Below are 56475 nucleotides of genomic sequence, written 5' to 3' on the forward strand. Positions count from 1 at the left end.
CCCGATCGTCGGGCCGACGCTCGGCGGCTGGCTCACGCAGGCGATCTCGTGGCACTGGGTGTTCATCGTCAACGTGCCGGTCGGCGTGGTCGGCTTCGTCGCCGTGCAGCGCTACCTGCCGCACGACCAGGCGCACCAGCCGCCGCCGTTCGACTTCGTCGGCTGTGCGCTGCTGTCCGTCGCGATGATCGCGCTGTCGCTCGCGATCGACCCGCCGATGCCCGCGCATCGCGCCGCATGGGCGGCCGGGCTCGCGGTGGTCGGGCTGGCGAGCGCGCTTGCGTATCTGCCGCACGCGCGGCGCCGCGCGCAGCCGCTGTTCCGGCTCGGGCTGTTCCGTGAGCCGAACTTCGGCTCGGGGCTGCTCGGCAACCTGCTGTGCCGGATCGGCACGAGTTCCGTGCCGTTCATGCTGCCGCTGCTGATGCAGGTGCAGCTCGGCTATACGCCGCTGCAGTCGGGGCTGATGATGCTGCCGGCTGCGATCGCGGGCGTCATCGCGAAACGCTGGATCGCGCCGCTCGTGAAGCGGTTCGGCTATGCGGCGTTTCTGGTCGTGAACACGGGAATTGTCGGGTGCGCGATCGCGGGATTCGCGCTGGTGTCGGTGCGGCCCGCGCCGCTACTGGAAGGCGCGCTGCTGATCGTGTTCGGCACGGCGAACTCGATGCAGTTCGCGGCGATGAACGGCGTGACGTTGAAGGGGCTGTCGCATGCCGACGCCGGCAGCGGCAACAGCCTGTTCACGATGATGCAGATGCTGGCGATGGGGCTCGGCGTGTCGATCGGCGGCGGCCTCGTCAACCTGTTTGCCGCCTATCGGGGCTCGATGGCGCACGGGTTCATGCTGTCGTTCACGTGCATGGGCGTGGTGACGCTGCTGTCGTCCGTCGTGTTCCGGCGGATCGATACGGCCGCGCCGCCGGCCCGTGCGGCCGCGCGCCCGTCCGCCTAATATTCGCCCGTGTGGTGGAGATGGTAAGTACCCGCTGGATAAGACATGCTTGATGGCACGACGCCGACTAAACGGTCCATTCCGCGCTCACGTTCAGCTTCCGTCCGCCATGATCAATACCCCACCTCCTTCTGGTGTCGAACAGGCAAGATCGTGACGGCATTGCCGTCGAAGCGGTATCGCGCCAAGTAACCGCTATCCCCGAAATCGATGGGCCACTCCCGATACTGCTCAGGGAGATCTTCTATGAGACGTCCCATTCGAGGGTGAGTACCGAGAGCCTGAACGCCTTGTCTAATCGCTTCGCCAGCCCGCCTTGCGGCGTCAGGATTCTTCGACAACAAGAATTCTCGCAGTCGCTGCAGGTCTCGGATAGCCGCCGGTGCAAAGATTACTTGTGGCATTCGGGCGAGGGCAATTCGTTTTCAGCCCCCCAACTCGCGAGCCACTTATCCACTTCCTCAGCGGTCGCGTGCAGGCTAGTCGCCTGAAATTCATCCCACGCCTTGAGCGTGTCCTGATTCAACTCCTCGCGCTTTTCCTCGCGCTCGACATACTGCTCAATGGCTTCACGCATGATCCAATGCGCGGTGCGCCGACGTGCTTCAGCCAAGTGCTGAACCCGCCCTTTCAATTCATCATCAAGCTTGATGGATGTTGCCGCAACCATGACACGGCCTCCGTAGCAAAAGGTAATACCAGAGACTGCTATAGACCCAAGCCCAGCCCAGTCCATGCAACCCCAATATCTAAGCCGACCAGTTGGTCCACTCATGCCGGCTCGGATGTCATGATTGACACGCCGCCGCTGGCGAGTACATCGATGCGTCGACCCAGGCGGGACCGAGCCCCCTGTCAAGTCAATTCGCCTGGCGGCGCTCGACGACGCGCTTGAGCACCCAGCGGATCGACGAACCGTCGGCCGGCGGCTGCGCGACGCGGTATTCGTCGATTTCGAGCGTGTACAGGTAGCCGGGCTGGTACGCGAAGCCTTCGATACCGGCGTACCACAGGCTCCACGGCTCGTTGGGGCTGTTGCGCACCTGCAGGCACTCCATCGGCGCGACGCCCGTGCAGCGCGCGGATTGCGGCGCGACATACACGGTCTTCGTCACCGGCTTGCTGTCGGCCCGGCGCACCGCGTTGGGCTGCGTGGCGACGGCGTCGGTCTGGCATCCGGCGAGGAGCGTGCTGCCGGCAATGACGGCCGCGCCGAGCAGTGTTCTGGATGGGCGAATCATCGGGTATTCCTCTGGAAGCGTTGAAGGGCCGATTAGAGGCCCCCACGACAAGAAAGTTCACAAATAGCTTACAGGAATCACACCCCCCTTCATGCTCGGCGAGCCGCGCGACATCGCGGAACCGGTGACGTGGCTGTGCTCGCCCGCCGCGCGTTTCGTCACCGGTCAGGCGCTCGCTGGCGACGGCGAATTCACCGTGTGGTGATCGTGTACCATCGACGCTTCCCGATATGCCTGATCGCGCTGCGTTCGTCCGCCCTTCTGCGTGCGCACGATTCGCACACCGCACCCCGCTTCGCATGACCTCACCCGTTCCGTCCGACACCACGCTGCGCCCGCTGCCGATCGATGCACTCGCCGTGCCGGCCGCGCTCGACGGACGCACGGGCACCAACCGCTCGAACAGCGCGCATCCGCAGATTGCCGCGACCAACGACCTCGACGCGGTGCGCGCGTGGCTCGCCCGCTTCGTCGACACGCCGACCACGTTCCAGAACTACCGCAAGGAAGCCGAACGCCTGCTGCTGTGGGCCGTGATCGCGTGCGGCAAGCCGCTGTCGTCGCTCACGCACGAGGATCTCGTCGTCTACCGGCAGTTCCTGCTCGCACCCGAGCCGGCCGAGCTGTGGTGTGCGAACGGCGGGCGCAAGCATCCGCGCGACGATCCGCGCTGGCGGCCGTTCTACGGGCCGCTGTCCGCGGCCAGTCAGCGGCAGGCATTGGTGATCCTGAACGTGATGTTTTCGTGGCTCGTGCAGGCCGGCTATCTCGCCGGCAATCCGCTCGCGTTGTCGCGCCAACGGCAGCGCCGGCCCGCGCCGCGCGTCACGCGCCATCTCGGGCAGCCGCTGTGGCAGACGGTCAAGGACGCGATCGCCGCGATGCCGCGCGACGACGCGCGGGCACGCTTCCATGCCGATCGCGCGCGCTGGCTGTTCACGCTGCTGTATCTCGGCGGGCTGCGCATCACCGAAGCGGCCGATACGACGATGGGCCAGTTCTTCTGCCGGCGCGACGCGGACGGGCGCGACCGCTGGTGGCTCGACGTGACGGGCAAAGGCGGCCGGCAGCGGCTCGTGCCGGCCACCGACGAGATGATGGCCGAGCTGTCGCGCTACCGGCGCGCGCACGGCCTGCCCGCGTTGCCGTCCGATGGCGAGGCCACGCCGCTCGTGCTGCCGGTCGGCCAGGCGCACAAGCCGCTGACGCGTGCTGCGCTGCACCGGATCGTGAAGCAGGTGTTCCGGCACGCGGCCGACCGGCTGCGTGCGAACGGCGAAGCCGGCGAGCAGCAGGCGCGCGTGCTCGAACAGGCGTCCGCGCACTGGCTGCGCCACAGCGCGGGTTCGCACATGGCCGACGGCCGCGTCGACCTGCGGCTCGTGCGCGACAACCTCGGCCACGTGTCGCTCACGACCACGAGCCAGTACCTGCACGCGGACGACGACTGGCGGCATCGCGAGACGGAAGAGAAGCACCGGATCGGGTGGTAGGTGTGCACCGGCCCCGCCCGGCGCGTCACACTCGATCAGTACACGCCCACCCAGTGCCCGGGCACCCACGCCCAGTGATTGCCGGCCCACCGGTAATGCCCCCTCGCCCAGCGATAGCCCGGCGCAGGCATCGGCGGCGGCACCTCTACGACGGGCGCCGGCTGCGGCGGCCGCACGGGTTCGACCACGCAGGCGGACATCAGCGCCGCACTGGCCGTCACCAGCATGGCGAGCGAAACGGATCGGATCTTCAACATCCTGGATTCTCCCTTTTGTGTAGTGGATCGATTCAGTGCCGACGCGGCCACGCCGCGCATCACGCGGTTCCGCGAATCAGCCCGCTCATCGGCCGCGTTGCACCGCTTTCCGCAAACAGCGCGGACGCGGTACGGTGCGGATCGAGCCGCAGGCTGTCGGCGGCGGCGCCCGAAATCAGCGCGTCGAGCGACGCGGTCGGTTTCAGGTCGCGCCCTTCGTAAAGGTCGCCCGGCCGCAACCCCGGCCAGTCGGCAATCACGCGGCCGCCCGCGACCGCGCCGCCCGCCAGCATCGCAACCGACGCCTGCCCGTGATCGGTGCCGCCCGTGCCGTTCGCGGCGGCCGTGCGGCCGAACTCGGTTGCGACCAGCACCGTGGTTTGCTGCCACGCGGGCCCGAGGCCGTCGCGCAACGCGGCGAGCATCGTGTCGAGCGCTTTGAGCTGATTCGCGAGTCGAGCGTTCTGTGCGCTGTGCGTGTCCCAGCCGCCCGTCTCGATCATCGCGATGCGCGGGCCGTCGTCGCGCGCGAGGAAGGTCGCGGCGAGCTTGCCGACGCCCGCCGGATCCTGCCGCGCATGCGCATCGCCGGCGAGGCCGCGCGCATCCATCGCCGACTGCCACAACGGGCCGAGCTGCGCATCGGCCTCGTAGAGCGCCGACACGCGCGCGAGCAGGTCGTCCGGCGCGGCCGGCAAGCCGGACGGTGCGTACGACGCGGCCTGCACGCTGCCGCGCAGCGCGAGCGGCACGGTCGGCGCGAACGCGATCGCACTTTCGCGCGTGGCCGGCAGCAGCGCGGCGAGCCGGTTCAGCCAGCCGTCCTTCACCTGGTACGGCGCGCGGCCGCCCGTCTCGAGCACGTTCTGCCCGTCGAAATGCGAGCGGTCGCGATACGGCGAGGCAATCGCATGAACGAACAGCGCCTGCCCGTCGCGGTACAACTGCGCGGTCTGCACGAGCGACGGATGCAATGCGAACGTGCCTTCGAGCCGCGTCGCGGCCGACGTGTCGATCGCGAGCGGGCCGCGCAGCGACGCATACGCGGGCTCGGCATACGGCACGACGATGTTCAGGCCGTCGGCCGCGCCGCGCTGGATCACGAATACGAAGCGGCGATCGGTCTCGACGTTCGCGAACACGATCCGCGGCGCGACGAGGATCGCCCCTGCGCCGGCGGCGGCCACGCTCAGGAATTGTCGGCGGGACAGTGCCATGGTCATCTCCGTTGGAAATCGGGTGAGACGAGCAACAGCGCGAGCGACGTGGTCGCGCTTTCGGCGCGCGACAGCGCAACCGCCGTCGGCGCGCTCAACGAGCCGGCAAGCAGCGTGTTGCCGAGCGTGCGCGGGTCGAGCCGGTCGCCCGTGCGGGCGGCCAGCCGCTGCGCAAGCTCGACGCGGCGCACGAGCGCGTCGGGCGCGGCCCAGCTCGCGGCCACGTCGTCGTAACCGGCCGGCGAGCCGGGCCGCCACACCGGCTGGCCGAGCTGCGCGAGCAGCGGCGCGGCCTTCAGGTCGCCCGTGTCGCGCCAGCCGAGCCCGCGCAGCGACGACACGGCCCACTCCCACGGCGTCTTGAACTTGCGGTTGACCGGCGACCACGCTTCGGGTGCATCGACGAGCGCGCGATAGACGGTCGGCAGATCGCCGCCGCTTGCGTCGAACGCGCGCGCCAGCCGATCGGTCAGCGCCGGCGGCGGATTGTCGGCAACGAAATGACGGGCCAGCTGGAACGCGATATGCCGGCCGGTCGCCTCCGAATGCGCGAGGTCGTGCAGGATCGCGCGCGCCTGCGCTTCGCCGGGCTGGCCGTAGCTGCGCCCCATCACGGTCCGCACGCCGGGCTCGTGCAGATTCGGGCGAAACACGAACGCACCGGGCGCCGCATCGCCGGGCTGCGGGCCGCGCCCGCCGGCGATGCTCCAGCCGGTCAGCGCACGCGCGAATTCCGTTACGTCGGCCTGCGTGTATCCCGTGCGTACGCCGAGCGTGTGCAGCTCCATGATTTCGCGCGCGAGGTTCTCGTTGAGCCCGCGCCTGGCCGACGGATTGCGTGCTTCGGCACGCAGCGCGGCCGGGCTGTCGGGGCCGACCGAGCGCGCCTGGTCGAGGAATAGCTGCATCGCCGGATGCTGTTCGACGGCCACCAGCATGTCCTCGAAACGGCCGAGCACGTGCGGGCGGATCGCGTCGCGTTCGAACGCGCCCGCGTAGGCCGCCACCGGCCCCTTGTCCACCGATACCGCGAAATGGTTCGCCCAGAAATGCACGAGGCGCTCGACGAACGGCGCGGGGGTATTCAGCGCACTGTTCATCCGCGCGCCGACGGCGCTGCGATACGTGTCGTTGCCGTCGCGCCGGATCGACTGCTCGGTCGCGCGCTTCGTCGCCGGATCGTTGGCCGTCATCGCATTGCGTGCATCGGCAAAGCGCGTGGCGAGTGTGATTGCATCCGGTTCGCCGGCCCATGCGGCGGGTCGTGCGTCGTAACGGTCGAATTGCGCGACGAGCGCCGCCTTCGGGTCCGCCGGCGGCGCTTCGTCGGCCCGCGCGCCGAGACCGAAACGGTTCAGCGCGATGGCGGCCGGTGTGATGTCGTTCGGGTGGTCCATGACGGGGCTCTCGCGATGCGTACCCGTGTTTAACGTCGGCCGGCGGGAAATCCGTCGCTGGGGAGACGAATATTTACGGCGCGTCGCGCGGCTTTGAATGCGTGCGTGTTGCCGCTCGAATGCCGGTCGCGGATTCGGCTGATCAAAGTCGCGAATCGGTAGGTCGTTCAGCCGCCGTCTCGGGATCCTGCGCCCCTGCGAAGGACGGGCCTGTTTCGACATTCGGTTAGCGGGCTTTCACTTGCGTGACCGGCCTCGATCTCAACGGAACGCTCGCCGGCCGCCCCGGCCCGGACGCTTGCCGTTCCCGCAAAGCCGCCTAGACTCAATGGAAGGTAACGCTCCCGCGTCACGGCGCTTTGCTGTCCCGACCCAGCGACCACTACGATGCCCACTCTTCCCGTCAGCTTGCGTGCGCGGTTTCGTGGCGTCGGTGCGATGCGTGCGCGCTCGCGCTGGACCCGTGCGTGGCTGCTTGCCGTCGCGCTGACGCTGCACGGCTATCCGGCCCATGCGCAAAACCCGCCCAAGGTCGTCGACATTCCGACCCGCCCCGGCGTGACGCAACGGTTTCTCTTCATCGCGCCGGACGCGCCGAAGGCCGCGGCCATTCTCTATGCTGGCGGCCATGGCGGGCTGCAACTGGAACCGTCCGGACAGTTCGGATGGGGCGCAGGCAACTTTCTCGTCCGCACACGGCAGTTGTTCGTGAAGGACGGCATCGCCGTCGCGGTCATCGATGCACCGAGCGACCGGCAATCCGCGCCGTACCTCAACGGCTTTCGACTGTCGAAGGAACATGCCGACGACGCACGCGCCGTGATTGCGTGGTTGAAGGCGCAACTCCATGTACCGGTCTGGCTGGTCGGGACGAGCCGTGGCACCCAGTCCGCCGCCGCCATTGCGGTTGCGCTGGCCGGCGGTGGCGGGCCCGACGGTCTGGTGCTGACGTCCACGATCCTCCGCGAAGAGCGAGGCGGCACCGCGGTCACGGACATGAACCTGGCCAGCCTCACGATTCCGGTGCTCATCGTTCACCACCAGAATGACGGCTGCAAACATTGTCCGGTATCCGAAACGAATACGCTGCTGAAGAAGCTGGAGCGGTCTTCGAAGGCCGAGCTGATGATCGTGTCGGGCGGCACGTCCCGGGGCGATCCGTGCGAAGCCTTTGCCTATCACGGCTTCAATGGTCTGGAGAGCGGCGTGGTCGACGCGATCTCCGCGTGGATGCTGGCACGCTGAACGTGCGTGCCGCGCAGCGAAGTCGCGGTGGCCTCTTGCGATCCGTTGCCGAAGCTCGGCGTGAGAGCATGGCCGACCAACCTTTCGCGTACGCGTTCGCCGCACGTTGCCCGCGCGGCGTTGGCTTACTTGCTCGCCGCGTCGCCCTGCTTCTTCTGCCACTTCGGCGGCAGCCGCCAGTTCCCGCTACGCCGCAACCCGTCGACGAACTTCGCGCGCTCGTCCGGCGTCAGCGTCGCCGCGAAATCGACGACGCTGCGCTCGACCTGCGCACGCAGCGCCGTATCGGCCGCACGCGTGCGCTCGAGCGCCGCGTCGATCGCCGTGCGATCGAGTTGCGGCGCGGCGAGCAAATCCAGCACGGTGATCCGGTCGTCGCGCCCTTCCCGCGCGAAATCGCGGCCGTCCTTGCGCGCCGCCTTCAGCGCCGCAACGAATTCCTGCTGGCGCGCGTCCGGCAATTCGTCCGCGGCGAAACGCAATGCGGTGTGCGACGCCGGTGCGCCCGCCGCCCGCAGGTCGCGATGCGTCGAAAACCACTGATACGCACCGCCGCCGATCGCGCCGACCATGAATACGTTCAGCACGACCGAGCCGACGAGGACGAATTTCCAGCCACGTTCAGTCATTCATCACTCCAGTCCACGCTCGGCCCACCGAACGTCGTCGTCAGATAGCCCGGTTCATGCTGCGACGTCGGCACGCCGCCGAGCATCAGCATCGACACGGCCACCGCACCCGCGAGCGCGCCGGCCAGGCCCACGCCCGCGAATGCCGCGCCCGACCACCACACGGCGCCCCGCCGCCGCGCGCGCCGCGGGGCGGGCGCCGTCGCGACGATGCGCTCGACGAGCGCCGGCGCGGGCGGTGCGACCGTATCGTTGGCGAGCCACGCATCGAGTTCGGCGGCATCGTCCAGCGCGGCCAATGCGTCGCCCGGATGCGCGCGCGCCCATGCCTCGGCGGCCGCGCGCTCGCCGTCCGGCCAGCGCCGCGCATCCGAGCCGTACGCGGCGACGATGGTACGAAATCGTTCGGGTGTCATCGGATGTCCTCGCTAGGTGAGTCGCCCGCCAGTTGCGCGCGCAAGTTTCGCCGCGCACGTGCAAGCAGGCTTTCCAGCGCGTCGACGGTAATGCCCATCAGGTTGGCCGCCTCCACGTTCGACATTTCCTGATAGTACTGGAGCACGAGCGCTTCGCGCTGCCGCGCCGGCAACGCCGCGAGCGCCTGCCGCACGCGCGCGTCGCGCGAGCGGGTCTCCGCGCGCTTGGCCGGCTCCGGTTGCGGATCGGGCACGTCGGGCAACACGTCGACCGGTTCCTCGCGGCGGCCGCGCAAGCGGTCGTAGCACAGATTCAGCACGACGCGATGCAGCCACGTGTCGAACCGTGCCTCGCCCTCGCGCCAGCCCGGCGCCTGTTTCCAGATCCGCAAGAACGTCTCCTGTGCGACGTCCTCGGCTTCCGTGCGGTCGCCGAGCATGCGCGTCGCGAGTGCGAGCAGCCGCGGCAACTTGCGCGCGACGAGCATGCGCACGGCCGACGCGTCGCGCGCGCCGACCCGTGCAACCAGCGCCGCGTCCGGATCGCCGTCGCTCAACGCGGGGCGCTCCAGCGCATCGCGCGTCTGGGCCGCGGCGCGATCGTTGACGCGCCCGCCGGCAGACTGAAGCTCATCGTCGTGCTCTCCTTGCATGCGCCGCGCCATTACCCGGCCCCGCCCCAGTGGCGGTTCAAGATCGCCGCGCGCATCGCGCACGGCCTCGGCAAGGTCCGTTTCATCGGCATCCGTTTCAGGCTGCATGGCGATCGGGTCGATCGGGCGCCGGCCGCCCGTATGCGCAAGCGGCGGCCGGCGTGCTCAATATACGACGACCGGCGCGGGCCGGTAATAGACCGGACGCGCCGGCACCACGACACAGCCGGCCAGCACGACAACTGCGGCCGCGAGTATCACCACGGTTCGAACAGGCATGGCTGCGCCTCATGACGTTGCGGGAAAGCGCCACCGCGCCGGCACCGCGTGCCGTGCGGCGGCATGCGCATCAGGCCCAGTGCCCCGGCACCCAGCGCCAGGCCGGCCCGCGCGCGACCCAGTGGCCCGGCACCCAGTGATAGCCGACGCGAACCACTTGCCAGTGGCCCGGAATCCACACGTAGCGGCCCTGCTGCCAGTGCCAGTGGCCCTGGTCCCACACGTAGCCCGCGCGCGGCGCCGGCATCACTTCGACGCGAGGCGCAGGCGGCGCGTAAGGCGCGACGATGACGGCCTGCGCGAAGGCGGCGGATGCAGCCAGCGCGGCCACGCATGCCGCTGCGAACCGCAATGGGACGGAAAGCTTCATGTAAGACTCCGAAGTAGCGGGTATCGACCGGAAGCGGCCGTTCATGCGTTAAACGGCGCGGGCGAACGGAATCCGTCGCGGTGTCTGCAAATAAATTTCGGCCGAACCTGACGCGCGTCGGCGCTGGCCGGATGCCGCGATCCGCGAGTTCGTGGCCTGAGCCCACGCGTATGCGCGGTTGCCCTGCTGTCACAACCCGGCAAAACTGCCCTTCGACAATGTCTCGCACCGGGATCCCGCTCGTTTCCGGCTCACGCACTGGCCGCGCCCGCGCACGGCCAGGCGGTTCCACATCTCGCGTCTCCACCCACGAAAACACCGACCATGTCGAACCAGGACAACTCCCCGATCCAGCCGAACGAGCCGGCCGCGTCCGTCTCGCGTCGCGGCTTCCTGAAACTCGCCGGCGTATCCGGCCTCGCCACCGCCGCCGGTGGCCTCGCGGCAGCCAGGGCCGCCGCGTCGAACCCGGACGGCACGCCCGAACAGGTGCACCTCACGTGGGGCAACGACCCGACGTCGGAAGTCGTGATCTCGTGGGCCTCGCTCGCGTCGGCCGTCAATCCGCGCGCGCGCATCGTCGCCGACGGCGAGCCGGCGCGCACCGTGCACGGCGTCCAGCGCGTGTACACCGACGGCCTGAACGGCGAGACGGTATTCGCGTACCACGCACGCGTGCACGGGCTGAAGCCGAATACGCGCTACCGCTACGAGATCACGGCCGACAACGACAGCAACGCCGCGCAGCCGTTCTCCGCGCATTTCTCGACCGCGCCGCGCGGCCGCGCACCGTTCCGCTTCACGAGCTACGGCGATCTCGCGACGCCGAACGGCGCGTGGGTGCTGTCGTCGCCGCAGAGCCGCTTCGCGGTGCAGGCCGTCGAGCAGTTCCAGCCGCTGTTCCACCTGCTGAACGGCGACCTCTGCTACGCGAACCTGAACCCCGCGCACCAGCCCGAGGTGTGGCGCGATTTCGGCAACAACAACCAGACGTCGGCCGCGAATCGTCCGTGGATGCCGTGCCCGGGCAATCACGAGATCGAGTTCAACAACGGCCCGCAGGGGCTCGACTCGTATCTCGCGCGCTATACGCTGCCGGAGAACGGCACGCGCTTCCCGGGCCGCTGGTACAGCTTCCGCGTGAGCTCGGTGCTGTTCGTCTCGCTCGATGCGGACGATGTCGTGTACCAGGACGCCGCCGCGTTCGTCGGCGGCCCCGCGCCGCTCGTGCCGGCCGCGAGCACCGGCCACCCACCGATCGAACCCGGCACGTCGTTCTACGTGCGCGGCTACAGCAACGGCGAACAGACGCGCTGGCTCGAACACACGCTGCGTCATGCCGCGCATGACGACGACATCGACTGGATCGTCGTGCAGATGCACCAGGATGCGCTCAGCTCGTCGAAGACGGGCAACGGTTCCGACAAGGGCATTCGCGAAGCATGGCTGCCGCTGTTCGACCGCTACGGCGTGGACCTCGTGCTGTGCGGCCACGATCACGACTACGAGCGCAGCTACCCGGTGCGCGGCTGCAATCACCGCGCGGGTGTCGATGCGACGACCGGCGAAGTCGTCGAGACGCTGCAGCCGCGTCCGGTCGGCTCGAACGATCCGGACCGCACGACGTTCGACACGAGCCACGGCACGATCCACCTGATCCTCGGTGGCGGCGGCACCAGCGCGCCGCTCGACGTGTACGGCGAAAACCCGGCTACCGGCTTTGCGCGGGCGAAGGTGTTCACGAAACCGAACCGGCCGGTGCCGGGCACGGCGCCGAATACGTTCGTGCGCGCGCCGGCCGATGCGCTCGAGGATGCGATCTGGTCCGCGCGCCGCGATACGGGCACCGGTTACGGGATCGCGGTGTTCGACCACGACCCGGGCAAGCCGGGCGGGCACACGACGATCACGATGCGCTACTACCACGCGCCGGGCGCCGACCAGCACCCGACCGCCGATTACGAACTGTTCGAGACGATCGAGCTGAGCAAGAAGCGGCGCGAGCGGTGATCGGGCGGGCGCCCGTTGCGGCGGGCGCCTGATGCGGTGCCGTCAGGGCGGGTGGCGGCTTGGCACGCGCCAGACTGCCCGCCTCGCCCACCGGCCCATGAAGATGCGTTTCGAATACCGCATCCACACGACGCCGTCGGCCGACGTATTCGATGCCATCGCGAATGCGTTGCGGCAAGCGCATCACGCCGTCGAATCGATTCCAACCGACGACACCTTGAAGTCCGCGGCGACGCCGGCGGCCGGCCGCTGATCGCCCTGTCAACCGACGAAGACGGTTTCTCCCCGGTCACGACGCTTGGGCCGACGCGGGACGCGATGCTCGACTCGATTGGCCGCGCGTTGTCGGCAAGCGGCGCGGCCTGGCGCATCGACGACGCGTGACCGGTGGCCGCGTGACGCCCGTGCTCCCGGATGATCAGCCTCAAGCGCCGGGCGAATCACCGCCGACGCCGCTGCTCGTTCTCCGTCTCCCCGTTAAACTACGCGTTTTCGCCGGCAATGGCCGTCCCGCATGCCGAATGCGCGCGTGGCGCATGCAGGCGGAACCGAATCATCCGAATTTGTATTGGCATGTTAAAACAGGCAGGAAGCATGAAGCGCAAGAACAAGGCCACGCTCGCCGGGCTCGGCGCGGTGTTGTTGTGGGCCTCCGTGGTCGCCCTCGTTCGTGGCGTGAGCGAAAGCCTCGGCGCGACCGGCGGCGCCGCGATGATCTATACGGTGGCATCCGCGCTGCTGCTGTTCACGATCGGCTTCCCCGATCTCAGCAAGTTCCCGAAAAAGTATCTGCTCTGGGGCGGGCTGCTGTTCGTCGCGTACGAGCTGTGCCTCGCGCTGTCGATCGGCTATGCCAGCAACGGCCAGCAGGCGATCGAAGTCGCGATGGTCAACTATCTGTGGCCGAGCTTCACGCTGGTCGCGGCGATCGTGTTCAACAAGCAGCGCGCCCACCTGCTGGTCGTGCCCGGCGTCCTGCTGTCGATGCTCGGGATCTGCCGGGTGCTCGGCGGCGACCGGGGCCTCGACCCGGCCGGCATGCTGCACAACGTCGCGGACAATCCGCTGAGCTACGGCCTCGCGTTCGTCGGCGCGCTGATCTGGGCCGGCTATTGCACGGTGACGGCGCGCCTCGCCGACGGCAAGAACGGCGTCACGCCGTTCTTCGTGCTGGTGGCGCTGGCGCTCTGGATCAAGTTCGCGATCGAAGGCGGCGGCGGCATGACGTTCAGCCTGCATGCGGTCATCTACGTCGTGCTGGCGGCCTCCGCGCTGGGCTTCGGCTATGCGGCCTGGAACACCGGCATCATGCACGGCAACGTGACCGTCATCGTCGGCGCGTCGTACTTCACGCCGGTGCTCGCCGCCCTGCTCGCCGCGACGCTGCTGCACGCGCCGCTGTCGATCGAATTCTGGCAAGGCGCATCGATGGTGTGCGGCGGGTCGATCCTGTGCTGGCTCGCGACGCGCAGCCGGCGTCGCGAACAAGCCGTGCCCGTCCGGGTCGGCAACGAAGCGCAGGGCAACTGCCAGGGCTGACGATGCCGGGCGCTTGCGTTGCGATGCCGCTTGAAAGCCCTCCGGTGGCCCGGCATACCGCCAACCATTCGCGCTAGCGCGACTCCAGTGCGATACGCACGGCCAGCCCGGCCAGCACCGTACCCATCAACCAGCGCTGGGCCGACGCCCAGACCGGCCGCCCCGCCAGAAAGCCCGCGATGCCGCCTGCCATGCAGGCAATCAGCGCATTCACGCTGACACTCACGGCGATCTGCACGCAGCCGAGCGCCAGCGATTGCGCGAGCACGCTGCCGTGTCCCGGCGAGATGAACTGCGGCAGGAGCGACAGATACATCACCGCGATCTTCGGATTCGCTAGGTTCGTGACGAAGCCCATCGTGAACAGCCTGGCCCGGCTGTCGTGCGGCAACTGCCTGACCTGGAATGCCGAGCGACCGCCCGGCTTCAGCGCCTGCCACGCCAGGTACGCCAGATAAAGCGCACCGGCGAAACGCAGCGCGTCGTACGCATACGGCACGGCCATCACCAGCGCGGTGATGCCGAGCGCCGCGCACACCATGTAGAACACGAACCCCAGCGCGACGCCGCCGAGCGACACCAGCCCGGCACGGCGGCCCTGGCAGATCGAGCGCGACACCAGGTAGATCATGTTCGGCCCGGGCGTCAGCACCATGCCGAGCGACACGAGTCCGAAAGCAAGCAAGGTGGGCAAGGCCGGCACGGCAATCTCCTTCGGGACGAAGCGGTCAGGGGCGAGTTCGAACACTGTATTGCATCTCGACTGCCATCGGCTTGAATAAACTTCAAGTCGCCCATGAGCGCGGTTCATCGCTGAAGCCGCTCGTTACCTGGCCTTTCTCGCGCGCGTGTCGACCGCCTTCGCCGCCTTCGCGCGTTGCGCGTCGACGAGCCGCACGAACTCGTCTGCGACCGCGTTGCCGGCCGTATTCCACGACAACCGCACCGAGCGATGCAGCCTGGGCGACAACTCCAGCACGCGACCGCCGAAAGGCGTGTACGTGAGCGTGATGCGCGGCACGATCGACACGCCCATGCCGGCCTCGGCCATCGACAGAATGGTGCGCATCTCGACCACGTTGAACGCGGCCCGCAGCGGCACGCCGCCGCGCGCGAAGTAATCCGCGATCACCGGCCCGCACCCTGCCTTCGAGAAGATGAACGGCGCCGTGGACAACTGCTTCGCCGACACGCGCTTGCGGCCGGCGAACATGCCGTCGGCCGCCACCGCGACAAAATCCTCGTCGAGCAGCGGCAGATTGTGTGCAAACGTCTTCGTGCCGGCCACCACGCCGATATCGGCCGTACCGTCGTCGATCCACCCTTCGACTTCGCTGTCCGTGCCTTCGAGCAGTACCGCCGACACGCCCTGGTGCATGTCCTTCAACGCCTCGAGCGCGGGCACGACGAACGCCAGCGACACGCTCGGCAACGATGCGACCACCAGCTTCCCTTCGAGCTTGCCGCGCGACAGGCTGAACTGCTGGAGCAGCAGCTGCGCTTCCCGCACCACGTTCTGCACGTACGGCCACAGGCGTTCGCCCGCCGCCGTCAGGACGACTGGCTGCCGGTCGCGCCACAGCAGCTTGACCTCCGTGAGGTCTTCCAGCTCGGTCAATGCATGACTGATCGCGGACTGACTGCGGCTCAACCGATCAGCCGCAGCCGTGAGCGAGCCGAGTTCGACCACGGCCGCCAGGGCCTGCAACTGGGCCAGCGTCATCGACGCCTCCTCGTTAAAAGGTATGAAAAGTTCACATGAAATGCTAAACCATCATGAATTATATTGAACCGCGAAAATGATCACGTCGACGCGCCCCATGACGCGCCACGGCCAGTGCCGACTGTCCTTCGCAACGCTCGGGTAAGATGCACCGCGAACCGCCCATCGATTGCCTGCGGCCCCGGCCGCACAACGGCGCGGCGCCAGGCGATCGACTTCCGGTTCGAGCCAATCCAGAACACATGCGTGCCAGACACACGCGACCGCCACGTGCGCCATCGACAGCGCTCGCTGCCGGATATGCCGCGACATGCCAATCCATGATGCATTTCAATCTGACTGAAGGGGTGCTGGTCTCCAGCCTGCAGACGCTCAGCGCGTTCGAGCTGGCCGGCATCGCAATCGCGCTATTGCTCGGCGGCATGGCCAAGGGGATCACGGGCATCGGCGTGCCGCTGATCGCGATGCCGATACTCAGCCAGTTCCTGCCGATCCGGCATGCGGTGCTGCTGTTGTCGATGCCGATCATCCTCGGCAACATCCCGCAGGCGCTGGAAGGCGGCCAGTTGCTGGCGACGGCACGCAAGATCGCCGCGCCGATCGCGGGCACCGTGATCGGCAATATCGTCGGCGTGGCGATCCTGCTGTCGCTCAATCCGGGGCATGCGCAGGCGGCGTCCGGCGCGCTGTTGATCGTCGCCGCGGCGCTGATGCTCGCCGCGCCGACACTCAACCTGCCGGCAGCATGGCAGAAGCCCGTCGGCTTCGTGCTCGGCTTCGGTGCGGCGCTGATGGAGAGCATCGCGTCGGTTCCCGGCCCGCTGCTCGCCACCTACCTGATTTCGTCCGGCGCGACCGGGCGCGTCTTCACGAAGCAGATCGCGATCATCCTCGTGGTGTCGATCGTCACGCTGATCACGACGTTCAGCGGCGCCGCGCACGCAAGCGGCGCCGACCTCGCGATCTCGGCGGCGGCGAGCCTGCCGGCGATTGCCGGCATGTGGCTCGTTCGCCCGCTGCGGGACAAGATGTCGCCGAAGCGCTTCCGGATGGTCGTGCTGCTGTTCGTGCTCGTCGCGGCATCGCAGATGATCTGGAAATCGGGCGTGTTCCGGCATGGTGCCTCGCACGTTATCCCGACGAACCACGCGCACACGGGCACGAACCAGGAGACGGCGCAAAGCCGTCGATCGCGCATGCGTTCTGAAAGCTGCGAAGCGTAGTATTCGCGGACCCGGCGTATCGCCCCGCCCGACGGGCCGAACGATACGTCACCGACCTGGCCGCTCGCACGCGGATGCCCGCATCGGCGCGGCCACGCTTTCAGAGGCATGACATGGAAACCTACGTATTGCTCGGCTGCGGACTCGGCCTTGGCCTGTTGATCGCCGTCTGGGGCATCTGGCAACTCAAGTAACGCTTGCCGGCCCCGTCCACGCGCAAGCCACCCGTATGGAGACGGACGGGAAAATGTAGTTTGCGTCCGCGTTCGTCACGCAACTACTTCGCACTCCGATTCAGCTGACCGACAGCGTCGGCTACCCGCCGTTTCTTCCGTTCGAAAGCAGATGTGAACGCGCTGCATCGAAGCGCTTGCACTCGGCCTTGAGCCAGTCCGAAAACGCCTCGGTACGCGGATCGTCGGGATGGCGTGACAACAGCACGTAGCGCGCCGGCGCACGCACGTGCCTGCCAAAGACATCCACGAGCCGCCCGTTCGCGATCTCGTCATGCACGAGCGCGCCGCGCCCCATCGCGACACCCTGATGGTTCAGCGCGGCCGTGATCGCCAGGCTGGAGAAGTTGAACTGCGGGCCGTCAAGATGCGCCGTCCACGCCGGACGGACTTCGTCGAGCCACGTGCGCCACTCCACGAACTCGGGCGCGCCGCCCCACGGCGCGGCGTCGTGCAGCAGGACGACGCCATCCAGCGATTCGCCGCGAGCAAAAGCCGGATGCTGCGCCAGATACGCCGGCGTGGCGACCGGAAACAGGATTTCGTCGAGGATGGCCTCGGCATGCAGCCGATCGTATCGCACCGGGTCGTAGCGCACCGCGACATCGATGTCGTCGGTCTCCATGGCCTGGCGATCCAGCACCTGAAACTCGGCCTTCACGCGCACCGGCACGTTCGGCTGTTGCCGGTGAAATTCGGACAGGCGCGGCATCAGCCATTGCAGCGCGAGCGACGGCAGGCAACTGACCTGCAGCGGGGCATCCGACATGCCGAGCGCCTGAAGCGTGCGATTGATGTCGACGAACGCGCTCGACATCGTCCCGAGCAGGATTGCGCCCTTCCCGGTCAGCTTCAGTCCGCGCGCCTGGCGCACGAACAGCGGATAGCCGAGCCGGTCCTCGAGGTTCCGGATCTGCTGGCTCACGGCGCTTTGCGTCAGGTTGAACGCCTGGGCCGTCTTCGTGAAGCTCAGTAACCGGCCGGCCGTTTCAAAGCAGAGCAACGCACCCAGGATCGAACCGTCGAGTCGCATAGATATCAGTCAGGCTAATGGATTCATTAGAAATCTGCGCTTTCGCGCAGGCGTCCCGGATCGTAGCATTCCGGCGAACCATCTCAATTATCCCGCGCAAGACCGATCCATGACCATCACGCTCCAGCCCGCCGATCTATTAGCTAAACTGCAATCCCGCCATCCTCTGCTGTGGCTGAACCCCCACGCGGGCAGCCCGTTACCGCACGACGCGCCGGGGCTCGGCGCCATTGCGATGGCCGAAGCGCGGCTGGCGCGCTGCGAACCGCTGATGGCAGAACTGTTTCCCGAACTCGCGGCAAGCGCGGGCAAAATCGAATCGCCGCTGATGCCGGCAGACGACCTGCCGCGCAGGCTGGCGCTCCCGGCAGACACACACGGCGCCTGGTTCATCAAGCGCGACGACGCATTGCCGATCGCCGGTTCGATCAAGGCGCGCGGCGGCTTTCATGAAGTGCTCGCGCTCGCGGAGTCGATCGCGATCGAACACGGATTGCTCGACCCCGCGGGCGACCGGCGGATCCTCGCATCGGCTGCCGCACGCGACCGGTTTGCCGCGCACACGGTCATCGTCGGCAGCACCGGCAATCTCGGCCTGAGCATCGGCGTGATGGCCGCCGCGCTGGGGTTCGAATCGGTCGTGCACATGTCGACCGACGCGAAACCGTGGAAAAAGGCGCGCCTGAGAAAGCGCGGCGTTCGCGTGATCGAACATGACGGCGACTATGCGCAGGCCGTCGCGGCCGGACGCGCGCAGGCACGCGATCAGCCGCGCAGCCACTTCGTCGACGACGAAGGTTCGCTGATGCTGTTCCTCGGCTACGCGGCCAGCGCCCGGCATCTCGCCGCGCAGCTCGCCGACGCGGGCCGCCGCGTGGACGCGACGCATCCGCTCTTCGTCCATATCCCGTGCGGAGTCGGCGGCGCACCGGGCGGCATCGCGTATGGCCTCAAGGCGCTGTTCGGCGAGCACGTGCATTGCTTCTTTGCCGAACCCGTCGCGTCGCCGTGCATGCTGGTCCAGCTGGCCGCCGGCCCCGGCAAGCCCGTGTCCGTGTACGACGTGGGGCTCGACAACCGGACCGAGGCCGACGGCCTGGCCGTCGCACAGGCATCGCACCTCGTCAGCCCGCTGATGGCGTCGCTGCTGTCGGGCGTATTCACCGTCAGCGACGCGCAGCTCTACGCGCAGTTGCTCGCGGTTCAGCGCGCGACGGGCGTGGAACTCGAACCGTCGGCCGCTGCTGCCGTCAGTGGCCCCGGCTGGCTGACGGCGTCCCCGGCCGGCCGCGACTACGTGCATCGCCACGCGATCGACCTGCCCCGGTCGACGCACGTCATCTGGGCGACGGGCGGCTCGCTCGTGCCGCCGGAAGAGCACCGACGCTTCCAGTCGCATGCGCAAGCGCTCGCCGGTGCCGCAGCCAACCCGTGACGCAACGGGGCAAGCGTTCAGCCCCGCTCGCGAAGACGCGTTAGACTGTCCCGATGGAACAATGCCGTTATTGCCAGAGAATCCGCGATGAATGGGATTGCCACGGTGACGAATGCCGCCGGGCAATCGCCAAGGCGCTGCGGCGGCAGCGCGCGGGCCTGCCCATGGTGCCCGATCGCATCCGCAACGAACTGCCGTCCGGCGCGCCGACCCAGCAGGTGATCGCCGTGCTGTCGCGCCAGCGCCTGCGCGCGCGCCGCGGCAACGAGGAACGCCGCGAACGCAAGGAAATCGACGACGACGTCTGATCCGGCAGCGTCGCAGTTCGCCCCTCTCTCCGCCCGCGCCCGCGCCTGCGCCGCGCGCCCGTCCGTGCGTGCGCGTCCGCCCCCCTTTCCCTTGCAAATCCGGCAACGTCGATTAGGGACGGAAGGCATTTATCTCGAAATTATTGTCCCGACTGCAACGATCTTTCGCCAAAACTCACGTTTACCCTAGGTCGACCTGCGCCTACGATGTAATCAACCGCTTACGACATGGTGTCGAACGCGGAAAGCCAAAAACATCGGAGGTCATCATGAAATCGCTCGTTTCCGCAGTCGTTGCCGCTGTCGCCCTGTCCGCCTCGTTCGGCGCCTTCGCTCAAAGCACCGTGACCCGCGCTCAAGTGCGCAATGAACTGGTCCAACTCGAAAACGCCGGCTACAAGCCGACCCAGTCGAGCCCGTACTACCCGGCCGACATCCAGGCCGCCCAAGCGCGCGTGCATGCCGACGACAACAGCGGCTACGGTGCGCAACCGGCCGCGACCGTCGAAGGCGGCGCACCGGCCGTGAAGGTGCAAAACCCGCGTGACTCGGTCTACTTCGGCCACTAAGCAACCCTGCCGCTGCGCGCCTTCGCGCGCAGACCGCACCCACCACGAGCCCGTCTTGCGACGGGCTCGTGGCGTTTGCAACGCGCGGACGGGCGACCGGCCATCACCGGTCACCGGTCACCGGCCGCCGCCCGACGCGACCCGGCCGGCCGCTTCGTCCGTCCCGCTGCCGACGCCACTCCCATTGCCGACCAGTTCCTGATAGCGCACGAACGCGCGCTGCGGGGACGCCTTCGCCGCGTACATCGCCGCATCGGCCTTGACGAGCAGTTCCTCGGCCGACGCACCGTCAGCCGGAAACTCGCTGACGCCGATACTCGCGCCGACGGCCACGCGCCGGTCGCCGAACTCCAGTTCCTCGTCCATCACGCGCTGGATGCGCGACGCGACCTCGCCGATCGCCGCCGGTGAGCGCACGTCCGTAATCAGCACGATGAATTCGTCGCCACCGAGCCGCGCGACCATGTCGCCGCCACGCAGCACGAGACTCAACCGCTTGGCGACCGCGACGAGCGTGCGGTCGCCGGCCGAGTGCCCGTGCTGGTCGTTGATCTGCTTGAAGCGGTCGAGGTCGACGAACATCACGGCCAGCCCTTCGTGCATCGCGGCCGCACGCCGGATCGCGGCATCGAGATGCTCCATGAACAGCAGGCGATTCGGCAGTTCGGTCAGCGCATCGTGTCCGGCGAGGTGCGTGAGCTCCAGCTGCTTTGCTCGCAACATCGCGACCTGCGTGCGGATCTCGACGCGCATGCTGTCGAAACAGCGCGCGAGCACGCCGATCTCGTCGGCACGCCCGACCGGCAACTGCTCGGTGGCCGGATCGTCGAACACGTGCGTCGCGGCGCGCGCGAGCGTCTGCAGCGGCCGCGTGATCGCACGCGCGAACAGGATCGCGAGGATCACCGCCATCAAGCTCGACACCAGCACCATCCGGACGATTCGCTCGCCGAGCATGCCGGCCGGCGCCAGCACGTCCGCCAGCGGGCGCCCCATCCCGAGCACGACGAAGCGATTGCCCTCGTCGTGCCCGAACGGCGTGCGCACGAACGCGAACATCTGCCCCGGCGCCGCGGCGGGGTCGGCCAGGCCATCGAGGGTCACGTTTGTGCGCGCGCTGTCGAACAGCGCACGCGTGACGGCGAAGCGGTCCTGCATCAGCACGCGCCGGCCGCGATCGAAGCCGAATGTCTGCGCCGGATCGGGATGCACGAGAAAATCGCCCCATTCGTTCGCGAGGTACACCGCGTAGTCTTCCGGCAGATCGCGTTCGAGCCGGTCGAACACGCGCGACAGCTCGACGTCGACGACGAGCGCCCCCACCGTCTGGCCCGACGCGTCGACGACCGGCGTGCCCACGCGCAGGATCGGCAGCCCTTCGGCCGCGTGCGCTCCCGTCTCGTGGTTGATCACGATCGGCGACAGATAGATATGACCGGGCGCCGTGGCCAGCGTATCGAATACGTAGGAAAACTGTCCTTTCTCCTGCAACGCACTGTCCGGCAGGACGACGATGCCATGCGCATCGCGATCGACGCGGATGCGTTCGAGGCCGAATTCGCCGCGTGCGATCAGGCGGATCTGCAGGTACTCCGGGTGATTTCTCATGAAGCTGTAGAACACCTGCTCGAGCCGCGCGCGTGGCGCGCCATCGCGGTTGTCGCCGGCCGCGACCCGCGCACACGACGGCAACTGCGCGAGCACGAGCGCATCGTCCGAGACGTCGGACAGCGCCGTGGTGAAGCGCTGCCCGAGCAGTTGCGTCGACATCAGCAGGCTGTGCTGCGCTTCCTGCACGAGCATCGTGCGGTTCGCACGATACGCGTAATAGCCGGTCGTGCCGGACGCGATCACGCCGATGCAGGCGAACAGCACCGACAGTTTCGACGTGAGCCCGAGCCGGATCATTTTCCGAACCGCTCCGGCCGGTCGCCCGACACGATGCGGCTCCACAGCGATTCGCGCCGCGCGATGTCCTCGACGGGCTGGAGCCAGACGAGATGCGGGTGCCCGGCGTCGAGCCCCGGCGGCGACGCGAGCGTGTTCGCGAGGCCCTGGCGTTCGGTCAGCAGCGCGCCGATCGCCGGTTCGAGCATGTAATTGATCCACGCGAACGCGAGCGCCGGATGTTGCGCGCCGCGCGTGACGGCCCAGCAGTCGAGCCACGCGAGCGCGCCTTCATCCGGGATCACGTAGCCGACGTCCGCGCCGGCCCGTCGCAGCAGTTCGACCTGTTGCGTGCCGTAGTTGCCGAACATCAGCGCCGCACGATGCTGGACGAACAACGCGGTCGCCTCTTCAGGGAGCGTGTAGTACGTCAGCAGGTTGCGGCGCAGGTCGATCAGCTTGCGCGCGACGGCGAGCGTCTGCGCGGGCGACAGGCGAAACGGATCGGGATAGCCGAGCGCCAGCGCCGCGAACGAAAAATTGTGCTGCGCGCTGTTGAAGTCGAGCACCTTGCCGCGGTAGCGCGGATTCCACATCTCCCGCATCGAGCGCGGCGCGGCCGGCACCTGCTTGCGATCGTAGATCAGCCCCATCGACGAATACGTGAACGGAATCGCATACGTGGCACCCGCTTCAACGAGCCCGTCGATCGCCGCGAGTTGCTGGAAGTTCGGCAACTGCCGCCGCCGGTTCGGGATGTGCGACAGATCGATCGGCGCGAGCAGGCGTTCGTGCGCATAGCGCTGGATCTCGGCCGTATTCGCGGCCAGTACGTCGTACGGCGGTGGCGCCGCGCTGTGCAAGCGCGTCCACAGTGCTTCGTCGGAATCGACGAACGTCACTTCGACGCGCGCGTGAAATTGCGCCTCGAACGCACTGACGACATCGTCGTCCGCATAGCCGGGCCATGCGAGCACACGCAGCACGGTGTCGTTGACGGTTTCGGGAGAAGCGGCGAACGCAGGGGGATGCACGGAGGCAAGTAAGCCTGCCGTCAAAATGACAAGCAGCCGGCGCACGGCGAACCGTACGCGCGTACGTCCGCCGATTCCCCTGATCAATTGGACCCCGTGTGAATCGCCCGGCTGCATTCGACTGTCCTTTTTCGAGTCGATGCGATATCCCGCAACGAGACCATAAAACCTACGGTCGCGCAATCGGAAGAAGCCGTACAACGGGAGCGCGGGCGCCGTTGCTCACCGCCGTATGACGGTAACGTGACGCCGGCCTGTCTGCTCCGACGGAACGCGCGTCAGCGCCACGCCTGCGTGAATTCCGCGATCACGCGCGACAGGTGCGCACGCATCGCGTCGCGTGCCGCAGTGGCGTCGCGCGCCATGATCGCCGCGAAGATCCGCTGGTGATCTTCCTGCGACGCCTCGCGCAGCGCGGTCGAGTGAAAATGCTCCTCGATCTTGTCCCATAGCGGATCGCTGCGCGCGCAGTCCCACATCGCGGTGACCATGTGCAGCAGCACCGTGTTGCCGGTCGATTCCGCGATACGCAGGTGGAACTGGCGATCGGCCGCGTCGTACGCGACCTTGTCGTCCATCTGCTCGCGCATCGTCGTCAGCGAGAAAAACAGCCGGTCGAGATCCGCATCCTTGCGTTCGGTCGCCGCGAGCGCCGCGACTTCCGCCTCGATCAGCCCGCGTGCGCGCAGCGTCTCGATCGGCCCCGGGCCGCGCGGCACCTCGAACGTCACCGGCCGCGCGGCGTCGGCCGCCGATACGTAGATGCCCGAACCGATCCGCACCTCGACGATCCCCTGCACCTCGAGCGCGATGATCGCCTCGCGCACCTGCGTGCGGCTCACGCCGAACTGGTCGGCCAGGCTGCGCTCGGACGGCAGCCGCGCGCCGGCCTCGAACGCGCCGGCGGCCACCATCGCGTGAATCTGCCGCGCAAGGCCGATGTAGGAGCGGTCCGCGGCATCGGTATCGCGGCTGGCTGGCAGGCTGGAAAGATCGGTCATCGAAAGGCTCGCAACAGGCTGGCCGGCGCCGTCGCGGCGCCGGATCGCCAAAATGGTACACCAATTCTGGACCGCCTCCGATTCGGCGTGGCGGCTGGCGCGACGCATGTCTTTCCTGTGACGCGCTGACGCCCCGGTTCCACCTCAATAACTGGTAAACCACTATCCCGCGCAACTGGCATACCAATCATAATCCGCACACCGGAGACGGGGCCGGCACGCTGCCGCCCGTCCGTCCGATGCCTCAACCGCCCGCCAGGAGCCGCTCCAGTGAAGATGTCTTTCCGTTGGTACGGCGAGTCCGATCCGGTCTCGCTGCAATACATCCGCCAGATCCCGGGCGTCACGCATATCGTGTCCGCGATCTACGACGAACCGGTGGGCGCAGTCTGGCCCGCGCACAAGATCGACGCGCTGAAGGCGACGATCGAGCGCGCCGGCCTGCAGTTCGAAGTCGTCGAGTCGGTACCGGTGCACGAGGACATCAAGCTCGGCAAGCCGGGCCGCGACCGCCTGATCGACCACTACCGTCAGACGATCCGCCATCTCGGCGCTGCCGGCGTGCGCGTGATCTGCTACAACTTCATGCCCGTGTTCGACTGGACGCGCACCGAGCTGTCGAAGACGCTCGACGACGGCTCGACCTGCCTCGCGTTCAGCACCGACGCGGTCGAGCGGATCGATCCGGACGACGGCATCGCGCTGCCGGGCTGGGATTCGAGCTACCGGCCCGAACAGTTGAAGGCGCTGCTCGCCGAGTATCGCGACGTCGACGAAGCCGCACTGTGGGCGAACCTCGAATACTTCCTGAAGGCGATCATCCCCGTCGCCGAGGAAGCCGGCGTGAAGATGGCGATCCACCCCGACGATCCGCCGCGCCCGATCTTCGGGCTGCCGCGCATCGTGAAGAACCGCGACGATCTCGCGCGGATCGTGCGCATCGTCGACACGCCCGCGAACGGGCTGACGCTGTGCTCGGGCTCGCTCGGCGCGGGCCCGCAGAACGATGTCGAGGCGCTCGTGCGCGAATTCGGCGCGATGGGTCGCATCCACTTCGCGCACATCCGCAACGTGAAGGTCGACGCGAACGGCGATTTCGAGGAAACCGCCCACCTGTCGAGCTGCGGTTCGCTCGACATCGCCGCGATCGTAAAGGCGTACCACGACACCGGCTTCACCGGCTACGTGCGCCCCGACCACGGCCGCATGATCTGGGGCGAGACGGGCAAGCCCGGCTACGGCCTCTACGACCGCGCGCTCGGCGCGGTCTATCTGAACGGCCTGTGGGAAGCGCTCGCGAAGTTCGACCGCACGCCGTCGCACGCCACGCGCTAACCCGCCCATCGAGGCCGCCGGCGCTGCGGATCGCCGGCGGCCCGTCACGACATTCCGCGCGGAGACACCGCATGCCACGCATCCGATGGGCCATGATCCTCATGTGCTTCCTCGCCAACGTCATCAACTTCATCGACCGCGCGAACCTCGCGATCGCGGCGCCCAGCATCCGTGCCGACCTCGGCCTCGACGCGGTCGGCATGGGGCTCGTGCTGAGCGCATTCTTCTGGACCTACGCGTTCCTGCAACTGCCGGCCGGCTGGTTCATCGACAAGGTCGGCGTGCGCGTGAGCCTCGCGCTCGCGGTCGGCTGGTGGTCCGTGTTCACCGTCGCGACGGGCGCCGCGCGCGGCCTCGCGCAGCTCGTCGGCGTGCGGCTGATGCTCGGCGTCGGCGAAGCGGCCGCGATCCCGTCGTTCGCGAAGGTCGCGTTCAACTGGTTCCCGCGCAGCGAACGCGGACTCGCGAGCAGCATCTTCGACAGCGGCTCGCGCGTCGGCTCCGCGCTGTCGCTGCCGCTCGTCGCGTGGCTGATCTCGATCGTCGGCTGGCGCGGGTCGTTCGTGATCACGGGCGGCATCGGCATCGTGTGGGCACTGGCGTGGTGGTTCGTCTATCGCGACCCGGAACGCTATCGCGCGATCGCGCCCGACGCCGTCGATGCCCTGCTCGCGCAGCGCGGCGCCCCGACCGTTGCGGCCGCAACCGATGGCCCGAAGGTGTCGTGGCTCGACCTGTTCCGCTACCGCACCGTGTGGGGCATGATGATCGGGCTGTTCTGCCTGAACTTCGCGATCTACTTCTTCATCACGTGGTTCCCGAGCTACCTGCTGCAGTCGCGCGGCTTCTCGCTCGCGTCGCTCGGTACGTGGGGCATGCTGCCCGCACTGCTCGCGATTCCCGGCGGCTGGCTCGGCGGCTACGTGTCGGACAGCCTGTTCCGCCGCGGCTGGAGCGCGACCGCCGCGCGCAAGACCTGCCTCGTGCTCGGCATGCTGCTGTCTTCGTCGATCGCGCTGTCGGCCTTCGTCGAGAACGTGTGGGCCTGCCTCGGTTTGTTCGCGCTGGCTTATGCGAGCCTGTCGTTTGCAGGCGCCAACGTGTGGACGCTCGTCGGCGAAGTCGCGCCGACGCCCGCGCATGTCGCATCGCTCGGCGGCATCCAGAACTTCGCCGGCAATCTCGCGGGGATCTTCATCACGACGTTCACGGGCGTGATGCTGTCGATCACGAAGGGCTCGTTCGTCGTGCCGCTCGCGGTGGCCGGTGCGTTGTGCGTGGTCGGCGCGCTGTCGTACCTGTTCATCGTCGGCAAGGTCGAGCCGTTGCCGCCGCTGCGCGGCGCCGCGAACCGGCAGAACGTCGAGCCGAACGCGGCCTGACGCGGCAGGAAAGCGCGGCCCGCCTTGAACTGACCTCGCCTGCGCTTTCCTTTTCGGGCCGCGCATCGGACAATGAGCCGCGCCCGCCGGCGCGGCGCCACTCCGGCCCGCGCGTGGCGACGGTGCGCACCGCCCTCGCCGATGAAACGCTACGAAACCCTCGCCCACACGATCGCCGACGACATCCGCAACGGCAACCTCGCCGTCGGCACGCGCCTGCCGTCGCTGCGGCAGATCATCGCGCAGCACGGCGTGAGCCAGTCGACGGTGTTTCGCGCGTATTACCTGCTCGAACAGTGGGGGCTGATCCGCGCGCGCGAACGCTCGGGCTACTACGTCGCGCCGGGCGCCACGCCGCAGGCAAGCCCGGCCGCCAAGCGCCACGCAAGCCGCGCCGGCGTCACGCGCAAGGTCGACATCAGCAGCCTCGTGTTCTCCGTCCTCGACGCGGCGACGCAACCCGGCATCGTGCCGCTCGGCTCCGCGTTCCCGTCGCCGCAACTGTTTCCGCTGCCGCGTCTCGCGAAATCGCTCGCGCAGGGCACGCGGCTCGTCAGCCCGTGGAGCACGGTGGTCGACCTGCCGCCCGGCAACGAGGCGCTGCGCCAGCAGATCGCGCGGCGCTATCTCGCGACCGGCATCTCGCAGCCGATCGACGAGATCGTCGTCACGAACGGCGCGCTCGAAGCGCTGAACCTGTGCCTGATGGCCGTCACGCGGCCCGGCGACGTCGTGGCCGTCGAAGCGCCCGGTTTCTATGCGGCGCTGCAGGCGATCGAGCGGCTCGACCTGCGCGCGGTCGAGATTCCCGTCGATCCACGCACGGGCCTCGATCTCGATGCGCTCGCGAACGCGCTCGACCGGCACGACATCCGCGCGTGCTGGTTCATGACCAACTTCCAGAATCCGACCGGCGTCACGCTGTCCGTCGAAAAAAAGCGCGCGCTCGTCGAGTTGCTCGCCGCGCGCGACGTGCCGCTGATCGAGGACGACGTGTACGGCGAGCTGCACTTCGGCCCCGACTACCCGCTGCCCGCGCGTGCGTTCGATCGACACGGCCTCGTGATGCATTGCAGCTCGTTCTCGAAGACGCTCGCGCCCGGCTACCGGATCGGCTGGGCCGCCGCCGGCCGGTTCGCGGAGAAGGTGCAGCGGCTCAAGCTGATGACGACGCTGTCGGCCAGCATTCCCGCGCAGGTCGGCATCGCAAACTATCTCGAGCACGGCGGCTACGACCGGCACCTGCGCAAGCTGCGCGGTGCGCTGCACACGCAGCTCGACCGGATGGACGACGCGCTGCGGCGCTGGCTGCCGGCCGGCGTCGAATGGGTGCGACCCGAAGGCGGCTATTTTCTGTGGCTCGCATTCCCCGACGCGATCGACGCGATGGAGCTGCATCGCCAGGCCATCGCACGCGGGATCAGCTTCGCGCCGGGGCCGCTGTTTTCGGCCGCGCACGGCTTCGAGCGTTGCGTGCGCGTGAACTTCGGCCATCCGTGGAGCCGCGACATCGAGCGCGCGATCCGCGTGCTCGGCGAGCTCGTCGCGCAGCCGTCGGTACGCAAGGGCGGTTGAATCACGCCCGGTGCGCACCGCCGGCGTCACGGTGATGCGCGCAAGCCGCACGCGGGTTACAGTGCTGATCCCGCCGCCCTTCACGATTGCCCATGAGTCAACTGCCCTACCTCGATCACGACGCGCTGTTGAAACTGACCGCTGAAGCCGCGCACATCACGCAGTCGTGCGTCTGCACGAAAACGCCGCTCGCCGGATGGACGACCCTGCCGCTGTCGCTGCAGGACGCGCAACTGACCGAAGTCGCCACGCTCGCGCCGCCCGGCGACGCGGAGCCGACCTACGCCGAATATCACCCGGCCGGCACACGCTACGCGTCGGACGACGCACCGATCGCACTGCGCCATTTCCCGTACAACCGCTGCACCGTCAACCGCTGCCGCTCGTGCGGCCGCCTGTTCCTGCGCTACCAGGAAGGCGGCGGCTACTTCATCGACCAGCGCATCCGCGCGCTCGATCCGGCGCTCGTCGTCGACGCCGCCGCATAAACGCCCGCCCCCGGGCATGCACGCACGCATGCCCGAGCCGCGCCGGGCTCACGCCGGCGATCTGCTGCGCCCTTTTCGTCCCCATCTGCTGCTTGTCCCGCCGCACCGCGTTCCCTACGCTGTCTCCGGTTGCCTGACACCCGTCGCAACGTCTGTCCCGAGCCGCGCGCTCCGCGCCACGGCTCCTCTCGCGTATCACGTCATGTATCGATATACCGCTTTCGACCGGGCGCTCGTGCACAGCCGCGCCGCCCAGTTTCGCGACCAGCTCGAGCGCTGGCAACACGGCACGCTGAGCGAAGACGCGTTCCGGCCGCTGCGCCTGCAAAACGGCTGGTACGTGCAGCGCCACGCGCCGATGCTGCGCGTGGCCGTCCCGTACGGCGAACTGTCGAGCGCGCAGCTGCGCGTGCTCGCGCGGATCGCCCGCGACTACGACGTGCCGGACGACGCCACCTACCGCGCCGCATCCGACGCGCAGGCCCTGCTCGGCACGCTGCGTCTGCCGACCCGCAGCGCGCACTTCACGACGCGCACCAACGTGCAGTTCAACTGGATTCCGCTCGACAAGGCCGCCGACGTGATGGACCTGCTCGCGACCGTCGACATGCACGGCATCCAGACGAGCGGCAACTGCATCCGCAATATCTCGTGCGACGAGCGCGCGGGTGTCGCGCAGGACGAGATCGCCGATCCGCGCCCGTTCGCCGAAGTGATGCGCCAGTGGACCACGCTGCACCCCGAATTCGCATTCCTGCCGCGCAAGTTCAAGATCGCGATCACCGGCGCGACCGAAGACCGCGCGGCCACCGACTGGCACGACGTCGGGCTGAAGCTCGTGCGCAACGACGCAGGCGAGCTCGGCTTTCGCGTGAGCGTCGGCGGCGGGATGGGCCGCACGCCGATGATCGCGACGCTGCTGCGCGCGTTCCTGCCGTGGCAGCACGTGATGAACTACATCGAGGCGATCGTCCGCGTGTACAACCGCTACGGCCGGCGCGACAACAAGTACAAGGCGCGCATCAAGATCCTCGTGAAGACCGAGGGGCAGCGCTACATCGACGACGTCGAGGAGGAGTTCCGCCAGATCGTCGATCACGACGGCGGGCTGCACACGATTGCCCAGGTCGAGTTCGACCGCGTCGCCGCATCGTTCGTCCCGCCGCGGCTCAAGCCGCGCACGGTCAGCCTGCGCGACGCGAACCTGCGCGTGTCCGCCCAGGCGGCACGCCATCCGGCCTTCGCGCGCTGGCTCGCACGCAATGTGGCCGACCACCGCGACCCGGCGCTGCGCATCGTCACGCTGTCGTTCAAGCGCCGCCTGCAGGCACCGGGCGACGCGTCGCCGGACCAGCTCGACGCGCTCGCCGATCTCGCCGACCAGTTCTCGGCCGGCGAGGCGCGCGTCACGCATACGCAGAACGTCGTGCTGCCGTGGGTGCATGTCGACGACCTGTTCCTGCTGTGGGAACACGCGCGTGCGGTCGGGCTCGCCAGCGCGAACGTCGGACTCCTGACGGACATGATCGCGTGCCCGGGCGGCGACTTCTGCGCGCTCGCGAATGCACGCTCGATCCCGATCGCCGATGCGATCGCCGAGCGCTTCCAGGATCTCGACATGCTCCACGACGTCGGCGACATCGACCTGCACATCAGCGGCTGCATCAACTCGTGCGGCCATCATCACAGCGGCCACCTCGGCATCCTCGGCGTCGACAAGGACGGCGCCGAGTGGTATCAGGTCACGCTCGGCGGCTCGGACGGCTCGGCCGCGAGCGGCCCCGCGCGGCCGGGCAAGGTGATCGGCCCGTCGTTTTCGGCGGACGAGATCGTCGATGTCGTCGACGCGATCGTCAATGCGTATCTCGACGCGCGCATCGACGACGACGGCCGCAGTGAACGATTCATCGACACCGTCCGCCGCATCGGCCCGGAACCCTTCAAGGCCGCCGCGAACGACGCGCGCCATCAGGTGGAGCACGCATGACGCACGAAGAGCATCCGACCGCACGCATCCGGCTGCTGACGCCGGCCGAACACGCCGGCGACACGCAGCAGCACGACACGGCAACGCTGACGATCGGCAACGACGAGGAACTGCCGCCGCTCGCCGAACGCATCGCGCGGGCCGCGCGCATCGACCTCGCGTTTCCGTCGTTCACCGATGGGCGCGCTTACAGCCAGGCGTACCTGCTGCGCAAGCGCTACGGCTTCGCCGGCGACCTGCGCGCGACCGGCGAGGTGCTGGTCGACCAGTTGCTGTTGATGGAACGCACGGGGTTTTCGAGCGCGGTGCTCGGCGACGGCACGGACATCGCGGCCGCGCGGCGCCAGCTCGACCGGTTTCCCGGCTTCTACCAGCACGATGCGCGAACGGCGATGCCACAGCCGAACGTGGCAAAGCCCGCCCGAAAATGAAACGGGCGGCCCGCAGGCCGCCCGTACGATGAACCGGAAGCTCCCGGCGTTCAGCGCGCCGCGACCGGCTTGCCGAACGCGCCGAGGATCTTCTTCTCGAGCGCGATGTAGTCGCGGCCGAAGTGGTGATCGCCCTGCGTCTTGATCACGTCGGCGCCCGTGTTCACGAGTGCCGGACACATCGTGTCCTTCTCTTCCGCGCCATAGAAGCACTGCACGAGCTGCGGCGGCACCTTCGCGATTTCCGGCGCGACCTTCAGCGCCTTGTCGCTTGCGGGCATGCCGAGCCAGCCCGTCACGCGGATCTGGAAATCGGCGGCCGGCGCGAAGCCGAGCAGCGACATCACGGCGACCTTGTCGCGCAGGTCGGCCGGCAGCCGGTTGTACGCGAACGGCATCACGTCGGCGCCGAACGAATAGCCGACCAGCGCCACACGGTTCGCATGCCAGCGCGCCATGTAGGTGCGCATCACGCGCGCGAGATCGCGGCTCACCTGCGCCGGCGGCTTCTCGCTCCAGAAATAGCGCAGGCTGTCGATGCCGACCACCGACACGCCGTCGCGCTGCAGCGCCTCGGCGATCGTCTTGTCGAGATCGCGCCAGCCGCCGTCACCCGAGATCACGATCGCGAGCTGGCCGTTGCCGCCCTTGGCCGGCAGCTCGATGAGCGGCAGGTCCGACACGTCGAGTTCGTCGCCACTGGTGGTATCCCGCAGATGCGCCGTGACGAGCGACACGAGCTTCGCGGAATCGCCCGTGGCCGCCGTGTCGACGAAGCCCGGCATCGCGCGGCGCACGATCGTCGGATCGGGCGGGCACGGCTTGAAGCGCGGATCGAGCTTGGCAGCGGGATCGACCGAGACGACGCCGGCGATCGTGTTCTCCGGCGCCATCGACAGGATCTGCTTCGCGATCGCGCCGCCCTGGCCCACGCCCGCGACGATCGGCGTGAAATAGCGCGACGACTGTGCCAGGCGCTCGAGCTGGTGACTGACCGCTTCGGCGTCGCCGTCGAGGTGATGGCAGGTCTCCTGCTTCGCGGCGAGATTCATCGCGTACCGCTCGGAATCGACGCCGACCGTCATCGCACCGGCCTTCGCGAGCGCATCGGCGGCCTGCTGGTCGGCCGCATTCCAGCCGGCCTCGCGCGAGAACAGCACGACGAAGCCGCGCAACGGCCCGCTGGGTTTGGTCACGGTCACGGGCCCGTAGCGGCCGCCCGATACGGTTTCGGCCTTCATTGCGGCTGGCTGGGTGGCGCACGCGGCGCCGGCCAGCATCATTCCCGCGCAGGCGGCTGCCGCCCGCGCGATTCCCTTCTTCAACATCATGAACGCCGACCTCCAGCCAGCAATGACAGATCCGCCAGCGTGACGAACACGCCGACCGTGCCCGAGGCCGCGAGGTAGCGCGGCTCCCAGTGCGGTTCGAACTTGCTCTTGAATGCGCGCAAGCCGCGGAAGTTGTAGAAGCGGCCGCCGAAGCGCCAGACCATCAGGCCGATCCGGTGCAACGGCGACGGCATCTTCGCCGCCCCCATCCCCGAGAACGGCGCGATGCCCAGGCTCAGCTTGCGGAAACCCGCTTCCTTCAGATGCAGCGCGAGCTGCGTAAACAGATATTCCATCGCGTACGGCGACGCGTCCGGCAGATGGCGCATCACGCCAACCGTCGCCTCGGTGTTGAGGTCGGTCGTCATGAACGTGACGAACGCGATCGGCTTGTCGGCCTGCCGCACCAGCATCACCGACTGCGTCGCCAGATAGCCGTCGTGGAACGCGGCGACCGAGAAGCTCTTCTCGCGCGCGTCGCGGCTGTCGAGCCAGCCGTCCGAGATGTCGCGCAGCGCCGGCAGCGCGGCCGGCACGTCGCGCGGCGCGATCACCTCGACCGTCAGCGCATCCTTGTCGCCGCGGCGCAGCGCGTAGCGCAGGTGCGAGCGGTTCGAACCCTTCAGGTCGAACCGGTCGAGCGCGATATGCGCTTCCTCGCCGAGCTTCATCAGCGTGAGCCCCGCGTCGAGATACAGCGGCAGCGCGTTCGCGCGCACCTGGTAGAACGCCGCACGGCCGCTATGCGCGTGGGCGAGCGCGATGAACTTGCTGATCAGCGCCGGCCATTCCTCGCGCGGCCCGACCGGGTCGTGCAACGCGGCCCACGTGCGGCCGTTCTTCGCATACATCAGGAAGGCCCGGCGGGACTCCGAGAACAGGAACGACTTGTCGCCCATCAGCGCGAGGCCTGCATCGCTGCACTCCTGCGCGCGGATGATTCGTTCGGCATCCGACAGGTCCTGCTCCGCGGGCTTCACGAAACGGCCCGGCGCCGGGCGCAGCAGTTGCCACAGCGCGAACAGCGCGACGAATACGCCAGCGGCGAGCGTCGCGCGCAGTGCACGCGGCGCACGCGCGTCGAACGAGAAGTGCGACCACAGCTCGCGCGTGTACGGCACGTCGCGGAACGCGAAGAACAGCACCCACACGGCCAGCATCAGCACCATCGCCACCGACACGAACCAGCTCACCGTGAAGCGTTCGGCCAGTAGCGACGAATGGCGGTTGAAGCGGCGACGGCTGACGAGCAGCAGCACCAGCAGCGTGCCGAGCACGCCGGCCTCGACGAACGCGAGGCCCTTCGCCAGCGACAGCGCGAGGCTGGCGAGCGTCAGCGCGAAGGTCATCCACCAGGCACCGTCGAGGCGGCGCAGCAGCCCGCGCGCGACGAACAGCAGCGCCACGCCGAGCACGCTGCAGATCACCTGCGAGCCTTCGAGCACCCACAGCGGCACGAGGTGGCGCAGGATCGCGATCCGGTGCCAGAACGCGGGCGTCGCGCTCGAGATCACCAGCATCCCGCCGACCGCGAACGTCACGAGGCTCAGGAACACCGGCGCGAGCTGCGACACGCGCACGGCCTGCCGCGTCACGAGCCGGCGGCGCAGCGCGCGGCCCTCGAAACCGGCCAGCAGGCCGGCCGACAGCACGAGCGGCACGCCGAAATAGATCGCGCGATACGCGATCAGCGCGGCGACCATCGCGTGCGGCGGCACTTCGCGGCCGAGCGTGAAGACCATCGCCGCTTCGAACACGCCGATCCCGCCCGGCGTATGGCCGATCATCCCGAGCAGCAACGCGGCGGCGTAAACCGTAATGAAGGTCGGGAAGCCGACCGGCGCGGCCGGCAGCAGCACCCACAGCGTCAGGCCCGCCGCGACGACGTCGAGCACCGCATAGACGACCTGCGCGACGAGATCGCGCCGCGCCGGCACGTCGAACGACAGCCACTTGAAGCGCGTGACGACCGGGCGCGCGGTGTTGCCGCACATCACCACCATCGCGGCCAGCACCACCAGCAGCGCAGCGCCGGTCCACGTCAGCACGCCGGGCGCGACGTGCAGCATCGCGGCGAGCGCCTCCGGCATGCAAACCATGCCGACTGCCGTCATCAACACCATCGCGAGCGCCAGCGTGCCGCTCGTGAATACCGTCATCCGGCCGATCTGCGCGGGCGTGACGCCCGACACGCCGTACACGCGAGCGCGCACCGCGCCGCCCGTCAGCGCGCCGAAGCCGGTCGCGTTACCGAGCGCGGACCCGGCGATCGCGCCGATCCACAGCGCGACGCGCGGCACCTTCGCGGCGACGTAGCGCAGGCCGACCGCGTCGCGGGCGACGAGCGCGAGATAGCTGAGGGCCGTCGCGGCCAGCGACGCGCCCCACTCGCCGGCGGACATGTGACGCAGTTGGCGGATCACCGACCGGTAGTCGACGGATTCCGACAGGTGCTGGAAAACCACGATCAGCAGCAGGCCGATGCCGAGCGCAAGCAGCGGCGACAGCACGCGCTCGTTGCGGATCAGCGCCCGGGCACGGGCGATCACCGCCGCGGCACGACCAGGCGAACCAGAGTGGCGGGAAGACATAAGTTGTTCAGTGGTGGTGCATAGCGTGTCGCGGCGCGGGTTGGCCGGGCGGCGACGTATCTGTGGTTGTTCTGCGTGGGCGGCCGGCCGAAGACGGGCTCGGAGGCGCCTGGGTCAGAACTTACGAGTATACGGAATTTATATTACAGAATCTTTCACGTCGGCTTTGTGCGTATTTGTGGTATCTCGTCCATCAAAAACGCATAAAGAGACAAGGCGTCCTGCAACGCAAGGTGCGCATCATACCGGGAACCGGGATGGTTTTTTCATCTGATGAATGACTTCTGATGCATTTGGGAAAAAATCGCCGGGCGCGCCCGCGCGGACAGGGACAAATGCGCAATGCCGCGCGGCTTTTCGGGGACGGGACGCGCCGATCCCGGGCAAGTATCCCGCTTCCCGTCACTTCGCCCGCTCATGCTCCCCCAACCCGATCGCCTTGTAGTCGTAAGTCGGATAAAACTCCGTCCGGTACGCGCCCCACGCCGTGTCCTCGAGCACGCGATTGACCTCGCGCAGCCGCGACGCCGGCAGCCGCAACACGACGATCTGCCCGATCCCCATCGTCACGGTCCAGCTCACCACTTCGACACCCGGTGGCGGAAACGCCTTGTAGAACCCCTGCTTCGCAAGCTGCGCATTCAGCTCGGCCAGCGGGCGCGACTGGTCGTGTTTCAGGAATACCGTGAGCAGTATTGCGTTGTCGGGGGTCGCGGCGGCCGAACCGACGGGCGACGACGTGCCCTGCGCGGCAGCGGGCAGGTTCCATGCCGTTGCCGCCATCAGGATGCCGATGGTCGCGGCCCGGGCCGCCGCCCCGACGAATCTCGTCTTCATGTTTGCTCCGGTCGATCGTGAAGGAAGGTGTGTGCCGGCCGCGAAACGAACCGGCCGTTGCCGGCGCCGACGCCTGTGCTACGCTGCGACGATCGATTCCCGCCTGCGGCCGCGACGCCGCCAGCCGAGCGCAAGCGGCATGCCCGCCGCCGCGAAGGAACCCATCGGAATGAAAATGACTTCGCTGAAGAATATGCCGATTTTCGGCGGAGATACGCCGGAAACGGTCCGGGTGGCCGTCACGCTGCTGGCTGGCGCGTGGTGCATCTTCTCGTACCGCGTCGCCATTTTCGAGTCGGCCATCGTTCCGGCCCTGCTCGACCGCGTTTCGGGCGACGCGTTACGCGTCAGGATCGTCCAGATGCTCGCGGCGGCCTTCATCGCGATCGCCCTCGTCCTCGCGCTGCTCGTCGTGCAGATCGCGCGCCGGAAGAACTGGGCGCGCCTCACGATGATCGGACTGGTCATCGCCATGCTCGCATTGATGGCCTTTACGGCCGCCCATCGGCCGGCCGATTTCCTGAGCGCCGTCTACTGCCTGTTCACGCTGGCGACCTTGCTGTTGCTGTCGCGCTCGAGCCGGCAGTGGTTCGGCCGGCCGCAACCGGACAATCAGGCGTAACCCGCCGGGCCCGCACCGCCGGCGTTCAGTACACGTCCCGCACGTAGCGCCGCGCCTTCGAAAGCCGAGCGACATAATCGTTCGCGGCTTCATCCGACATCCCGCCATGCTCGGCGACCACCGCCTTCAACGCCGTGTCGACATCCTTCGCCATCCGCGCGGCATCGCCGCACACGTAGAAGTGCGCGCCTTCCTCCAGCCACGCGAACAGCTCGCCGCCCTGCTCGCGCATCCGGTCCTGCACGTAGATCTTGTCGGCCTGGTCGCGCGAGAACGCGAGGTCGAGCCGCGTCAGGAAGCCGCTGTCGTGCATCGCGCCCAGTTCGTCGCCGTAGTAGAAGTCGGTCTGCGCGTGCTGCTCGCCGAAGAACAGCCAGTTGCGGCCGCGCGCGCCGCGTGCCTGCCGCTCGTGCAGGAAACCGCGGAACGGCGCGACGCCGGTGCCGGGGCCGACCATCACGATCGGCACGTCGCCGTTCACCGGCGGCCGGAAATGCGCGGACTTTTGCACGAATACCGGCACGCGGCCATCGTCCGCGCGGTCGGCGAGGAACGTCGACGCGACGCCTTTGCGCGCACGCCGGCCGTTGTGATAGCGCACGGCCGACACGGTCAGGTGGATCTCGCCCGGGTGCGCGCTCGGGCTCGACGCGATCGAATAGAGGCGCGGCTGCATGCGCTTGAGCATCCCGACCAGCTCCGTGCCAGACAGCTCGACCGGGAACTCGTGCAGCACGTCCGCAAGCTGCTGCCCCCACAGCCACTGCTTCAGGTCGCTCTTGCGGTCGTCGGCCAGTAGCGACTTCAGCGCGCCGTTCGCGCTGCGCGATGCGATGAACGCAAGCGTGTCCGGATGCGGGCGCGTGATGTCGAAGTGGCGCGCGAGCGCGTCGCCGAGGCGCACGTCGCCGACGCCCGCCACCGACACCGGCGCATCGGCCTTCAGCGCGGTGACCGACAGCAGCTCGTCGACCAGCTCGGGGCAGTTGGTCGGCCACACGCCGAGCGCGTCGCCGGCTTCGTATTCGAGGTTCGCGCCTTCGGTCGACAGCGACACGTAGCGCGTGTCCTTCGCCGCGCCCGGACGGTTCAGCCGCAGGTTCGCGACGAGCTTCGACGGCGCCGGATGCGCCTTGGTCGGCAGCAGCCCCGACGGGCTGATCCCGCCGCTCGGCACCGCGTGCAGCGCGGCATCGGCGTCCTTGATCCGCGCGACGACGCGTTCGAGCCACTGGTCGGCGTCGTGCTGAAATTCGACGTCGCAATCGACGCGTGCGCACAGTCGCGCCGCGCCGAGCTCCGCAAGCCGTGCGTCGAGCCGGCGGCCGTGGCCGCAGAACTGGTCGTAGTTGCGATCGCCGAACGCGAGCACCGCGAAGTGCACGCCGTCGAGGCGCGCGGCGCTGCCGGCCCGCAGCGCGTCCCAGAATTCGCTGCCGTTGTCGGGCGCATCGCCGTCTCCGAACGTGCTCGTCATCAGCAGCACGTATTGCGCGCCGGCCAGCGACGCCACCGGATAGTCGGACATGCACGCGGTGCGGATCTCGAAGCCCGCGTTCATCAGTTGCGTCGCGTAATCCTCCGTCAACGATTCGATGTTGCCGGTCTGCGATGCCCACAGCAGCACGACCTTCGGCCGCGTGCGCACGATCCGCACGCCGCCCGACGCAGCGGCATCGGCCGTCGGCGCAGGCGCCGCGGCACCCGGCACGCGCGCCGGCAGCGAGCGGCTGAACAGGCCGGCCAGCATGCCGTCGAGCCAGAGCCGCACCGGCGGCGTGAGCGGCGCGCCGGCCGGCAGCACGGGCACGCCGCCCTCGCGCCGGCCGGCGCTCGCCTTCAGCCCGCTGACGAGGCCGGCCACGTACAGCCGTTCGGTGTCCGTCAACGGCGGCGGCGCGAGGTCGGTCACGCCGAGCGCGGCCGCGAAAGTGTCGAGGTCTGCCATGTCGGATTCCTGTGAAGCAAGCGCCTGCGCCGTCGCCGGCACGGGCTGCGTGTCGTCGGCGCGTGCATCGGGTTGCGCGGTCGCTTCATCGGCGGACGCGAACGCATCGGTCTCGACGCGCCGCAGCGCGACCGCGCAGTATTTCAGTTCGGGTTGCTGCGATTCGGAATCGATCGCGTCGTTCGTCACCGCGTTGATGCACAGGTCGTCGCCGTACACGTCGTTCCAGTGCATCGGCGCAAAGCAGTTGCCGCGCCGCACGCGCTCGGTCACGACCGCCGGCAGCACCGCGCGGCCGCGCGCCGAGCGGATCTCGACGCTGTCCTTCGCGGCGATGCCGAGCGCGCTCGCATCGTCCGGGTGCAGCTCGACGAACGGGCGCGGGTTGAGCTTGTTCAGCATCGCGACCTTGCCCGTCTTCGTCATCGTGTGCCATTGATGCTGCAGCCGCCCGGTGTTCAGCACGATCGGGAACGTGTCGTCGGGCCGCTCGGCCGGCGCGACATGCGGCCGCGCGAAGAAGCGCGCCTTGCCCGACGGCGTCGGGAACGCGAGGCGCGGCGCGTCGGTCGCGTCACCGTCGCCCGCCGCGCGCAGCGTCTGGCTCACGCCGTCGTTCAGGTAGCGGATCGGGTGCCGCTCGCGCGCGGTGCCCGGCGCGACCGGCCACTGCACGGGCCCGTCGCGCAGCGCCGCATGGCTCGCGCCGCGCAGGTCGTAGCCGGTCGCCGGATTCGAGAAGCGCACGATCTCGTCGAACACGTCGGCCGCCGACGCATAGTCGAACGCATCGCCGAAGCCCATCGCACGCGCGACGTCCGCGACGATGCGCCAGTCGGGCAGCGCGTCGCCCGGCGGCGCGACCGCCGCGCGCATCAGCGTCATGTTGCGCTCGGAGTTGACCATCACGCCGTCGCCTTCCGCCCACAGCGCGCCGGGCAGCAGGATGTCCGCATAGCGGTTGGTCTCGGTGTCGAGGAAGGCGTCCTGCGCGATCACGAGCTCGGCGGCCTGCAGCCCGGCGATCACGTTCTGCCGGTTCGGCACCGTGGCGACCGGGTTCGTGCAGATGATCCAGCAGGCCTTGATGTCGCCGGCCGCCATCCGCGAGAACATGTCGACCGTGCCTTGCCCCGCCTCCTTGCGCAGCGTGCCGGCCGGCACGCGCCACAGGTTCTCGACGAAACGGCGATCGTCGTCGGACGCCACCGAGCGCTGGCCCGGCAGCCCGGGGCCCATGTAGCCCATCTCGCGCCCGCCCATCGCGTTCGGCTGGCCGGTCAGCGAGAACGGGCCGCTGCCTGGGCGGCAGATCTTGCCCGTCGCGAGATGCAGATTGCAGATCGCATTGGTGTTCCACACGCCGTGCGTGCTCTGGTTGAGCCCCATCGTCCAGCAGCTCATCCACTCCTGCGCGTCGCCGATCCACTGCGCGGCCGTGCGAAGGTCGGCTTCCGCGAGCCCGGTGATGTCGGCGACACGCGCGGGCGTGTAGTCGGCGAGGAACGCGGGCATCGCGTCCCAGCCTTCGGTGTACGCGTCGATGAATGCGGCATCGGTGCGGCCGTTCGCATGCAGCAGATGCAGCAGCCCGTTGGCCAGCGCGAGATCGGTGCCCGGCCGGATCTGCAGGAACAGGTCGGCCTTGTCGGCCGTGCCGGTGCGGCGCGGATCGACGACGATCAGCTTCGCGCCGGCCTTCACGCGATCCATCATCCGCAGGAACAGGATCGGATGGCAGTCGGCCATGTTCGCGCCGATCACGAAGAACAGGTTCGCGCGATCGAAATCCTGGTACGACCCGGGCGGGCCGTCCGCGCCGAGCGACTGCTTGTAGCCGGTGCCCGCGCTCGCCATGCACAGGCGCGAATTCGACTCGATGTTGCGGGTGCCGACGAAGCCCTTCGCGAGCTTGTTGACGAGGTATTGCGCCTCGATCGACATCTGCCCCGATACATAGAACGACAGCGCGTCGGGCCCGTGCGCATCGAGCACCGCGCGCAGGCGGCGCGCGGTATCGGCGATCGCGTCGCGGGCCGGCAGCGGCACCAGGTCCTCCTCGCGCGCCCGCCGCACGAACGCGCGGTCGAGCCGCCCCGAGCGGCGCAGCGCGACGTGCGCCGACGCGCCCTTCGTGCACAGCCGCCCGAAGTTGGTCGGATGGTCGGCGTCGCCGGACACCTTGACGACTTCGCCTTCCTCGACGTGCAGCACCATCCCGCAGCCGACGCCGCAGTACGGACACACGCTCTTGACGGGGGTGGCGGTCATGCGCGCTCCGGGGCGGTCAGGCTGCGATCCACACGAAACCGTCCTCGACCCGCGACGGATACGCGCTCACCGACTGCTCGGGCGCCTCGAGACATTCGCCGGTGCGCAGGTCGAAGTGCTGCTTGTACAGCGGCGACGCGACGACCACGCGCTCGCCGAGGCTACCGATCAGCCCGCGCGACATCACGGCCGCCTGCGACACCGGATCGACGTTGTCGATCGCGAACACGCCGCCGGCTTCGGCATGCGCGACGTGAAAAACCGCGACCTGCTCGCCGTTAACGAGCGCACACACGCCGGTGTTGGGCACGATGTCGTCGAGCGCGCACACGCGGGTCCAGGACAGCGGAAGACGATCGTTCATGATGGACTCCTTGGGAAAAACGCGGGTGTCGGTCAGGGTCAAACGGTAGCGGGTTCGGTGGCGGCTTGCGTTACGCCTTCAGCGACGACGGGAATCGACACCGGCTTGCCGCCCGCGCGTTCGCCGGGCGTCGCGGGCCGGATCTGTCCGCGCGTCTCGACGAATTCGATGGTCGTGTCGGGCGCGTCGCTGTTCACGAAGTGACGGAAGCGCTTGCGCGTGTCGGGATCGGTCACGGCCTTCTTCCATTCGCACTCGTAGGTGTCGACCACATGCTGCATGTCGGCTTCGAGTTCGGCGCCGAGCCCGAGCCGGTCGTGCACGACGACGTCGATCAGGTAGTCGAGGCCGCCTTCGAGGTTGTCGCGCCACACGCTGGTGCGTTGCAGCCGGTCGGCGGTGCGCACGTAGAACATCAGGAGGCGGTCGATGTAGCGGATCAGCGTCGGACGATCGAGATCGGACGCGAGCAGTTCCGCATGACGCGGCTTCATCCCGCCGTTGCCGCACACGTACAGGTTCCAGCCCTTCTCGGTCGCGATGATGCCGACGTCCTTGCCCTGGGCCTCCGCGCACTCGCGCGTGCAGCCGGACACGCCGAACTTGATCTTGTGCGGCGCGCGCAGCCCCTTGTAGCGGTTCTCCAGGTCGATCGCGAGGCCGACCGAATCGCCGACGCCGTAACGGCACCACGTCGACCCGACGCACGACTTCACGGTGCGCAGCGCCTTGCCGTACGCGTGGCCCGATTCGAAGCCGGCCGCGATCAGTTCTTCCCAGATCGACGGCAGTTGCTCGACGCGCGCGCCGAACAGGTCGACGCGCTGGCCGCCGGTGATCTTCGTGTACAGCCCATACTTTTGCGCGACCTGGCCGACCGCGATCAGCCCTTGCGGCGTGACCTCGCCGCCCGGCATGCGCGGCACGACCGAGTACGTGCCGTCGCGCTGGATGTTCGCGAGATAGTAGTCGTTCGAATCCTGCAGCCCCGCGTGCTCCTTCTTCAGCACGAATTCGTTGAAGCACGACGCGAGGATGCCCGCCACCGCCGGCTTGCACACGTCGCAGCCGAGGCCGTGGCCGTGCTTCGCGAGCAGTTCGTCGAAGGTCGTGATGCGCTCGACGCGGATCAGGTGGAACAGTTCCTGGCGCGAATGCGGGAAGTGCTCGCACAGATGGTTGTTGACCGCGAGGCCCTGCTTCTTCATCTCGGCCTTCATGATCTGCGTGACGAGCGGCACGCAGCCGCCGCACGACGTGCCGGCGCCGGTGCACGTCTTCAGCGCGCCGAGACTCGTCGCACCGTCGGCGACCGCCGTGCAGATCTGCGACTTCGACACGTTGTTGCACGAGCAGATCTGCGCGGCCGCGGGCAGCGCCTCGACGCCGATCGCCGGCTTCGCGACGCCGTCCGACGACGGCAGGATCAGGAATTTCGGCGACTCCGGCAGCTCGATGCGGTTCAGCATCATCTGCAGCAGCGTGCCGTACTCGGCCGCATCGCCGACCATCACCGCGCCGTGCAGGAACTTGCCGCAGTCGGACACCACGAGCTTCTTGTAGACCTGGCGGCGCTCGTCCGCGTACTGGTAGGTGCGGCTGCCGGCCGTCGTGCCGTGCGCGTCGCCGATGCTCGCGACGTCCACGCCCATCAGCTTCAGCTTCGTGCTCATGTCGGCGCCGGCGAAGGCGGCTTCCGCTGCACGGTTCGCATCGCCGCCGAGCTGCTTCGCGACCACGCGCGCCATGTCGTAGCCGGGGGCGACGAGGCCGTACACCATGCCGTTCCAGGCCGCGCATTCGCCGATCGCGTAGATATCGGCATCGCTCGTGCGGCACGCGTCGTCGATCGCGACGCCGCCGCGCGGGCCGATGTCCAGGCCACATGCGCGGGCCAGTTCGTCGCGGGCACGGATGCCGGCCGAGAACACGATCATGTCGGCGTCGAGGTGCGAGCCGTCGGCGAACGCCATCCGGTGCGTGCCTGCCTCGCCATCGACGATTTCCAGCGTGTTCTTGCCCGTATGCACGGTGACGCCGAGCGCCTCGATCTTCGCGCGCAGCATCCGGCCGCCACCGTCGTCGACCTGCACGGCCATCAGCCGCGGCGCGAATTCGACGACGTGCGTGTCGAGCCCCATGTCGCGCAGCGCCTTCGCGCATTCGAGGCCGAGCAGCCCGCCGCCGACCACGACACCGCGCTTCGCGTGCGTGCCGCACGCCTGCATCGCTTCGAGATCCTCGATCGTCCGGTACACGAAGCAGCCGTCGCGATCGTGCCCCGGCATCGGCGGCACGAACGGGCGCGAACCCGTCGCGAGCACCAGCTTGTCGTACGCGAGCGTTTCGCCGGACGCGAGCGTGACCGTATGCGCGGCGCGGTCGATCGACGCGACTTGCGCGTTCAGGCGCAGGTCGAACTGCGGATGACGTTCGAAGAAGCCGGGTTCGACGAGCGACAGGTCGTCCGCCGACTTGCCCGCGAAGAATTCCGACAGGTGCACGCGATCGTAAGCCGGGCGCGGTTCCTCGCCAAGCACCGTGACCTGCAGCGCGTCCGCGCCGCCCGCTTCCGCCGCGACGCATTCGAGGAACTTGTGGCCGACCATGCCGTGGCCGATGACGATGAGTTTCATGGTGACGTTTCCTTCGGTCGATCAGTTCGCGACGCCGCTGGCAGCCAGCGCGCGGTCGCGCAGCTCGGCTTCGCGCGCCTTGTGTTCCGCGCTGAAGCGCACGGCCATCGCGCACAGCGCGGTCGCGGTGACGGCCAGCCCGAGCAGGCTCAGCGTGTGCTGCACATCGCCGACACCCTTCAGCAGGAAGCTCGCGGCCACCGCGCCGACGTTGCCGCCCGCGCCGACGATCCCCGCCACGCCGCCGAGTGCCTTGCGGTCGATGAACGGCACCAGCGCGTAGGTCGCGCCGCAAGCCATGTGCGTGAAGAGGCCGAACGTGAGCATCGCGACGAGGGCGATGCCGACGCTTTGCGCATGCGAGAACCAGATCAGCCCGAGCCCTTCGCCGATGATCAGCGCGCACAGCAGCGTCGCGCGCACGTCGAGGCTGCGGCGCGCGGCGATCTTGTCGGACAGCCAGCCGCCGAGCGCACGGGCAAACAGCGCGAGCAGCCCGAACAGGCCGACCGCGAACCCAGCGTCCTTCAGCGACAGGCTGAAGTGATCGACGTAGTACAGCGCGGCGATGTTGTGGATGAACACCTCGACGCCGAAGCACGCGCCGTACGTGACGAACAGCATCCACACGCGATAGTTGCCGCAGGCCGCGAAGAAGCTCGCCCAGCCGCCCTTCTTGCCGCTGTCGACGGTCACGCCCGCCTGGCGCAGCGCGATGATGTCGCCTTGCGGGCAGTCCTGCGTGAAGCGCCAGTACGCCCAGGCCATCACGAGCATCGCGGCGCCCGGCACGACCAGCGCGATGCGCCACGACGAATCCTCGCCGAAGCCGAGCATCAGGCCGGCGGCGACGAGCAGCGGCATCAGCGCCTGCGTGGCGCCTGCGCCGGCGTTACCCCAGCCGGCCGTCGTCGCGTTCGCGGTGCCAACCACGTTCGGCGCGAACATCACCGACGTGTGGTACTGCGTGATCACGAAGCCCGCGCCGATCGCGCCGATGCCGAGCCGGCAGATCAGGAACGACAGGTAGTCGTGCGTGAACGACACCGCGAACACGGGGATCGCGCCGAGCAGCAGCAGGCCGACGTACACGCGGCGCGGGCCGAAGCGGTCGCACAGCGGGCCGACCAGCAGCCGCACGGCGATCGTCGCGGCCACCGCCGCGATGTTGATGTTGGCGACCTGCGCGGCCGTCAGGTGGAATTCGCGTGCGATCAGCGGCATCAGCGGCGCGCACGCGAACCACGCGAAGAAACACACGAAGAACGCCATCCACGTCAGGTGGAACGCGCGCATCGGCGCGGTGCGGAAGCTGAAGAGATCGATACGGGTAGCTTTGTCGGTCATGTCATCCGCCAAACGAAAAACGGCGTCCTGCGCACCCGGTCTCGTCGAGACCCAATGCGTAGGACGCCGTTGCCCATGAAGCCCGTTGCCGGGCGCGTCGGTAATCGGTACTGCCGGACGAACCGCCATTGATCCGCCCGACCCTCCCAACGCAAACGCCGTGCCATGTCGTCGCGAATCGGGCCCACAGCCGCGCCACGCAAGGCGCATCGGGCGTTGCACGATGCGCGGCTTCGTGCGACCCACGATGCGCCGTGAGGCAGCGAGGCACAGATGTGGTGCGCTGCAGCACTGTCGCCGTGCGACATCGCGGTGCGCGCCGACGGGGCACGATGCACGCCGATGCGGCATGGCGGCTGCTTTGGCGCGACGGCTGCATGGGCACGCGCGGCCATCGCGCGGCGCAACGCGCGCCGTTGCCGCCGCCGCGACGCGACGCGTCATGCCGGTTGGCCCGGATATTGCTGAATCCGCTGATAACACCGGCAACGGCGCCGGTGGGCAGTCCCCGCAAACCCTGCCCGTCATTCCGGCGGGCCGATCAGGACAACGGCGTCCCTCCGTGCGCGGCACGGCCGGATGCCGGTGCGTTTCGACCGCCCGCCGCCGCCGCGCAACACAACGCGCTATCGACCGCCGCCTGCCGGCGGCATTGGAACACGACATGACGACAGGCAAAGTCACGCTGCTGGGCGCCGGCCCCGGCGATCCCGATCTCCTCACGCTGAAGGCCGCGAAGGCGCTGGCCGCCGCCGACGTGCTGCTGCTCGACGACCTCGTCGCGCCCGGCATCGTCGAACTTGCGCCGCAGGCACGCGTGATCCGCGTCGGCAAGCGCGGCGGCTGCCGCTCCACGCCGCAGGCATTCATCGAGAAGCTGATGCGCCGCTACGCGCTGCGCGGCGCCCACGTGGTGCGCGTGAAAGGCGGCGATGCGCTGCTGTTCGGGCGTGCCGGCGAAGAACTCGCGACACTGCGCGCCGCCGCGATTCCGGTCGAGATCGTCAACGGCATCTCGTCGGGCTTCGCGGCCGCCGCGAGCCTCGGCATCTCGCTCACGCACCGCGCGCATTGCCACGGCGTCACCTTCGTCACCGCGCACCGTCAGGACCACGGCGAACCCGACTGGGCGCGTCTCGCGTCGACCGGCACCACGCTCGCGATCTACATGGGCATGAGCCGCGTCGACCGCATTGCCGCCGGCCTGCTCGCCGTGCTGCCGCCCGCGACGCCGGCCGCGGCCGTGCAATGGGCCGGCACGCCCGACGAACGCCGCTGGACCGGCACGCTCGGCGGTCTCGCGCGCGGCATCGACGCCGCGCGGCTCGGCAGCCCGGCAGTGATCCTCGTCGGCGGCGCGATCGGCGAAGCCGCCGTGCAGCACGTGCCGGACGCGGGCGCCGCGATCGAAACGGCCTTGTCCCGGGCCGCGTAGCATGCGCGACGCCATGCGGCACCAGCCGCCTACCTATCATGAAGACAGCGGCGCCGGCCGCCGGGCCATCGCGCGCGGCACCGACCCGAGGTCCGCACGGGACCGCTGCCCCCGATCCGCCCATCGCGCCACGATTTCGCCGCCGCCGTCCGCGTCATGAGTCCGTCTGCTTCTTCCCCCCGCCTGCGCGTGCTGCTCGTCACCGACACCGACAAGCCGATCGGCGAGCTCGGCGAGGCGCTCGCGCACCTCGGCTACGAGATGCTGAACGACGTCGCGACGCCCGCGCGCCTGCCGGCCGCCGTCGAGGAGCAGCATCCCGACGTCGTGATCATCGATACCGATTCCCCGTCGCGCGACACGCTCGAGCAGCTTGCCGTGATGCACGCCACCGCGCCGCGCCCCGTGCTGATGTTCAGCCACGACGCCAACCAGTCGCTGATCCGCGCGGCGGTCGGCGCGGGCGTCAGCGCGTATCTCGTCGAAGGGCTGTCGGCCGAGCGCCTCGCGCCGATTCTCGAAGTCGCGCTCGCCCGCTTCTCGCACGACGACGCGCTGCGCCGCCGGCTGGCCGACGTCGAGCGCGAGCTCGCGGAGCGCAAGCTGATCGACCGCGCGAAGCGCCTGCTGATGGACGAGCGCAAGGTATCCGAACACGACGCCTACGCGGCGCTGCGCAAGCGCGCGATGGATCAGGGCCTGCGCATCGTCGACGTCGCGCGGCAACTGCTCGACGCGTCACCCCAGTCATGAATGCCATGGATACCTCCTCTCCCGCCGCGCCGGAACGCGCACATCTTCGCCTCGGGTTCGTCGCGCTGAGCGACGCGGCCCCGCTGATCGTCGCGCAGCGCCTGAACCTCGGCGAACGGCACGGCCTCACGCTCGAACTCAGCCGCCAGCCGTCGTGGGCCACCGTGCGCGACAAGCTGCTGAGCGGCGAGCTCGACGCCGCGCATGCGCTGTACGGGCTCGTCTGCGGATTGCAGCTCGGCATCGGCGGCCCGCAGGCCGACGTGGCCGCGCTGATGGTGCTGAACCGCAACGGCCAGGCGATCTCGTTGTCGCGCGGCCTCGCCGACGCATATCGCGCCGGCGGCAGCGTGCGCGACGCGTTCGCGACGCTCGGCCGTAAGCCGCTCCTCGCGCAGACGTTCCCGACCGGCACGCACGCGATGTGGCTGAACCACTGGCTCGCGTCGCACGACGTCGATCCGCTGCGCGACGTGCGCAGCGTCGTGATCCCGCCGCCGGAGATGGTGGCCGCGCTCGCCGGCGGCGAACTCGACGGCTTCTGCGCCGGCGAGCCGTGGCATGCGGTGGCCGAGGCCTGCGGCGCGGGGCGGACCGTTGCCGTCACGAGCGAGATCTGGCCCGATCATCCGGAGAAGGTGCTCGCGGCCCGGCGCGATTTCGTCGCGCTGTATCCGGCCACGGCCCGCGCGCTGATCCGCACCCTCGCCGATGCGTGCGCCTGGCTCGACAACGCCGCGCACCGTCGCGAAGCGGCCGACTGGCTCGCGTCGCCCGATGCGCTGGGCGTGCCGGCCCGGCTGATCGCGCCGCGCCTGCTCGGTGACTACGGCTCCGGCCCGTTCGCCGTGCCGCCGCTGCCGATCCGCTTCCACGACGGCGGCGCCGTGAACCGCCCCGATCCGCGCGAAGGCGAGTGGTTCCTGTCCCAATACCGGCGCTGGGGCATGCTCGACGGGGCGCACGACGACGCGGCGATCGCCCGGGCGATCGCACAAACCGCGTTGTATGATGCTGCCGTCGCCGAAAGCGGCGCACCGGGCCTGTCGCCGGCGTGATGCGCACCGCGTGATGCAGGCGGCGCGCGCTCCCGCGCCTCGCCTGTCCGGGCCGCCTGCCGGCGTCCGGCACGCGGCCCCGGGTGACGCCGCATGACCCCTCCGTCCCCGATCCGATTCGATGCCGAAACCCACGCGCGCGCCGCTCGACGTGCTGCTCACCGAAATCCGCGCGTGCCGTGCCTGCGAAGCCGACCTGCCGCTCGGCCCGCGCCCCGTCGTGCGGGCCCATCGCGACGCGCGCATCCTGATCGTCGGGCAGGCGCCGGGGGCACGCGTCCATGCAAGCGGCATCCCGTGGGACGACGCGAGCGGCCAGCGGCTGCGCGGCTGGCTCGACGTCGATGCCGACACGTTCTACGACGAGACGCGCTTCGCGATCGTGCCGATGGGCTTCTGCTACCCGGGCCGCGGCGCAAGCGGCGACAACCCGCCGCGCCCCGAATGCGCGCCGCTGTGGATCGACCGGTTGCTCGCCGAATTGCCGTCGATCCGCCTCACGCTGCTGATCGGCCAGTACGCGCAGCGGCATTTCCTGCGCGAGTCGCGCAAGGCCACGCTGACCGACACCGTGCACGCCTGGCGCGACTATGGCCCCGGCGTGTTGCCGCTGCCGCATCCGTCGCCGCGCAATCAGGCGTGGTTCAAGCACCATCCGTGGTTCGACACCGACGTTGTGCCCGAGCTGCGGCGCCGGGTCGCGCCGCTGGTCACCCGATGAACGCGCACCGCTGCCCTGTCGCGACGCTTCGCGGCCCCCTGTTATCCGTATCGAATCAAGCATGAACGACACCCCCACCGATATCGACTTTGCCTGCAACGGCTGCGGCGGATGCTGCCGCGACCTGCGCATTCCGCTGACGATCGACGAGGCCATTGCGTGGCTGCAGCGCGGCGGCCACGTGGAGCTGCTGTGCGATGCGATGCCGTGGCTCGTCGAGCCCGAGCCCGACAACGGGTTCGCCGCGTACAAGCGCGTGCGCTCGAGCGCCGCGCTCAGCGGCTCGCTGCCCGTGCGCATCACGGTCATGCTCACCGCGACCCATGCAGGGCCGTGCCCGAACCTCGGCGATGACATGCGGTGCGCGATCTACGACGCGCGCCCGCTCGTGTGCCGGATCTATCCGGCCGAAGTGAATCCGTTCGTGCCGCTGGTGCCGGACGGCAAGCAATGCACGCCCGACGCGTGGCAGCAGGCGCCGTTCGTCCGCGGCGGCACGATCGTCGATGCGGCCACCCGCGAGAACATCGCGCGCTCGCGTGCGGCGAGCGAAGCCGAGACGCCGCTGCGGGCGCGGTTGTGTGCTGCATTGGGGATCGATACGGCGGCGGTGGCCAACGAAGGGTTCGCGGTCCATGCGCCGCCGGCTGCCGCGCTGCTCGCCGCGCTGACGGCTTTGACGGCGCAGCGCGCGTCGGAGCCGGCCCCGGCCCCGGCCGGCGCCGACGACGCCATCGCCTGGACGCTGGTGTCGAACCGTACGTCGACACTGGATGCGCTCGTGTCGGTCGGCGCGGCAAGCCAGCGTGCCGGTAGCGCCAACCCGCACGCCCGTTATCTCGGCTTCCATCCGGACGAGTGATCGCCGCGCGGCACGCCGCGAGCGACACCGGGCGAAGCCATGCGGCGACACAGATCGCCGTCCCGCCCGGTTCGCTGTACCATCGCGGCTCAACCGCGTCACGAACAGCAGAATCCTTCATGCCCTCCACCGCCCCGCCGCGCCTGTACGGGATGCCCGAACGCAGCGACCGGCTCGACTTCTACATCCGCGACCAGGCGTCGCGCCAGGCGATCACCGAGCCGCACCGGCACGCGTATTTCCAGATCCAGTTCAATCTCGGCGGCGACACCGAGCAGCGGATCGGCGGCGTCACGCGGCCGTTTCCGCGCGGCGCGCTCGCGTTCGTGCTGCCGCACCGCGAGCACCTGATCCCGCACCCGGAAGGCGCGCACTTCATCGTCATCAACTTCAGCCAGGCATTCCTGCGCGCCGATCTCGACGTCGACCCGCTCGATCTCGAGGACGTGCCCGCGCACCGCTTTCCCGAGCTGACGCCGTTCCGCTTCCAGGAACACCTCGACTTCATCCTGACCGGCGACACCTACGAAGAAGCGCGCCGCCTCGCGCTGTGCATGCTCGACACCGATCGCGTGCGCACGTTCGGCTCGACCACGCTGCTGCGCGGCTACCTGCTGCAGCTGATCGGGCTCGTCTGCACGCAGTACGCGGGTGCGCTCGACAAGCTCGCGCAGCGCGGCGCCCAGCGCGCGGGCCGGCGCGACGCGCTCGCGCGCGTGCTGCGCCACGTGCGCGCCAACCTGACCCGCGAGGACCTGACGCTCGCCGCGACCGCCGAGGCCGCGTTCCTCTCGCCCAACTACCTCGCGCACCTGGTCCGCAAGGAAACCGGCAGCACCTTCACCGATCTCGTGACCGAACGCCGGATCGCGCTCGCGCAGTCGCTGCTGGCCCATACCAGCCGGCGCATCGCGGATATCGCACGCTCGGTCGGCTTCCGCGACGAAGGGTATTTCGCGCGGCGCTTCCGCGCGCGGGTCGGCGTGTCGCCGAAGGCGTACCGCGACGCGAACGCCGCGCTGCCGGACGGCGACGACGCACCGGCGGCGGCCGACGCGTAGTTTTGTCCCGGTAAAACGCAATTGCGTCGCATCCGGCCACTCGGCTGTCGGGTATCGTTGCACGCATGCCGGCCCGTGCACCGCACAGGCGCGGCGTCCGTCTTATCACCGAACGAGGCCATCCGATGTCCGCTTATGTCATCGACGCTGCCGAGCGTCCTTCCGTCGAAGTCGACCAGTCGTCCGCGCGCTTTCCGGTGCGCCGCGTCTTCTGCGTCGGCCGCAACTATGCCGACCACGCGCGCGAAATGGGCGCCGATCCCGACCGCGAACCGCCGTTCTTCTTCACGAAGCCGGCCGACGCGATCGTCCCGGCCAGCGGCACCGTCGCCTATCCGCCGCTGACGAACGACCTTCATCACGAAATCGAGCTGGTCGTCGCGATCGGCAAGGACGGCCGGTCGATCGACCCGGCCGACGCGCTGTCGCACGTGTGGGGCTACGGCGTCGGCGTCGACCTCACGCGCCGCGACCTGCAGGCCGAAGCGAAGAAGCTGAGCCGTCCGTGGGACTGGGCGAAGGGCTTCGACGCATCGGGCCCCGTAACCGCGCTGCGCCCGGCAACGGCCACCGGCCACCCGGCGACGGGCCGCATCTGGCTCGCGGTCAACGGCGAAACACGCCAGCAAGGCGACCTGGCCGACATGATCTGGGCCGTGCCCGACGTCATCGCGTATGTATCGCGCTCGGTCGAGCTGAAGGCAGGCGATTTGATCTTCACCGGCACGCCGGCGGGTGTCGGCGCGCTGCAGCCTGGCGATCGCGTCACGGGTGGCGTCGACGGCGTCGCGACGTTCGAATTCGTCGTGGGCGCGAAGCCGTAAGCCGTCACGCAACACGCAGCACGCATGGCGGTCGCCCGTCCGGGGCCGCCGTGCGATATCCCGATTTCGGTCAGCCGTAGCGGCGCAGGAATGCGTCGGCGACGGCCGGCGGATTCAGCGCCTTCGCCGATTCGTTTTCCAGCGCCTCGGCCGCATCGTCGTCGCTGATCGACACGAACAGCGTGATCGCCGCCCTTTCGTCGCCCGTGCCGAACAGGCCTTCGCGGTCGAGCAGGCGCAACGCCGCGATCATGTCGGCGTGCAGTTGCCGCACATGCTCCTGGAATCTCGAGCGGACGAACTGCGGGCTCAGCACGTCATCGGCGAGCTTGCCGCAGATCGCATTGAACGGCGACGCTTCCGCCGCCGCGTACGCCCATTCGGAAAAACCCCACGCATACCACGGGTCGTCGTCCGGGACGGCCTGTTGCTCGCGGATCCTGCGCAGCCCTTCGACCGAATTGGCCGCCGGCACCACCGTCATCGCACCACTGTCGGTATACAGCGCGAACGCATAGAAATGCTCGTCCGGATGTTGCGCCCGCAACGCCCTGAATGTCGCTCTCGCGGCGTCGGCAATGTCTCGCTGGAAATCAGAAAAGTCGCTCATCGCATCCTCGTCCAGTCGCCCTGCTCGCGTCGGCGCATGCCCGGCGCGCGGCGGGTTCGTCGTCTCCCGATAATCGGTCGATTGTCCGCCAATCGCCCACGGCACGGTAGCCGTGCCCACCCCATGCCCGGCTCCGCGCGGTGCTGCCGCGCGTTTCCGTTCACCGCCCGGCGTCGCGCGCATCGAACACCCGCACGCAGACGGCCGCCACCAGTGCGATCGCCGCCGACAGGAGCATCATCGCGAGCGGCGCATAGCCCGCGTTGCCGGCCGTCAGCACCGCCCCCGTCAGAGACGAAAGCGCGGCCCCGCCAGCGATCGTCATCGCACCGGCCAGCCCTGACGCGCTGCCCGCCAGCGCCGGGCGCACCGACACCGCGCCGGCATGCGCGCCGGGATTGGTCAGCCCGTTGCCGATGCCGACCAGCACGCACGGCCCGAACCACGCGATCGCCTGCGTCACGCCGCCGAACCTCAGCGCGAGCCCGATCAACGGCCCCGCGCACGCGACCACCCGTCCGAACAGGATCGTCGTGGCCAGCGCGTAGCGGCGTGCGTATCGCGCGGCCACGAAGCTGCCGAACACGAAACCGGCCGTGATGGTCCCCATGTAGAAGCCGATCTCCGCCGGCGCGATGCCGAACACCGTTTGCGCGGCGAGCGGCGCGCCGGCCAGGAACGCGTAGAACGCGCCGGTCGAAAACGCCATGCAGAGCGCGTAGGCCCAGAAACGGCGCGCACGCAGCAGCGCCGGATATGCGCGAAGCTGTTGCCCGAGGCTCGACGACCGGTTCGCATGGGTTTCGACGAGATCGAACGCACACCAGACGAACAGCGCGATGCTCACCGCGCCGAGCAGCCAGAAGCTCGCGCGCCAGCCCAACGCCTGGTCGAGCACGCCGCCGAGCGTCGGGCCGAGCATCGGCGCGAACGCGGCCGCCATCGCCGCATAGCCGATCCGGCTCGCCGCGCTCACACCGCCGCCGGTGTCCCGGATCGTCGCCATCGACACGGGATAGACCGACGTGATCGCCGCCTGCATCAGCCGGCATGCGAGAAACACGCGAATGTCGGTCGCCATCGCACAGCCGAGCGAACCGAGCGCGAATACACCGACGCTCGCCAGCACGACCGGCCGCCGCCCGAACCGGTCCGACAGCGGGCCCATCACGAACTCCAGCGACGCTGCCACCGCCGCGTAACCGCCGAGCGACAGCGCGACGAGCGCATAGTCGGCGCGCAGGTCGCGCGCGATGGCCGGCAGCGACGGCAGGAACAGGCTCAGCGGCAGTACCGAGCACGCGCATAGCAGGATCAGCGTCGCGAGTCTCGGTGACGCCCGTTCGGAAGCGATCGGCAGGTTCGATTGCAAGCGGATGCCCTCCATGCACGTGCCGCACGGCCGTGCGCAATGCAAAAAAAAGCCCCCGAACGAGTCGGGGGCGCATGGGTGCCGGCGCGGTGCCGCTACCGGACCCTGCGCCTGTGGACTACTACAATGATGAATGCTGCGTTCATGCCGGATGGCTCCTGATTGCCTGGCTGACTGCGTGCGATGTCGGACGATGGTAGGCGGACGATACCGACCGCGTCAACGCCCTAACGCGCACGCACCGACACGAATTTCCGGGCGTTGTTGCGCTGGATCAGCACCGCGATCACGCTGCCGTTCGCTTCGAGCGTCGGTATGTCATCGGGCGTCTCGAGCAGCGTGTCGTTGAGCTCCAGCACGACGTCGCCCGGCTGGATGCCGGCCTTGGCTGCCGGGCCGTGCACCGCGTCCACCATCATCCCGACGGCGAGCCCCGTCGAGCGGCGCTCGTCGTCGCTGAGCGCATGCATCGTCAGCCCGAGGCGGTCGCCGCCGTCGGCAGCCGCTGCTCCCGCCGCCGGTCGTGCAGCCGCCTTCGGCGCAGCCATGCCGACGGTCGCGCCCGCGTTGCCGGCGGCCTCGTCGGCGCCCGTGATCGTCAGCATCACCGGCGCGCGGTTGCGGATCAGCCGCAGCGGCGTCTTCTGGCCCGGCGGCAGCGCGGCGGCCAGGTCGTTCAGCTCGGCCGAGCGGCCGATCGTCTTGTCGCCCAGCTTCACGATCACGTCGCCGGGCTTCACACCGGCCGCGGCGGCCGGCGAGCCCGGCGCGACGCCGTTGACGAGCGCGCCCGCCGGACGCGGCAGTCCGAACGCCGCGGCCAGCCCGATGCCGACATCCTGCACGTCGACGCCGATCGCGTTGCCGGACGACGTATCCGGCGCCTGGGACTGCTGTGCCTGTGCCTGCATCTGCTTCTGCAGTTGCGCCCGCACCTTTGCGGCGAACGCGATCGGGATCGCGAACGTCGTGCTCGCGTAGCGGTCCGGGCCCGTATAGACCTGCACCGCGATGCCGATCACGTCGCCCGCGCGATTGAAGACGGGGCCGCCCGAGTTGTCGGGGTTCGGCGCGATGTCGGTTTCGAAGAACGGAAACGCGCTGCCGTCCGGCATCCGGTGCGACGTGGCGCTGACGATGCCGGCCGTGACCGTGTTGCCCGATCCGTCCGGCGCGCCGATCGTCATCACCGGCTCGCCCGCGCGCACCTTCGACGAATCGCCGATGCGCACGAACGGCAGCTTCTTCCCGTCGATCCGTAGCACCGCGACGTCGCTTTGCGGGTCGACGGCCAGCACCGTCGCCTTGAATTCGCGGCGGTCGATGAGCCGTACCGTCACGTCGGTCGCTTCGTCGACCACATGCGCCGACGTGAGGATCAGGCCGTCGGCGCTGACGATGAAACCCGAGCCGCTGCCCGATACCGCGCGCGGCAACATCTCGGGTGCCTGTGCCTGTGCGCCTTGTGCCTGTGCGCCTTGTGCCTGTGCGCCTTGTGCCTGTGCGCCTTGTGCCTGTGCGCCTTGTGCCGGTGCGCCTTGTGCCGACGCCGGTACGTCATGCCGGAAGAACGCGGCGAGCGGATCGTCGGGATCGAGGATCGCGAACGACGGGCCGCTCGCCTGCTGGTCGGTTGCGGCGGTCATGACGGTCACGACGGCCGGGCCGTAGCGGTCGACGATCGCCGGAAAATCGACCGGCATCGCGTAAGGCGCGGCAGCCGGCCGCTGCTTCATCGGGTGCGGCGTAACGGGCGGCGAGAAGGTTCCGGCAAGGACGGCCGGCGGGGCCGGCAGACAGCCGGCAAACACGCCCCCGATCAACGCGGTGCGAAGCACGGCGCGAGCAAGCGTCTGGCGAACCACGGTGCACCTCCCCCGGGAGTCACGGCGCCGACATGCGCGAGACGCGCAGGCGCTCGACAAGGCCCGGTACACCCATCCATTTATAGTCCACGCGGCCTGTTCGACCATACGAATCGAAACCCGAATGCCGGGCGGCGCGGCAAGCGCGGAGCCGCGACGGTGGCCGTTTCGAACAAAGTGTGCGGTTCGTCAATCCGCACAAGTCCGATTGTCAACCCTCGCACGAGCGCATCCGGCTCCCGTAACGAAAGCAGCCAGATGAATGACGGTCATCACCGATCGCGCTCGCATCTTCATGACTCGATTCTCTCGTCGTGATTCCGAGGCGAAAGCGAGATCGATATCGATACGGTCGCGGAGATCACCCGCAACAGGTGACGCCACCCGCGTGCCCCGCCACCCGCAGGTCACGTCCCACCCACCCCCTCCGCGATCGCCGACAACATCCGCAACATCGGCTCGAACGCGTCGGCCGACGTATTGCCGAACCCGAGCACGAGCCCGTTACCCGCCGATCCCGCATCGATCGAAAAACCCGACAGCGGAAACGGCCCGATGCCATGCGCGCGCGCGGCGTCGACGATCGCGCGATCGCGGTAGCGCGCCGGCAGCCGCAGCGCGA

52 protein-coding genes (2 of these 52 running past the window's edge) are annotated in these 56475 nt (G+C 68.9%); 25 read left to right on the top strand and 27 right to left on the bottom strand.

What is annotated here, in order from left to right:
• Positions 1-955, top strand: the 3' portion of a protein-coding gene (locus CFB34_RS11735) for a DHA2 family efflux MFS transporter permease subunit (protein WP_089442340.1). 434 nt of this gene lie to the left of the window's left edge; only the last 955 of its 1389 coding nucleotides appear in the window; the start codon falls outside the window, past its left edge; it ends in the stop codon at positions 953-955.
• 113 nt (positions 956-1068) lie between these two features.
• Here the strand turns inward: CFB34_RS11735 and CFB34_RS11740 are convergent, their stop codons facing one another.
• The 3 genes from CFB34_RS11740 to CFB34_RS11750 form a co-directional block, all read right to left on the bottom strand.
• Complete coding sequence (locus CFB34_RS11740; protein WP_089442339.1) at positions 1069-1359, bottom strand: type II toxin-antitoxin system RelE/ParE family toxin; 291 nt, start codon at positions 1357-1359, stop codon at positions 1069-1071.
• Positions 1347-1625 carry a CopG family ribbon-helix-helix protein gene (locus CFB34_RS11745; RefSeq protein ID WP_089442338.1) on the bottom strand — a complete coding sequence of 93 codons (279 nt, stop codon included), beginning with the start codon at positions 1623-1625 and terminating at the stop codon, positions 1347-1349. Before CFB34_RS11745 ends, CFB34_RS11740 begins: the two co-directional genes overlap by 13 nt.
• A gap of 190 nt (positions 1626-1815) precedes the next feature.
• Complete coding sequence (locus CFB34_RS11750; protein WP_089442337.1) at positions 1816-2196, bottom strand: DUF4377 domain-containing protein; 381 nt, start codon at positions 2194-2196, stop codon at positions 1816-1818.
• Between the two features lie 91 nt (positions 2197-2287).
• On the opposite strand from CFB34_RS11750, the gene CFB34_RS11755 reads away from it, so the two are divergent.
• Positions 2288-2401, top strand: a complete 114-nt coding sequence (locus tag CFB34_RS11755; protein WP_242808599.1) for an SDR family oxidoreductase — start codon at positions 2288-2290, stop codon at positions 2399-2401.
• 94 nt (positions 2402-2495) lie between these two features.
• On the top strand, positions 2496-3689 hold the full coding sequence (locus CFB34_RS11760) for a tyrosine-type recombinase/integrase (RefSeq protein ID WP_089442336.1): 1194 nt from the start codon (positions 2496-2498) through the stop codon (positions 3687-3689).
• Between the two features lie 35 nt (positions 3690-3724).
• Here CFB34_RS11760 and CFB34_RS11765 read toward each other — a convergent pair whose 3' ends face one another.
• The 3 genes from CFB34_RS11765 to CFB34_RS11775 all read right to left on the bottom strand — a co-directional run bounded on the left by CFB34_RS11765 (position 3725) and on the right by CFB34_RS11775 (position 6560).
• Positions 3725-3943: a YXWGXW repeat-containing protein gene (locus CFB34_RS11765; RefSeq protein ID WP_039351253.1), complete on the bottom strand. Its 219-nt coding sequence runs from the start codon at positions 3941-3943 to the stop codon at positions 3725-3727.
• Between the two features lie 62 nt (positions 3944-4005).
• A complete protein-coding gene (locus CFB34_RS11770; protein WP_179243738.1) occupies positions 4006-5169 on the bottom strand; it encodes a DUF1501 domain-containing protein in 1164 nt (387 codons plus the stop codon).
• A complete protein-coding gene (locus CFB34_RS11775) occupies positions 5166-6560 on the bottom strand; it encodes a DUF1800 domain-containing protein (protein WP_089442334.1) in 1395 nt (464 codons plus the stop codon). Before CFB34_RS11775 ends, CFB34_RS11770 begins: the two co-directional genes overlap by 4 nt.
• A gap of 438 nt (positions 6561-6998) precedes the next feature.
• Here CFB34_RS11775 and CFB34_RS11780 point away from each other — a divergent pair, with 438 nt between their 5' ends.
• Complete coding sequence (locus tag CFB34_RS11780) at positions 6999-7805, top strand: hypothetical protein (protein ID WP_089442453.1); 807 nt, start codon at positions 6999-7001, stop codon at positions 7803-7805.
• Between the two features lie 125 nt (positions 7806-7930).
• On the opposite strand, the gene CFB34_RS11785 is transcribed toward CFB34_RS11780, so the two are convergent.
• From CFB34_RS11785 to CFB34_RS11800, 4 genes are all read right to left on the bottom strand, one after another.
• Entirely contained in the window at positions 7931-8434 is a 504-nt protein-coding gene (locus tag CFB34_RS11785; RefSeq protein ID WP_089442333.1) for a periplasmic heavy metal sensor, read from the bottom strand.
• On the bottom strand, positions 8431-8850 hold the full coding sequence (locus tag CFB34_RS11790; protein ID WP_089442332.1) for a hypothetical protein: 420 nt from the start codon (positions 8848-8850) through the stop codon (positions 8431-8433). Before CFB34_RS11790 ends, CFB34_RS11785 begins: the two co-directional genes overlap by 4 nt.
• On the bottom strand, positions 8847-9611 hold the full coding sequence (locus CFB34_RS11795) for an RNA polymerase sigma factor (RefSeq protein WP_089442331.1): 765 nt from the start codon (positions 9609-9611) through the stop codon (positions 8847-8849). The genes CFB34_RS11790 and CFB34_RS11795 overlap by 4 nt, the downstream gene beginning before the upstream one ends.
• Positions 9612-9852: 241 nt before the next feature.
• Entirely contained in the window at positions 9853-10152 is a 300-nt protein-coding gene (locus CFB34_RS11800; RefSeq protein ID WP_089442330.1) for a YXWGXW repeat-containing protein, read from the bottom strand.
• A gap of 324 nt (positions 10153-10476) precedes the next feature.
• Between CFB34_RS11800 and CFB34_RS11805 the strand changes: the two genes are divergently transcribed.
• The 3 genes from CFB34_RS11805 to yddG all read left to right on the top strand — a co-directional run bounded on the left by CFB34_RS11805 (position 10477) and on the right by yddG (position 13701).
• Entirely contained in the window at positions 10477-12162 is a 1686-nt protein-coding gene (locus CFB34_RS11805; protein WP_089442329.1) for a metallophosphoesterase family protein, read from the top strand.
• Positions 12163-12259: 97 nt separating this feature from the next.
• Positions 12260-12415 (top strand): hypothetical protein, encoded by a 156-nt coding sequence (locus CFB34_RS11810; protein ID WP_242808600.1) that lies wholly within the window; start codon positions 12260-12262, stop codon positions 12413-12415.
• 341 nt (positions 12416-12756) lie between these two features.
• On the top strand, positions 12757-13701 hold the full coding sequence (gene yddG / locus CFB34_RS11815) for an aromatic amino acid DMT transporter YddG (protein WP_143329502.1): 945 nt from the start codon (positions 12757-12759) through the stop codon (positions 13699-13701).
• 73 nt (positions 13702-13774) lie between these two features.
• On the opposite strand, the gene CFB34_RS11820 is transcribed toward yddG, so the two are convergent.
• Together CFB34_RS11820 and CFB34_RS11825 are read right to left on the bottom strand one after the other, a co-directional pair.
• On the bottom strand, positions 13775-14404 hold the full coding sequence (locus tag CFB34_RS11820; protein WP_069252952.1) for a LysE family translocator: 630 nt from the start codon (positions 14402-14404) through the stop codon (positions 13775-13777).
• Positions 14405-14527: 123 nt separating this feature from the next.
• Positions 14528-15424 carry a LysR family transcriptional regulator gene (locus CFB34_RS11825; protein ID WP_089442327.1) on the bottom strand — a complete coding sequence of 299 codons (897 nt, stop codon included), beginning with the start codon at positions 15422-15424 and terminating at the stop codon, positions 14528-14530.
• A gap of 320 nt (positions 15425-15744) precedes the next feature.
• On the opposite strand from CFB34_RS11825, the gene CFB34_RS11830 reads away from it, so the two are divergent.
• A complete protein-coding gene (locus CFB34_RS11830; protein WP_089442326.1) occupies positions 15745-16647 on the top strand; it encodes a sulfite exporter TauE/SafE family protein in 903 nt (300 codons plus the stop codon).
• 315 nt (positions 16648-16962) lie between these two features.
• On the opposite strand, the gene CFB34_RS11835 is transcribed toward CFB34_RS11830, so the two are convergent.
• Positions 16963-17913 carry a LysR substrate-binding domain-containing protein gene (locus CFB34_RS11835; protein WP_089442325.1) on the bottom strand — a complete coding sequence of 317 codons (951 nt, stop codon included), beginning with the start codon at positions 17911-17913 and terminating at the stop codon, positions 16963-16965.
• Positions 17914-18022: 109 nt separating this feature from the next.
• Here CFB34_RS11835 and CFB34_RS11840 point away from each other — a divergent pair, with 109 nt between their 5' ends.
• The 3 genes from CFB34_RS11840 (at position 18023) to CFB34_RS11850 (ending at position 20225) form a co-directional block, all read left to right on the top strand.
• The gene (locus tag CFB34_RS11840) at positions 18023-19348 is read left to right on the top strand and encodes a D-serine ammonia-lyase (RefSeq protein ID WP_089442324.1); all 1326 of its coding nucleotides are present in this window, start codon (positions 18023-18025) and stop codon (positions 19346-19348) included.
• Positions 19349-19401: 53 nt separating this feature from the next.
• Positions 19402-19656 (top strand): hypothetical protein, encoded by a 255-nt coding sequence (locus CFB34_RS11845; protein ID WP_027791787.1) that lies wholly within the window; start codon positions 19402-19404, stop codon positions 19654-19656.
• 269 nt (positions 19657-19925) lie between these two features.
• On the top strand, positions 19926-20225 hold the full coding sequence (locus tag CFB34_RS11850; protein WP_089442323.1) for a DUF4148 domain-containing protein: 300 nt from the start codon (positions 19926-19928) through the stop codon (positions 20223-20225).
• A gap of 117 nt (positions 20226-20342) precedes the next feature.
• On the opposite strand, the gene CFB34_RS11855 is transcribed toward CFB34_RS11850, so the two are convergent.
• The 3 genes from CFB34_RS11855 to CFB34_RS11865 form a co-directional block, all read right to left on the bottom strand.
• Entirely contained in the window at positions 20343-22133 is a 1791-nt protein-coding gene (locus tag CFB34_RS11855) for a sensor domain-containing diguanylate cyclase (protein WP_089442322.1), read from the bottom strand.
• On the bottom strand, positions 22130-23263 hold the full coding sequence (locus CFB34_RS11860; protein WP_089442321.1) for an extracellular solute-binding protein: 1134 nt from the start codon (positions 23261-23263) through the stop codon (positions 22130-22132). The genes CFB34_RS11855 and CFB34_RS11860 overlap by 4 nt, the downstream gene beginning before the upstream one ends.
• A 161-nt stretch (positions 23264-23424) precedes the next feature.
• Positions 23425-24147: a FadR/GntR family transcriptional regulator gene (locus CFB34_RS11865; RefSeq protein WP_089429080.1), complete on the bottom strand. Its 723-nt coding sequence runs from the start codon at positions 24145-24147 to the stop codon at positions 23425-23427.
• Positions 24148-24417: 270 nt separating this feature from the next.
• Between CFB34_RS11865 and uxuA the strand changes: the two genes are divergently transcribed.
• The 6 genes from uxuA to CFB34_RS11895 all read left to right on the top strand — a co-directional run bounded on the left by uxuA (position 24418) and on the right by CFB34_RS11895 (position 31345).
• On the top strand, positions 24418-25482 hold the full coding sequence (uxuA, locus tag CFB34_RS11870; RefSeq protein ID WP_179243739.1) for a mannonate dehydratase: 1065 nt from the start codon (positions 24418-24420) through the stop codon (positions 25480-25482).
• A gap of 71 nt (positions 25483-25553) precedes the next feature.
• On the top strand, positions 25554-26864 hold the full coding sequence (locus CFB34_RS11875; protein WP_089442320.1) for an MFS transporter: 1311 nt from the start codon (positions 25554-25556) through the stop codon (positions 26862-26864).
• 141 nt (positions 26865-27005) lie between these two features.
• Positions 27006-28439 carry a PLP-dependent aminotransferase family protein gene (locus tag CFB34_RS11880; RefSeq protein ID WP_089442319.1) on the top strand — a complete coding sequence of 478 codons (1434 nt, stop codon included), beginning with the start codon at positions 27006-27008 and terminating at the stop codon, positions 28437-28439.
• Positions 28440-28531: 92 nt separating this feature from the next.
• On the top strand, positions 28532-28927 hold the full coding sequence (locus CFB34_RS11885; protein WP_089442318.1) for a hypothetical protein: 396 nt from the start codon (positions 28532-28534) through the stop codon (positions 28925-28927).
• Between the two features lie 202 nt (positions 28928-29129).
• Positions 29130-30914, top strand: coding sequence for a nitrite/sulfite reductase (locus CFB34_RS11890; RefSeq protein ID WP_089442317.1), 1785 nt, complete (start codon positions 29130-29132; stop codon positions 30912-30914).
• A complete protein-coding gene (locus tag CFB34_RS11895; protein ID WP_089442316.1) occupies positions 30911-31345 on the top strand; it encodes a DUF934 domain-containing protein in 435 nt (144 codons plus the stop codon). The genes CFB34_RS11890 and CFB34_RS11895 overlap by 4 nt, the downstream gene beginning before the upstream one ends.
• A gap of 50 nt (positions 31346-31395) precedes the next feature.
• Here CFB34_RS11895 and CFB34_RS11900 read toward each other — a convergent pair whose 3' ends face one another.
• The 3 genes from CFB34_RS11900 to CFB34_RS11910 all read right to left on the bottom strand — a co-directional run bounded on the left by CFB34_RS11900 (position 31396) and on the right by CFB34_RS11910 (position 36050).
• Positions 31396-32676 (bottom strand): AcvB/VirJ family lysyl-phosphatidylglycerol hydrolase, encoded by a 1281-nt coding sequence (locus CFB34_RS11900; RefSeq protein ID WP_089442315.1) that lies wholly within the window; start codon positions 32674-32676, stop codon positions 31396-31398.
• A complete protein-coding gene (gene mprF, locus CFB34_RS11905; protein WP_089442314.1) occupies positions 32673-35267 on the bottom strand; it encodes a bifunctional lysylphosphatidylglycerol flippase/synthetase MprF in 2595 nt (864 codons plus the stop codon). Before mprF ends, CFB34_RS11900 begins: the two co-directional genes overlap by 4 nt.
• 402 nt (positions 35268-35669) lie before the next feature.
• Positions 35670-36050: a hypothetical protein gene (locus CFB34_RS11910; RefSeq protein ID WP_242808645.1), complete on the bottom strand. Its 381-nt coding sequence runs from the start codon at positions 36048-36050 to the stop codon at positions 35670-35672.
• Between the two features lie 52 nt (positions 36051-36102).
• Between CFB34_RS11910 and CFB34_RS11915 the strand changes: the two genes are divergently transcribed.
• Positions 36103-36726: a hypothetical protein gene (locus CFB34_RS11915; RefSeq protein ID WP_143329501.1), complete on the top strand. Its 624-nt coding sequence runs from the start codon at positions 36103-36105 to the stop codon at positions 36724-36726.
• 25 nt (positions 36727-36751) lie between these two features.
• Here CFB34_RS11915 and CFB34_RS11920 read toward each other — a convergent pair whose 3' ends face one another.
• From CFB34_RS11920 to CFB34_RS11935, 4 genes are read right to left on the bottom strand one after another with little or no spacing between them, the layout of a single operon-like run.
• Entirely contained in the window at positions 36752-40945 is a 4194-nt protein-coding gene (locus tag CFB34_RS11920; RefSeq protein ID WP_089442311.1) for a bifunctional nitrate reductase/sulfite reductase flavoprotein subunit alpha, read from the bottom strand.
• Between the two features lie 16 nt (positions 40946-40961).
• On the bottom strand, positions 40962-41309 hold the full coding sequence (nirD, locus tag CFB34_RS11925) for a nitrite reductase small subunit NirD (RefSeq protein ID WP_089432814.1): 348 nt from the start codon (positions 41307-41309) through the stop codon (positions 40962-40964).
• 38 nt (positions 41310-41347) lie between these two features.
• On the bottom strand, positions 41348-43945 hold the full coding sequence (gene nirB, locus CFB34_RS11930) for a nitrite reductase large subunit NirB (RefSeq protein ID WP_089442310.1): 2598 nt from the start codon (positions 43943-43945) through the stop codon (positions 41348-41350).
• A 21-nt stretch (positions 43946-43966) separates the two neighbouring features.
• Positions 43967-45292, bottom strand: coding sequence for an MFS transporter (locus CFB34_RS11935; protein ID WP_089442309.1), 1326 nt, complete (start codon positions 45290-45292; stop codon positions 43967-43969).
• 664 nt (positions 45293-45956) lie between these two features.
• Between CFB34_RS11935 and cobA the strand changes: the two genes are divergently transcribed.
• The 7 genes from cobA (at position 45957) to CFB34_RS11970 (ending at position 52006) form a co-directional block, all read left to right on the top strand.
• On the top strand, positions 45957-46727 hold the full coding sequence (gene cobA, locus CFB34_RS11940) for a uroporphyrinogen-III C-methyltransferase (protein ID WP_089442308.1): 771 nt from the start codon (positions 45957-45959) through the stop codon (positions 46725-46727).
• 156 nt (positions 46728-46883) lie between these two features.
• Positions 46884-47480 (top strand): ANTAR domain-containing protein, encoded by a 597-nt coding sequence (locus CFB34_RS11945; protein WP_089442307.1) that lies wholly within the window; start codon positions 46884-46886, stop codon positions 47478-47480.
• A 5-nt stretch (positions 47481-47485) separates the two neighbouring features.
• On the top strand, positions 47486-48538 hold the full coding sequence (locus tag CFB34_RS11950; protein ID WP_089442306.1) for a CmpA/NrtA family ABC transporter substrate-binding protein: 1053 nt from the start codon (positions 47486-47488) through the stop codon (positions 48536-48538).
• A gap of 121 nt (positions 48539-48659) precedes the next feature.
• Positions 48660-49259 (top strand): uracil-DNA glycosylase family protein, encoded by a 600-nt coding sequence (locus CFB34_RS11955; RefSeq protein ID WP_089442305.1) that lies wholly within the window; start codon positions 48660-48662, stop codon positions 49257-49259.
• A 61-nt stretch (positions 49260-49320) separates the two neighbouring features.
• Positions 49321-50121, top strand: coding sequence for a YkgJ family cysteine cluster protein (locus CFB34_RS11960; protein WP_089442304.1), 801 nt, complete (start codon positions 49321-49323; stop codon positions 50119-50121).
• A 119-nt stretch (positions 50122-50240) separates the two neighbouring features.
• On the top strand, positions 50241-51182 hold the full coding sequence (locus CFB34_RS11965; protein WP_089442303.1) for a helix-turn-helix transcriptional regulator: 942 nt from the start codon (positions 50241-50243) through the stop codon (positions 51180-51182).
• 125 nt (positions 51183-51307) lie between these two features.
• Positions 51308-52006, top strand: a complete 699-nt coding sequence (locus tag CFB34_RS11970) for a fumarylacetoacetate hydrolase family protein (RefSeq protein WP_089442302.1) — start codon at positions 51308-51310, stop codon at positions 52004-52006.
• 70 nt (positions 52007-52076) lie between these two features.
• On the opposite strand, the gene CFB34_RS11975 is transcribed toward CFB34_RS11970, so the two are convergent.
• The 4 genes from CFB34_RS11975 to CFB34_RS11990 all read right to left on the bottom strand — a co-directional run.
• Complete coding sequence (locus CFB34_RS11975; protein ID WP_089442301.1) at positions 52077-52616, bottom strand: DUF4303 domain-containing protein; 540 nt, start codon at positions 52614-52616, stop codon at positions 52077-52079.
• A gap of 160 nt (positions 52617-52776) precedes the next feature.
• Positions 52777-53988: an MFS transporter gene (locus CFB34_RS11980; RefSeq protein ID WP_089442300.1), complete on the bottom strand. Its 1212-nt coding sequence runs from the start codon at positions 53986-53988 to the stop codon at positions 52777-52779.
• A 227-nt stretch (positions 53989-54215) separates the two neighbouring features.
• Entirely contained in the window at positions 54216-55853 is a 1638-nt protein-coding gene (locus CFB34_RS11985) for a trypsin-like peptidase domain-containing protein (protein ID WP_089442299.1), read from the bottom strand.
• 407 nt (positions 55854-56260) lie between these two features.
• Positions 56261-56475: the 3' end of a PLP-dependent aminotransferase family protein gene (locus CFB34_RS11990; protein WP_089442298.1), read on the bottom strand. It continues 1258 nt past the right edge of the window; only the last 215 of its 1473 coding nucleotides appear in the window; its start codon lies off the right edge, out of view; the stop codon is at positions 56261-56263.

Origin of the sequence: Burkholderia sp. HI4860, assembly GCF_002223045.2 — a bacterium.
In the GTDB taxonomy this organism is placed as follows: domain Bacteria; phylum Pseudomonadota; class Gammaproteobacteria; order Burkholderiales; family Burkholderiaceae; genus Burkholderia.

Bases quoted from the DNA above. Each gene is read 5' to 3' on its own strand.
- CFB34_RS11740 (WP_089442339.1), bottom strand. From the start codon at position 1,359: ATGCCACAAGTAATCTTTGCACCGGCGGCTATCCGAGACCTGCAGCGA.
- CFB34_RS11745 (WP_089442338.1), bottom strand. From the start codon at position 1,625: ATGGTTGCGGCAACATCCATCAAGCTTGATGATGAATTGAAAGGGCGG.
- CFB34_RS11750 (WP_089442337.1), bottom strand. From the start codon at position 2,196: ATGATTCGCCCATCCAGAACACTGCTCGGCGCGGCCGTCATTGCCGGC.
- CFB34_RS11755 (WP_242808599.1), top strand. From the start codon at position 2,288: ATGCTCGGCGAGCCGCGCGACATCGCGGAACCGGTGACGTGGCTGTGC.
- CFB34_RS11760 (WP_089442336.1), top strand. From the start codon at position 2,496: ATGACCTCACCCGTTCCGTCCGACACCACGCTGCGCCCGCTGCCGATC.
- CFB34_RS11770 (WP_179243738.1), bottom strand. From the start codon at position 5,169: ATGACCATGGCACTGTCCCGCCGACAATTCCTGAGCGTGGCCGCCGCC.
- CFB34_RS11775 (WP_089442334.1), bottom strand. From the start codon at position 6,560: ATGGACCACCCGAACGACATCACACCGGCCGCCATCGCGCTGAACCGT.
- CFB34_RS11780 (WP_089442453.1), top strand. From the start codon at position 6,999: ATGCGTGCGCGCTCGCGCTGGACCCGTGCGTGGCTGCTTGCCGTCGCG.
- CFB34_RS11785 (WP_089442333.1), bottom strand. From the start codon at position 8,434: ATGACTGAACGTGGCTGGAAATTCGTCCTCGTCGGCTCGGTCGTGCTG.
- CFB34_RS11790 (WP_089442332.1), bottom strand. From the start codon at position 8,850: ATGACACCCGAACGATTTCGTACCATCGTCGCCGCGTACGGCTCGGAT.
- CFB34_RS11795 (WP_089442331.1), bottom strand. From the start codon at position 9,611: ATGCAGCCTGAAACGGATGCCGATGAAACGGACCTTGCCGAGGCCGTG.
- CFB34_RS11800 (WP_089442330.1), bottom strand. From the start codon at position 10,152: ATGAAGCTTTCCGTCCCATTGCGGTTCGCAGCGGCATGCGTGGCCGCG.
- CFB34_RS11805 (WP_089442329.1), top strand. From the start codon at position 10,477: ATGTCGAACCAGGACAACTCCCCGATCCAGCCGAACGAGCCGGCCGCG.
- CFB34_RS11810 (WP_242808600.1), top strand. From the start codon at position 12,260: ATGAAGATGCGTTTCGAATACCGCATCCACACGACGCCGTCGGCCGAC.
- yddG (WP_143329502.1), top strand. From the start codon at position 12,757: ATGAAGCGCAAGAACAAGGCCACGCTCGCCGGGCTCGGCGCGGTGTTG.
- CFB34_RS11825 (WP_089442327.1), bottom strand. From the start codon at position 15,424: ATGACGCTGGCCCAGTTGCAGGCCCTGGCGGCCGTGGTCGAACTCGGC.
- CFB34_RS11830 (WP_089442326.1), top strand. From the start codon at position 15,745: ATGATGCATTTCAATCTGACTGAAGGGGTGCTGGTCTCCAGCCTGCAG.
- CFB34_RS11835 (WP_089442325.1), bottom strand. From the start codon at position 17,913: ATGCGACTCGACGGTTCGATCCTGGGTGCGTTGCTCTGCTTTGAAACG.
- CFB34_RS11840 (WP_089442324.1), top strand. From the start codon at position 18,023: ATGACCATCACGCTCCAGCCCGCCGATCTATTAGCTAAACTGCAATCC.
- CFB34_RS11845 (WP_027791787.1), top strand. From the start codon at position 19,402: ATGGAACAATGCCGTTATTGCCAGAGAATCCGCGATGAATGGGATTGC.
- CFB34_RS11850 (WP_089442323.1), top strand. From the start codon at position 19,926: ATGAAATCGCTCGTTTCCGCAGTCGTTGCCGCTGTCGCCCTGTCCGCC.
- CFB34_RS11855 (WP_089442322.1), bottom strand. From the start codon at position 22,133: ATGATCCGGCTCGGGCTCACGTCGAAACTGTCGGTGCTGTTCGCCTGC.
- CFB34_RS11860 (WP_089442321.1), bottom strand. From the start codon at position 23,263: ATGCAGCCGGGCGATTCACACGGGGTCCAATTGATCAGGGGAATCGGC.
- CFB34_RS11865 (WP_089429080.1), bottom strand. From the start codon at position 24,147: ATGACCGATCTTTCCAGCCTGCCAGCCAGCCGCGATACCGATGCCGCG.
- CFB34_RS11875 (WP_089442320.1), top strand. From the start codon at position 25,554: ATGCCACGCATCCGATGGGCCATGATCCTCATGTGCTTCCTCGCCAAC.
- CFB34_RS11880 (WP_089442319.1), top strand. From the start codon at position 27,006: ATGAAACGCTACGAAACCCTCGCCCACACGATCGCCGACGACATCCGC.
- CFB34_RS11885 (WP_089442318.1), top strand. From the start codon at position 28,532: ATGAGTCAACTGCCCTACCTCGATCACGACGCGCTGTTGAAACTGACC.
- CFB34_RS11890 (WP_089442317.1), top strand. From the start codon at position 29,130: ATGTATCGATATACCGCTTTCGACCGGGCGCTCGTGCACAGCCGCGCC.
- CFB34_RS11895 (WP_089442316.1), top strand. From the start codon at position 30,911: ATGACGCACGAAGAGCATCCGACCGCACGCATCCGGCTGCTGACGCCG.
- CFB34_RS11900 (WP_089442315.1), bottom strand. From the start codon at position 32,676: ATGATGTTGAAGAAGGGAATCGCGCGGGCGGCAGCCGCCTGCGCGGGA.
- mprF (WP_089442314.1), bottom strand. From the start codon at position 35,267: ATGTCTTCCCGCCACTCTGGTTCGCCTGGTCGTGCCGCGGCGGTGATC.
- CFB34_RS11910 (WP_242808645.1), bottom strand. From the start codon at position 36,050: ATGGCGGCAACGGCATGGAACCTGCCCGCTGCCGCGCAGGGCACGTCG.
- CFB34_RS11915 (WP_143329501.1), top strand. From the start codon at position 36,103: ATGTTTGCTCCGGTCGATCGTGAAGGAAGGTGTGTGCCGGCCGCGAAA.
- CFB34_RS11920 (WP_089442311.1), bottom strand. From the start codon at position 40,945: ATGACCGCCACCCCCGTCAAGAGCGTGTGTCCGTACTGCGGCGTCGGC.
- nirD (WP_089432814.1), bottom strand. From the start codon at position 41,309: ATGAACGATCGTCTTCCGCTGTCCTGGACCCGCGTGTGCGCGCTCGAC.
- nirB (WP_089442310.1), bottom strand. From the start codon at position 43,945: ATGAAACTCATCGTCATCGGCCACGGCATGGTCGGCCACAAGTTCCTC.
- CFB34_RS11935 (WP_089442309.1), bottom strand. From the start codon at position 45,292: ATGACCGACAAAGCTACCCGTATCGATCTCTTCAGCTTCCGCACCGCG.
- cobA (WP_089442308.1), top strand. From the start codon at position 45,957: ATGACGACAGGCAAAGTCACGCTGCTGGGCGCCGGCCCCGGCGATCCC.
- CFB34_RS11945 (WP_089442307.1), top strand. From the start codon at position 46,884: ATGAGTCCGTCTGCTTCTTCCCCCCGCCTGCGCGTGCTGCTCGTCACC.
- CFB34_RS11950 (WP_089442306.1), top strand. From the start codon at position 47,486: ATGGATACCTCCTCTCCCGCCGCGCCGGAACGCGCACATCTTCGCCTC.
- CFB34_RS11955 (WP_089442305.1), top strand. From the start codon at position 48,660: ATGCCGAAACCCACGCGCGCGCCGCTCGACGTGCTGCTCACCGAAATC.
- CFB34_RS11960 (WP_089442304.1), top strand. From the start codon at position 49,321: ATGAACGACACCCCCACCGATATCGACTTTGCCTGCAACGGCTGCGGC.
- CFB34_RS11965 (WP_089442303.1), top strand. From the start codon at position 50,241: ATGCCCTCCACCGCCCCGCCGCGCCTGTACGGGATGCCCGAACGCAGC.
- CFB34_RS11970 (WP_089442302.1), top strand. From the start codon at position 51,308: ATGTCCGCTTATGTCATCGACGCTGCCGAGCGTCCTTCCGTCGAAGTC.
- CFB34_RS11975 (WP_089442301.1), bottom strand. From the start codon at position 52,616: ATGAGCGACTTTTCTGATTTCCAGCGAGACATTGCCGACGCCGCGAGA.